Raw genomic sequence first — 57,671 nt, forward strand, 5'->3', positions numbered from 1 at the left:
ACCTCTCCCTATGGGAGAGGTGAGAAGAGGCAGCGCCCATGGGAACACAATTCGACCTTATCTCATCACGCTCTAGGCCGGCACGATCTTGCCTGGATTGAAGATGTTCAGCGGATCGAGCGCCTTCTTCAGCGCCCGCATGGCGTCGATCGCCTCGGGCCCAAGCTCGGCTTCGAGATATTTCTGCTTGCCCTGCCCGATACCGTGCTCGCCGGTGCAGGTGCCACCCATCGCCTGCGCGCGCTCGACGAGGCGATGCATGAATTCCTCGCCGCGCGCCATCTCCTCGGCATTGTCGACGTCGCAGACCAGCGAACAGTGGAAATTGCCATCGCCGACATGACCGACGATCGGCGAGAGCAGATTGAGCCGCTTCAGATCCTCTTCGGTTTCGGTGACGCAATCGGCCAATCGCGAGATCGGCACGCAGACATCGGTCGCGACCACGCCTGAGCCGGGCCGCAGCGCCTTCACCGACCAATAGGCGTCATGCCGCGCCTGCCAGAGCTTTGTGCGGTCCTCCGGCCTCGTGGTCCAGGTGAAACCCAGCCCGCCGCATTCGGAGGCGATCTCCTTGAAGTTCTTCGACTGCTCGGCGACGTCGGCCTCGCTGCCGTGGAACTCGAGCAGCAACAGCGGCGTCTCCGGCAGCGTCAGTTTCGAATAGGCGTTGCACGCCTTCACCTGCGCCGCATTCAAGAGCTCGATGCGGGCGACGGGAATGCCGGTCTGGATCGCCAGGATCGTCGCCTGGCAGGCGCCGCGCACGGTCTCGAACGAACATGCGGCCGCCGCGATGGTCTCGGGGATGCCGCGCAATTTGATCGTGAGCTCGGAGATGATGCCGAGCGTGCCCTCGGCACCGACGAACAGATGCGTCAGGTCATAGCCGGCGGAGGATTTCTTCGCCCGCGTGCCGGTCGTGATGATCTCGCCGTCGCCGCGCACGACCTTCAGCGCCAGCACGTTCTCCCGCATCGTGCCGTAACGCACCGCGTTGGTGCCGGAGGCGCGCGTCGAGGTCATGCCGCCGAGCGAGGCATCGGCGCCGGGGTCGATCGGGAAGAACAGGCCCTGGTCGCGCAGATGCTCGTTGAGCGCCTTCCGCGTCACGCCGGGCTCGATCACGCAATCGAGGTCTTCGGCGTGCACGGCGAGCACCCGGTTCATGTCGCGCAGATCGATGCAGATGCCGCCGGCCGGCGCATTCACCTGCCCCTCCAGCGAGGTGCCGGTGCCGAAGGCGATCACGGGAACGCGATGTTTGGCGCAGATCCGCACCACATCCTGGATGTCGGCAGTTTCCTGCGCCATCACCACGGCGTCCGGCGGCTGCGGCGGCAGCCATGTCGTGGTGTGGGCGTGCTGGTCGCGCACCGCCTTCGAGGTGATGAGGCGGTTGCCGAAGCGCGCCGCCAGCGCGTCGATCGCGGCCTTGAGGGCCGGCGGCTCCGGACGCGCTGGATTGTTCGAAATCGTAGTCGCCACGTGAAATATCCTCCCGGCTTCAGCCGACCGTGGCAAACGTTATATAACGGGTCAAGACCGCCAATCGAACTAACAGGGATGGAATAATGACGACCATTAATGCCGCCAGGGACATCAAGTTGCCCTCAGCCCCGTTTCTGTCCTCGGTGATGCAGATCGAGCCGCAATGGATCGACTATAATGGCCACCTCAACATGGCCTATTACAACGTGATGTTCGACCGCGCCATCGACGAGATCTGGCTCCAGCTCGGCATCGGCCCCACCTACAAGAAAGAGCGCCACGGCTCGACCTTTACCGCCGAGTGCCATGTGCGCTATTTGCGCGAGGTCCATCTCGGCGATCCGCTCCAGGTGACGGTCTATCTGCTCGGCGCGGACGACAAGCGGCTGCACACGTTCGAGGAGCTGCGCCACGCGACCGAAGGCTGGATCTCAGCCACCTCCGAAAACATGTCGCTGCATATCGACATGAACTCGCGCAAGGTCGCCCCGTTTCCATCCGATATCCGCGCCCACATCAAGGCGATCGCGGATATCCATGCATCCATCCCCCGGCCCGAGGGCATCGGGCGCAGCGTGGCGATGCCCGCACGTTAGGCCGGGCCGCCTAGACCCTGGAGCGGCCACGCACCAAGCCGACCACTGCCGAGATCAGGAACAGGATGATGGCGATGAAGAAGATCGCTTTGGCGATCTCGATGGAGACGCCGGCGATGCCGCCGAAGCCCAGGACACCCGCGATCAACGCGATGATCAAGAACGTTACGACCCAGCCTAACATGGCCAAACCCTCTGCTTTCCGTTTCCACCGGCGCGATCGATCATCGCACCAAACTTGAGGAAACAATCCGCCCCCAAAACGAAGGTTCCGGGCCGGAAAACAGCGAAATTTGCTGCCGCTCACGGAACAAAACCGCGCTTTGGGTGCGGCCGGGTCGGACCTTCGCTGCTGCTGTCATACCTCCTGGTAGTCGGCGGGAGCGACCCTGACGTATCCGCCGGCGCGCAGCGACTCGGGCTCGACGATCTCCTCCGCGGGAGCTGTCGGCGCGTTGCGCGCAGTCTTCCAATCGCTCTCGAATATCTGCGTGAAGTAATCACAGATGCCCGGATGAGAGAGCCACACGCCTGCCTCGCGATTCTTGGAGACGGCGGAATCTGACCAGTTCTGCGAACTGACCAGGACATCCTGGCCATCGACCAGGATCATCTTGTTATGGCAATGCACGAAGCGGGTCGTATCGATGTATCGTATGTTCTTGCCGGCCACGAGGCCGAACTGCTGCTTTAGCAGCGCCAGGTTTTTCTTCTCGGCGTCGAGATCCTTCTTGCCGAAAACCTTGCCGAGGATGATGCGGATATCGAGCTTCTTGTTCTGCTTTCGCGCGTCCGCAATTGCCGTCAGCAATTCCTGGATGTGAGGCTGCTTGCCACGAATATATTGCTGCTCGATCAGTATCGACTTCTTTGCCGCCTGAAGCTTCGCCGGGATCACCTGCATGTAGTTGTCCGGACTGAGGACCGGTTGGACGGCAAGCGGTTTGGTGAGCTTGAAAGTCTTGCTCGGAAACAGCTTGGCGGGGATCTTCGTCGGCGCCCGCTCGATTATGAAAGCGTTGGCCGCTTCAATGGCCTGAGCCAGCGCTTCCGGTCCCGTCAGCTCAAGATTCATGTCGCTTTCTAGAATGCCGGTGAAGAACTTCGAAAGTTTCCTGGAGCGGATCGCCAGGCCGGTATCACGATTGCCGGGCCGGAAGTGGGCGGGATCGCCGCCGTCCTTCACGTTGAGGGGTATGCTATTCTCGCTGTAGTTGCCGCTCTGCACGATGCACCATTCACCATCGATGACGATCACCTTCTCGTGCGATGAGCTGAAGAAGTGCACCCGATGACTGGCGCACGATGGCGCCGGCACGCCGTCGACCCCCGCATCGTTCAGGTCGTCGAACAGCTCCTGCTCGTCCTTGCTGTCGATATCGAGCATGAGCTTGACCTTGACGCCGCGCACCAGCGCATCCAGCACGAGCTGCTTGATATACTCGGCGGAAAAGTCATAGATGCCGATCAGGATCGACTTCTTCGCATTGTCAAAGAGCTTCTTGGTCACCGCGAAAGTCGAATCCGGCGAGCAATAGGCGATGATTTCCTGATCGACGTCGACCGCGGGAACCTTGATCTTCTCGTATGCTTCGAGATCGCAGTTGCGCGGAACCATTTCCGGCATGAAGACGTCGGTCCGCACCGGCACCACGCGATCGCCTTCGGCCCGAACGCTCTGCGGTTCGGCAAGAAACGGCCCACGATGCTTGAGCATCGATTGGCGCAATACGAAGCTCGGCATTTTATGCCCCCATGTTTGCGAGAATCATTCCGGTTTGAAAGGCTCGCTCCTGACGCAGACCAGCGGCACCTGGACGTCCCCCTTTTCCGTCGCGACGGTCAGCGCGGGAGGCAGCGTCACGTTGGCTTCCGGAGCGACATGCGCGACGACGACCCAGCCGCGCTTGCCGTGATCCTTCCCCGCCTCCACGCCGATGGCGTGGGCGCCGCATTTCAGCAGCTCGCGACTGTTGAGTTCGCGCGCCTTGTTGGCCTGTTGCTCGTTCGCCATCACCAATCCGCATGGCCGGTCCGCTTCTCATGCTTTCACGAAGCGGAACTTCAGCGCCTTCATGACCTCGGCAATCGGATTAAAGATACTCGCGCTACCCGACCCGGCAAAGTGCAGACCGACGATCTTCTTGCTTGCCTTGTCGACGATGATTGCGCCGGAATCGCCAGGCCTCGAATAATGCGTGCACTTCACCTGGTCCAGGAAGCCGATCTTGCCGACGCCCGGATAGGGCATGACGATCCTGAAGTGGACGTCCTGGACTTCGCCATCGGCATCTTCCGACGTCCGTCCGCGCGTGACGATCTTCATCCCGCGCACCGGATTGGTGGTCGCAAAGGGAGAAGCCGCTCCGCGTATGGAAAAATCGATCTTGTCGAGAAAGTCCTGATCGATCTCGGCGAGAGCCGCATCCACGCGGTTGAGAAAATCGTCACCGGTCTTGAACTTCAGGATAGCGGATAATGTCGCGACGACCTGATCCCTGCCGCCATTGTCTGACTCGCCGGGAAAGACGATCTTGTCGCCGACCTTCCCCAATCCGCTCTTGGCAAGCACGTGGGAATTGCTGAGCACGAACAGCTTCTTCCCCTTCTTGACGATAGCCCCAAGGGTTCCCGTATCCGTCAGATTTCCGATGCTATAGCCGCTGAGCAGCGGCGACCTCTGCTTGTTGACCTGGGGCCGAACCCTTCCGATCGCCTGGACATCGGTGAATACCGCCTTGCGACCCGGCACACTCAGAACGGGAGGGATCATCTTCTGGCTCTTCATCCGGCTCTTGGCGACCTTCTTTTCGACGTAGAAGCAGACGCTCAGTTCGCCGGTGTCTTTCTTCTCGGTGATCTTGTCCGCAATTCCGATGCCGATGATGTTGGGATCTTCGAAGATGGTCCGCACGCGCTCAACATGCCTTGCCTCGAGCAGCCCCAGGGATTCCGGCCGGGCGCCCTTCTCGCCGCTGACCAGGTTGAGCGCATCAAGCAGTTCCTTCGGAGTATCGTTCCTTGCCATGACGTCTCCCCCAGAGATGCAAGCCAACGAACTCAACAATCTTGAGTTGAGATTCGCATTTTGGCAAGCCCACGCGCCCGCCAGTCAATCGAATCTTGATGAAACTATTGCGATCCCGGCTGGCGTTTTGGCGACGCCCGTGGCACGCCGAAAGGCGCCTTTTATTGGCCATGCTGCCCTCGCAAATCGGCGGCGCGAATGCCATGTTATCGACTTGAGAATCAAGGACTTCGTTATTGACTGATCTGCGCAAGCCCCTGCCACATGCTCCTGCTCCGGCGGCCTCACCCGTGCCCGGCGGCATCGCTGCGCGCGCCCGTGCGGCAGCAGGCCCGCAATATCTCGCAGGGCTCAATCCGGAGCAGCGCGAGGCAGTGGAGACGCTGGACGGTCCTGTGCTGGTTCTAGCCGGCGCCGGCACTGGCAAGACGCGGGTCTTGACCACCCGCATCGCCCATCTCCTGAGCCAGGGCCGCGCGCGGCCGCACGAGATCCTGTCGGTGACCTTCACCAACAAGGCGGCGCGCGAGATGAAGCTGCGGCTCGGCCAGATGCTGGGCCAGGCGGTCGAAGGCATGCCGTGGCTCGGCACCTTCCACTCGATCGCCGGCCGCATCCTGCGCATCCATGCCGAGCTGGTGCAGCTCAAATCCAACTTCACCGTGCTCGATGTCGACGACCAGGTGCGGCTGTTGAAGCAACTGCTGCAGGCGGAGAACATCGACGACAAGCGCTGGCCGGCGCGCATGCTGGCCGGACTGATCGACACCTGGAAGAACCGCGGCCTGACGCCGTCGCAGGTGCCAGCCGGCGAAGCCGCGAGCTTCGCCAACGGCAAGGGCGGCAAGCTCTATGCGAGCTATCAGGAACGGCTGAAGATCCTCAACGCCGCCGATTTCGGCGATCTCTTGCTCGAGAACATCCGCCTGTTCCGTGAGAACCCGGATGTGCTCAGGCAATACCAGAGCCGCTTCAAGTTCATCCTGGTCGACGAATATCAGGACACCAACGTCGCGCAGTATCTCTGGCTGCGGCTGCTGTCGCAGGCGCCGTCGCCCCAATCGTCATTGCCGGGCTTGACCCGGCAATCCATCGCGTCTTCACAAGATGGATCACCGGGTCACGACGCTGCGCGTCGGCCCGGTGATGACGAAGATGCGGCTGCGGCACCCACTTCCCCACCCAAGAACATCTGCTGCGTCGGCGACGACGACCAGTCGATCTACGGCTGGCGCGGCGCCGAGGTCGACAACATCCTGCGCTTCGAGCACGATTTTCCCGGCGCCAAAGTCATTCGGCTCGAGCGCAACTACCGCTCGACCGGCCACATCCTCGCCGCCGCCTCGCATCTGATCGCGCACAATGAAGGCCGGCTGGGCAAGACCCTGCGCACCGAGGACCAGGATGGCGAAAAGGTCACCGTCACCGGTTCCTGGGATTCGGAAGAGGAAGCGCGCGGGATCGGCGAGGAGATCGAGGATCTGCAGCGCGCCGGCGAGAATTTGAACGAGATCGCGATCCTGGTGCGCGCCTCGTTCCAGATGCGCGAGTTCGAAGACCGCTTCGTCACGCTCGGCCTGCAATATCGCGTGATCGGCGGCCCGCGCTTCTATGAGCGTGCGGAAATCCGCGATGCGCTGGCTTACCTGCGCACGATCAACTCGCCGGCCGACGATCTCGCCTTCGAGCGCATCATCAATGTGCCGAAGCGCGGACTTGGCGATGCCACCGTGCAGCTCCTGCACGATCACGCCCGCAAGCGCCGCATTCCGCTGTTCGAGGCAGCGCGTGCTGTCGCGGAGACCGACGAATTGAAGCCGAAGGCGCGCGGGAGCTTGCGCGGTGTCGTGCAGCAATTCGACCGCTGGCGGGCGCAGAGCGAGGTGACCTCGCACACGGAGTTGGCCGAGATCGTGCTCGACGAGAGCGGCTACACCGAGATGTGGCAGAAGGACCGCTCGGCGGACGCCGCCGGCCGGCTCGACAATCTCAAGGAGCTCATTCGCTCGATGGAGGAGTTCGAGAACCTGCAAGGCTTCCTCGAGCACATCTCGCTGGTGATGGACCGCGACGGCGAAGCCGGCGACGAAGCGGTGTCGCTGATGACGCTGCACTCAGCGAAGGGCCTGGAGTTCGACAACGTCTTCCTGCCCGGCTGGGAGGAAGGCCTGTTTCCAAGCCAGCGCACGCTCGACGAGCAGGGCCGCGCGGGCCTTGAGGAAGAGCGCCGCCTCGCCCATGTCGGGCTGACCCGTGCCCGGCGCCGCGCGAAAATCTATTTCGCCACCAACCGCCGCATCCACGGCACCTGGTCGACCACGATCCCCTCGCGCTTCCTCGACGAATTGCCGGCGCATAATGTCGAGATCACGGAATCCAAGGGCGGCTCCGGCTGGGGCGGCGCCGGCGGCTACGGCCCCTCGCGCTTCGACAATGTCGAAGCCTTCGGCTCGAGCTATACAACACCGGGCTGGCAACGCGCCCAGGCCAACCGCGCCCGCAACCAGAACCGCGGCGGCGGCTCGCGCGGCGGATTCGACGAGGAGCAATCGCCCTTCGGCGGCTTTGGCCGCAACAAGCGCGCCCCCGTGGTGATCGAAGGCGAACTGGTGGCGAAATCCACCGGGACCGTTTCGGAATTCTCGCTCGATGACCGCGTGTTCCACCAGAAATTCGGCTACGGCCATGTGGTGAAGATCGACGGCAACAAGCTCACCATCGCCTTCGAGAAGGCGGGCGAAAAAAAGGTGGTCGATAGTTTCGTGGAGCGGGTGTAGGAGAGTGTCCTGCGGGTCGCGCACTTAATGCCGGCAGACAGGCCGTAGGGTCTACATGATCCACAGAGGGTTTTCATGTTGACCAACAGCCGCGAGATCATACGCCGCCTGGAGCGGGAAGGATGGGTACTTGTTCGCGTTACCGGTTCGCACCACGTGTTCAAGAATCCCATATCCGGCGAAACGCTGGTCATTCCGCACCCGAAGAAGGACTTGGGGATTGGTGCGCGCCATCTATAAAGGTGCAGGGTGGAAGCCCGATTGAGGTTAGCCATGGCTCACTACGTCGCGATTGTTGAGGACGCCGGACCTGAGCACAGTGTTGGTGTCTGGTTTCCGGATCTGCCCGGCTGCACTTCCGGCGGGGATGATATCGATGAAGCCTTGCGCAATGCGCCGGAGGCTTTGCAGCTCTATGCGGAAAGCCTTGAAAATGACGGCAAGTCGCTGCCGCATCCGCGAACACTGACCGAACTGAGGGCCGATCCGGAGATCGCGAACGACATAAAGACCTACATGGTCGCCCTGATTGAACTACCCGCGCGCGCTCACGCGGCGGAGTGAACTGATCGTCGTTTCGACGGATTGCAGAACCCGCCAAGTGTACCTATGTATTCGCCGCCCCTCCTCTCGCGCGGCGCAACGTCGCGTTCCCTGTCACATTTCCTGCCAGCTCGTCACCACCAGCCATGTCGCCGATCATTTCCGTTTCCAATCTTTCGAAGGTCTATGGCTCCGGCTTCAAGGCGCTGAACAACATCAATCTCGATATCCGGCGCGGCGAGATTTTTGCCCTGCTCGGGCCGAACGGCGCCGGCAAGACGACGCTGATCAGCATCATCTGCGGCATCGCCAATCCGAGTGAAGGCAATGTCTCGGTCGACGGCCACGACATCATCAAGTCCTACCGCGCCGCACGCTCGATGATCGGCCTCGTGCCGCAGGAACTGCACACCGATTCCTTCGAATCGGTATGGGCGACCGTGAGTTTCAGCCGCGGCCTGTTCGGCAAGCCGAAGAACCCCGCTCATATCGAGAAGGTGCTGAAGGATCTTTCGCTGTGGGAGAAGAAGGATTCCAAGATCATCACGCTGTCGGGCGGCATGAAGCGCCGCGTGATGATCGCAAAGGCGCTGTCGCACGAGCCGCAGATATTGTTCCTGGACGAGCCGACCGCCGGCGTCGACGTCGAGCTGCGCAAGGGCATGTGGGAGGTCGTGCGGACGCTGCGGGATGCCGGCGTCACCATCATCCTGACCACGCACTACATCGAGGAAGCCGAGGAGATGGCCGACCGCATCGGCGTCATCAACAAGGGCGAGATCATCCTGGTCGAGGAGAAGGCCAAGCTGATGGAGAAGCTCGGCAGGAAGCAGCTCAAGCTGCATCTGGCGCACAGGATCGACGCCGTTCCGCCGGCGCTTGCGCCCTATCATCTCGTGCTGTCGGAAGGCGGCACCGAGCTGGTCTACGATTACGACACCGCGGGCGAGCGCACCGGCATCACCAGCCTGCTCGGCGATCTCCGCAATGCCGGGATCCGTTTCTCCGACCTCGAGACCAGCCAGTCTTCGCTCGAAGACATCTTCGTCAGCCTGGTGAGAGCGCCATGAACTATCGAGCGATTCGCGCAATCTATTTGTTCGAAATGGCGCGCACCTGGCGCACGCTGTTGCAGAGCATCGTCTCGCCTGTGGTGTCGACCTCGCTTTATTTCGTGGTGTTTGGCGCCGCGATCGGCTCGCGCATCACGGAGGTCGAAGGCGTCAGCTACGGCACCTTCATCGTGCCTGGGCTCGTGATGCTGTCGGTGCTGACGCAGAGCATCGCCAATGCATCCTTCGGCATCTATTTCCCGAAATTCGTCGGCACGATCTATGAAATCCTCTCGGCGCCGATCTCCTATTTCGAGATCATCATCGGCTATGTCGGGGCGGCCGCGACCAAATCGATCGTCCTCGGGCTCATCATCATGGCGACGGCCGGATTGTTCGTGCCGCTGCACATCAATCACCCGATCTGGATGCTGACTTTCCTGGTGCTGACCGCCGTCACCTTCAGCCTGTTCGGCTTCATTATCGGCATCTGGGCCGATGGATTCGAGAAGCTGCAGATGATCCCGATGCTGGTGGTGACGCCGCTGACGTTCCTGGGCGGCAGCTTCTATTCCGTGAACATGCTGCCCTCGGGCTGGCGCACCATCACCCTGCTCAACCCTGTGGTCTACCTGATCTCCGGCTTCCGCTGGAGCTTCTATGGGATCGCCGATGTCGGCGTAGGCCTGAGCCTCGGCATGACCCTGGGCTTCCTCGCCACCTGCCTGGCAATCGTCTGGTGGATCTTCAGGACGGGCTACCGGCTCAAACGTTGATCGCCTCGCGGTCATTTCGGGGCATGCGAAGCATGAACCCGGAATCCAAAGATTGCGGTGCGAGATTCTCCGATGTGCAAGTGCACATCGTAGTTCGCGCTCACGCGCGCCCCGGAATGACGATGTCCCTCACGACGATCAGCGATAGCAGCGGAAATGGCCGGAGCGGGTGTAGTAGCCGCGGCAGCGATGGCCACGGTGCCAACCGCGATTGGGCAGGCCGAGCACGCCGTTGACCGCACCCACGGCACCGCCGACGCCGGCGCCAACCGCACCCCCAACCACGCCGCCGACCGGACCGGCGATCCGATTGCCCTCGTAGGCTCCCTCGTGCGCGCCGCGCACGATGCCTTGGGCATGTCCCAGATGAGGCATCGCAAGCAATGCAAGGATGATGGCGCCGGCCGCAAGCACGAGCCGCGCCGGCGTGACATCAGGCAGCGCCAGCGTCTTGACCTTGGTCCTCTTCATCACAATTCCCAAAAATGCACGGTAAATTGTACCGTCAGGCGGGAGTGTGAAACGCCCTTGCGGCCAAATGGTTGCGCGTCTGTGACGAATTCGAGTCGTGTGCTCACACTCGCGAAAAAGTCAGCAGGCCAGCGCCGGATTTCTCCGACGACGCCTTGCTTGTGCCGCTCGTTATATTAACGATGCATGGCCGAGCTACTGGAACCCGAGCCGGATTCCGGGCATAGTGCTTGCCGGGGACGGAGAACCGCGGCGCTGCAATGTTAGGCCTGGAGGGCCAAAGTAAGATGCGTACGTTCCTCGTTGCTTTCACCGCCCTGACGCTGGCTTTTGCCGGCGCCGCACAGGCCAAAGTCGCCATCACCGTCGACAAGGATAACCAGCAGATGACCGTCGCGGTCGACGGCGTTGAGCGGTATCGCTGGCCGGTCTCGACCGGCATCCCCTCCTACGAGACGCCGAACGGCAGCTTCCGCACTTTCCGCATGGAGGAAGACCACTACTCCAAGGAATTCGACGACGCGCCGATGCCGCACTCGATCTTCTTCACCAAGATCGGGCACGCGATCCACGGCACCGATTCCGTCAACCGCCTCGGCAGCCCTGCCTCGCATGGCTGCGTGCGATTGTCGCGCGAACATGCAGCCACGCTCTACGCCCTGGTACAGGAGCAAGGCGTGCTCAACGCCACGGTGACGCTGACCGGCTCCTCGCAGGTGGCGCTCGCGCGGAATCCGAAACGCGGCAACACCGCGGTCGCCCGCCGCGCGCCGCAGTACGAGCAGCAATTTGGCGATGCCGCTGGCGATCCTGTGATGATCACACCGCAACAGCAGCAGCAAATGCCGCAGGTCCGTGCCGACGATGGCTACATCTATCCGGCCGACGGCAGCTCCAATGCGCAGGTGTATCCGGCGCCGCGCAGCCGCCGCGTCTACGATACGCAGACCTATTATCGCCAACCGCAACAACCGCAGCAATATTCCGACCGCTACGCGCCGGCGCCGCAAGGCTATTACTATCCGCCGCGGCCGCGCGGGTTCTTCACTTACCAGGACTGACCAGCGCCGAGTTGGTCGGCACGACAGAGCGGGATGGCTGCGTCATCTCGCTCTTTTTTCTTCTGCGCCCAATTTCCATGCCTAATCTTTGCCTGTGCGCGAACGCCTCGCATTCCCCTGAAACTCCGCTTTACGCCAATGCGATCCTGCACGTCCGGATCGTGCATGATCCTCATCAACACGCCTGCGTGAGCCCAAATTGACAACGCCCGCCGTGTCCGTATTGTGTCTAGTTGTTTCGCTGGATTTCCCATGACACAAGAAGAAATATCCGGTTTTTGCGTGGATTCGCTTGCGAAAGTGCTGCGGATCGCCAAGGACCGGATCAAGACCGATACCAAGTTCAACCGGCTCGGGCTCGACTCGGCGATGGTCGTCTATGTCATGATGGAACTCGAGGAGAAGCTCGACCTCGAGCTTTCGACCGACGACTTCTACGACTATCCGACCGTCGACGCGCTGTCGCGTTACCTCGCTGAAAAGCTCGCAGCCCGCTCCGCTGCCTGACCCCTAATCGTCGCCGGATATCATTGACCAAGATGGAGACGTTTTCCTCGCTGGTGGCGCTGCTGGCAAAGCGGGCGGAAACGCAGCCCGATGCGCGCGCCTACATCTTCCTCTCCGACCGCGGGGCGGAGGAAGCCATCCTCACCTTTCGCGAGCTGCATGACGCTGCCCGCGCGCTGGCGGCGCGGCTTGGCGAAGTCACCCGGCCGGGCGATCGCGCGATGCTGGTGTTTCCGCCCGGTCTCGAATTCGTCGTCGCCTTCTTCGGCTGCCTGATCGCGCGTGTGATCGCAGTGCCGATGATGATGCCACGGCGGCAGAGTGCGCGCGACTCCAGCGCCGCGATCATGGCCAATTGCGAACCTGCAATCGCGCTCACCAGTTCGGCCTTCGCCATCCGCGGCGATCTGCAGGAGCGGTTTTCGCGCGAAGGCCTGCAGTGGCTGGCCGTCGATCTCGACACGACGCCGGCGCAGCCTGCGGCCGATCTGCCGCTTCCAGCGCGAGAGGATATCGCCTTCCTGCAATACACCTCGGGCTCGACGTCCGAGCCGAAGGGCGTCGCCGTCAGCCACGGCAACCTGCTCGCCAATCTCGAGATGATCCGCATCTCGCTCGGCAACACCGAGCGGTCGACCTATGTCAATTGGGTGCCGCTCTATCACGACATGGGGCTGATCCTGAACACGCTGGAGGCGTTCTATGTCGGTGCGCTCTGCGTGCTGATGGCGCCGAACGCCTTCACCCAGCGCCCACTCAACTGGCTGCGCGCGATCAGCGACTATCGCGCCGAGGTCGCCTGCTGCCCGAATTTCGGCTACGATCTCTGCGTCAGCCGCTACCGCGCCGAGCAGATGCAGGGCGTCGATCTCTCCTCCTGGAAGATCGCGCTCAACGGCGCCGAGCCGGTGCACGCCGAGACGATCAAGCAATTCATCGAGACCTTCGCCGCTCACGGCTTCGATCCCCGCGCCGCGTTCCCGGCCTATGGCATGGCGGAAGCGACGCTCTTGATCTCCGGCGGCAGCCGCGGCGCCGGCCATGTGACGCGCGACGTTAGCCGCGCCGCGCTGCAGGCGCATCGGGCCGAAGCGCCGGCTGATGCGGCGGATAGCCAGACGCTGGTCGGCTGCGGCCGCGCGCTCGAAGGCGAGCGGATCGCGATCGTCGATCCCGACACCTGCGCGCGCCTGCCCGTGGACCAGGTCGGCGAGGTCTGGGTCAACGGTGCCAACGTCGCGGGCGCCTATTGGAAGAATCCGGAAGCGACCCGGACCGGCCTGCACGCGCGCATCGCGGGCGATGACGACGGCGCGAGCTGGCTGCGCACCGGCGACCTCGGCTTCCTGGATCGGACGGGTGAAGTCTTCATCACCGGACGGATCAAGGACTTGATCATCGTCCGCGGCATCAACCACTATCCGCAGGATCTCGAGCGCACGGTGCAGGCGGCACATGCCGCGCTGCGGGCCAATTGCGGCGCGGCGTTCTCCGTCAGCGACGAGCACGGCGACGAAACGCTTGTCGTCGTGCAGGAGGTCGAGCGCACCGAACGCAACCGGATCGACGGCGCCGAGATGAAGGGCCTGATCCGCGAGCACGTCACCGACCAGCACGAATTGTTCGCGCGCCATATCGTGTTGATCCGGCCGGGCACGCTGCCGAAGACCACCAGCGGCAAGATCCAGCGCAGCCTGGCGCGCCGGCTGTGGTCCGAAGGCCGGTTCGAGGATCTCGCCGCCGACGCGGATTGACTCGCTCTTGCCGTCATCGTCCGGCTTGACCGGACGATCCAGTATTCCAGAGGCAGTAGTGCTTGAGCCGAGAGGCCGCTGGTTACTGGATGCCCCCGCCGGAGCTTGTCGTCGGCCTCGCCGAAGGCGAGACCCGGTGGCGGAGCATGACAAGAAGAACGATCATCAGAAGTCGATCTTCGCCGCTTCGCCATCGCGGATACTGGCGACGATGCCCTCCTGTATCTTGCTAGCGATGCTCGGGCGGTAGTGGATGAAATCGGCAAAATTCGCGCGGTCGCGGGTCAGTGCATTGTCGATGCGGTAGTTGATGAAATTGCTGTTCGGCCGACCGGCCACGACGCGCTTCAGAGCCGCGTTGCACGCCTCACGGTCGGCCGCAGCGGGCGTACCGGGCTGCGGCATCTTGCTTTGCAGGGTCGGCGGCACGACGATGACGACGCTGGTCTCGGCTGGAAGCTTCTTGACCGCCGCATCGAGTCGCGCGACGTCGGGCAACATCTCGCGCTCGGCGACCGTTGCGGCCGGCGGCGGATCGCGCGGCGGACTGATTTCGCGGAAGGTGCCGGGCAGCCAGATGTCCTCGTAGCTGAAGAAGCCGGTGGGGTCCCTGCGCTGATGCCAGCCGAGGCCGATCGAGAGCCGTTGGAACGTGCGCTCGATCGTCGTCCATGACAGCAGGTGTGTCGCATAAGGGAGAGAGCTTTCGCCATAGAGCCAATCGGGGAAGGTGCCCGGCGGCGACTGGATGGGGACGTGATGGCACCACCAGGGATCAACGACGAACACCAGTGCGCGCACCCGCTTGTGATGCCGCAGGAAGAAATCGAGCAGCATAAGCTGCTCGTGCGGATTGCCGCCAGTCATGTAGAGCTGCACGAAGTTCAGGCCGGTCGCCTTCGACAGCTCCGTCGGTTCAAGCATCTGCGCGGTCGAATTGCCGATGATGGCGGAATCGAAATTCGGATCGCGCGCGCGGCTTGCCGCAGACGTGAGCGTGTTCCGATCGTCGACGCCGTCGATGCCGAGAAAGCCAAACTTTCCGGTGTCATAGGGATCGACCAGGATCATTAGCGCGTAGAGCAGCAGCAAGCCGCCAACCAGCGTACCGACACAGTTGGCCAGACAACGGCTCCATTCGGGCGACGTGTCAGAACTGGTAGTAAGCGAAGCCACGAACGTTCCCTTCTCCGAGCAAGATCAGGATGACCAACAGACCGAGGCCGGCGACTACGCCGAGCCAGGGTCGCGGCCGCTGCATCACGCGTTCGACGATGTCCTGGGTCGCCGGCAGCAGGAAGGCCATCAGCGGAACGACGACGAGCGGCCACAGATGCTTCCCCTCCGACAGATTGGGCGGAACGGCGAGGCCGTGGAAGATGTTCAACGCCGCATCGAGCGTGCCGGCGCGGAAGAACACGCCGGTCAGAAGCACGAAGATCACCGTCAGCGCCCATCCGGCGAGCGCGGGCAGCCGCGGCCCGTAGCGGCGCCACAGCGAGCAGACCACCAGCGCCAAGCCATGCAGCGTGCCCCACAGCACGAAGGTCCAATTCGCGCCGTGCCAGAGGCCGCACAGCGCCATGGTCAGCACCATCACCGCGAAATATTGCAGTTGGTAGAAGCGCCGCGGCACCATGCGCTTGTTGGCGAGCGGAAAGAACAGATATTCGCGCAGGAATGTCATCAAGGTGATGTGCCAGCGCTGCCAGAAATCCTGGATGCTGGTGGAGCGGAACGGCGCATCGAAATTGTACGGCAGCTTGACGCCGAACAACAGGCCGAGCCCGACCGCGATGTCGGAATAGCCGGCGAAGTCGTAGAGGATCTGGATGCCGAAGGCGAGCGCGAGCCATGCGTCGCCATTGCTCACCGGCCCTTCGAGCGCCCGCGCATAGATCGGATCGATCAGCCGCGCAATACGGTCGCCAAGCAGGATCTTTTCGACGAGCCCGATCAGGATGAAGGCGATGCCGACGCAGAACTGGCGCTGCCAGCCCGGCACATAGACCTTCTTGCCGAACTGCTCCATCACCTGCGACCAGCGCACCAACGGTCCGGCCAGCGCCTGCGGGAAGAAAGAGATGTAAAGCGCGTAGCGGTTCAGCGAATAGGTCGGCGCCTTTCCCTTGCGCAGATCGACCAGATACATGATGTGGTGGAAGGTGAAGAAGGAGATGCCGAGCGGCAGCACGATGTCGAGCACGGGCATCGGCCGCCCCAGCGCAAGGCCGATATTGTAGGCGAGGAAGTTGGCGTATTTGAACCAGCCGAGGACGCCAAGATTGGCAACGATCGCAGCGGTGATGATCCACGGCATCTTGGTCCTGGCATAGGTCATCGCTGCAATCCAGTTGATCAGGATCGACAGGATCAGGAGCAGGACGAAGGGCGGATTGCCGTAGGCGTAGAACACCAGCGACATCGCAACGAGCGTCCAGATCCGCCACTGCGGATGCGGATCGACAAATCGATAGATCAGGATTGCCGCCGGCAGGAAGCCCAGCAGGAAGGGGTAGTCGTTGAACAGCATCAGCCGGCAATCTCAGGCATGACCCGGGTTACTCACCTTATCCGCCGGAAGCCGACGACTATCCGTGCTCGAGCTCGGCCACGTCGGGCGCCGGCTCGTGCAGCCGCCGCAGCGCGATCTTCTCCGCACTCGGCACCTTGACGTTCCAGGCCAGTCCCAGCGCGGCAAGCACTCGGATGAAGAGATAGCCGGGATCGAATTCGAACCATCGCAACCCGAACGCCGCCGAATAAGGAAAGGCATGGTGATTGTTGTGCCACCCCTCGCCCCACGCCAACCATGCCATTACGCCGAGATTGCGGCTGTTGTCACCCCGGGTGCGGTAGGGACGTGCGCCAAACGTGTGCATGACCGAGTTGATTGCCGACATTGCCTGTTCGACCGCGAACATGCGCGCCACGCCGCCCCAGAGGAACCCGGCCACCGCGCCCCATAGGCTGCCGGCGACCAACCCGCCAATGGCGGTCGGGATCAACAGCCCCACCAGCACCCAGGCGTAATAGTAGCTGTTGACCCGGACCAGCACCGGCTGCGCCATCAGGTCCGGAACGTAATGGGCGACATTCGGATAATCATGCTCGATCATCCAGGTCAAATGCGCATGCAGGAAGCCGCGCAGACGGCCGAGGAGGCTCCCGCCATGCAGATTGGGCGAATGCAGGTCGCCCTCGTGATCGCTGAGTTCGTGGTGGCGACGATGCATGGCGGCCCAGGATACCATCGACCCCCGCCCGGCCATCGAGCCCATGATGATCAGCATCGCGCTCACGGCTGTCCCGGTTGTGAAGGCGCGGTGCGTGAACAACCGGTGATAGCCGACGGTGAGGCCGAGGCCTGTGACCAGCCACATCGCGAAGAATAGGCTGATTTCGAGCGCCCCGATCGGGCGATAGAACAGGGCGCCAAGCGCGATCAATGTCCCGATGAATGGCAATACATCGAACAGGATAAAATGCTGCCGCTGCAATCGATGAAAATGCCGGCTCCGGATAATCCGATGGTCGCGCATGAATAATGGAACAATTGGGAAACAAGTTCCATCAGTATAGAGTCGGCCCCCGCCCGCAACCATTGCGACGGATTTGCCCTGCAGATCGCGAACGCGGGCGGCGGGTGTTGCAAAAATATCGAGCTCACTACTCGCCGTCGCGCAATCGCCGGTAAACCGCGCCCAGGATGTTGGAATAGTCGTCGGTCCAGACCCGCTGCTTTTCATCGGCCTCGGTTTCGGTCCACGAGTCGGACGAGGCGAGCTTGCCGACATCGGCCTCCTCGCGGGCGGAGATCACGACCGAGGTCGAGAAAATGTACTCGCTGTCACGGCCGGAATCCTCGCTGTAGACCCAGCTCTTGAGGTCGTTGGCCTCGGCGATGCCGACCACGACGCTGGAAAGCTCGAGGTGGCGGTTGGAGACGTGCATCACCACCGCGCCCTGCGGCGCCAGCTTGGCCTTGTAGATCGCCATCGCCTCCTCCGTCGCCAGATGGATCGGGATCGCGTCGGACGAATAGGCATCGACGATGATGAGGTCGTAGATGCCATCAGGCTCGCGAGCGAAGGTGAGCCTGGCATCGCCGATCACCGGCTTCAAGTCAGGGGCGCAATTCTGGATGTAGGTGAAATATTTCGGATCGCGCGCGGTATCGACCATGGTCTGGTCGATCTCGAAGAACTTCCATTGTTCGCCCGGCTCTGCGGCGCAGGTGAGCGTGCCTGAGCCGAGTCCGATCACGGCCACCTTAAGCGGAGCGCCCTTGCGCTCGCGCATCGCCGCGATCGTCTGCCCGATGCCGCCGTCCTTGTGATAGTACGTAATGGGTTCGGGCCGGCCGGTTACCGGCGTGCCGTTGTCGTTCTTGAAGCGCTCGGCGCCGTGAATGGTGGTGCCGTGCATCAGCACGTGATATTGGCCGTTCGGCGTCACCACGATCTTGTGCACGCCGAAGAAACTGCGGACGGTCTCGACCCGGCCGTTATCGGAGGGGTAAGCGCGCAACAGCAGCAGCGCCACCACGACGGTCGCGAAGATCTTCCAGCGGCTCGCGTTGAGCGTAAGCGCCAGCAGCGCCGAGAGCACGCCGACCGCGCCGATCACCCACGACCGCCGCTCGTCGAGCCAGTTGAACAGCGTCCCGGTTGAATAGGACGGCACGATCAGCGCGACCGCGAGCACGGCAAGGAACGGCCAGTACCAGGCACTCCAGCGCGGCAGCCGCTCTCCCCCGCCGGACGGCCGGCACAGCGCGGCGAGCGCCAGCAGGATCGGGTATTCCGCCACCCAGGAGAAGGCAAACGGCGCGATCAGGCCTGCGAACAGGCCGCCGACCATGCCGCCGAACGACAGCGCCACGTAGAAGCCGGTGAGGTATTTTGCTGCCGGCCGGGTCCGCGCCAATTCACCATGGCAAGCCATCGCGATGATGAAAAAGGCGAGTTGGTGACCGCCCAGCGTCAGCAGCAGACTCTGTTCGCCACCAACCGCAAGCAGGATGACGACGCACGCAATTGCGATTGGCTGCGCGCGAAGCATGAACTCATGCGAAAACAGCGGGCGCGACTGGAACACCAGCACCCAGGTCAGGAGGTAAAGCGACAGCGGCAAGACCCAGAGCAGCGGCGCTGCCGCAACGTCGGTCGAGATGTGCGCGGTCACGGCGATCAGAAGGCCCGAAGGCACCGCGGCAAGGAAGATCCAGCGCAAACGCAACAGCCAGGAGGGTGCCGGCGCATCGGCATCATCGACCGGCAAATTCAGCGCCGCCGCGCTCGCGGACGAACGCATCAACAGCACGCCGCAACCCGCGATCAAGAGGATCAGCAAGCCATAACCGCCGGTCCAGATCAGGTTTTGCGTGCGCAGCGTGAACATCGGCTCCAGCAGCACCGGATAGGACAGCAGCGCGAGAAAGCTGCCGATGTTCGAAGACGCATAAAGGAAGTACGGATCCGGACCGTTGGGATGGCCGGTGCGTACAAACCAGGCCTGCAGCAGCGGGTTGTTGGCGGCGAGCGCGAAGAACGGCAGGCCGATCGAGACCGCGAACAGGCCGAGCAACCAGAACGCGTAACCTGAGGTCGGTGGATCGCCCCAGCCGCTCTGGATCGCGAGCGGCAGCGTCAGCATGGCCGCGACCAAAAGCAAGAGATGCACCGCGACCGGAGCCGCGCGGCTCTTCAGCTTCATCAAATAGTGCGCGTAGGCGTAGCCCGCGAGCAGCAGCGACTGGAAGAACACCATCGCCACCGACCACACCGCCGGTGAGCCGCCAAGCCGCGGCAGCACCATCTTGGTGAACAGCGGCTGCACCGAGAACAACAGGAGCGCGCTGACGAAGATCGCGGTGGTGTAGACGATCAACACCAGCCGGTTTCGCGCGGCGGACGGCTTGGAAATCATGAAAGCTCCGGCTTGGGCCCGGCGGACGCCGCGGCGAGATTTCCGGCGCATGCACGCCAGAGGTTTCAATTGAGCATATGACGGTATGGTAGGCAATGTAACCCGGTAACATGGACTTGACGATGTGCCAGTGCGGAGCGACATGCCGGAGTATGAGAGGATATGAGTCCGCATTCTCGCGACGCGTTGCGTCCGAGCTTTGCTTCACTTTCCACCCTCCTCGAAAGACAGAGGGCGCAGGGAAAGCCGGGCGCTGGTTGCACCCATGGGTCCCGTGCAACAAAAAGCACGGGGGTAGGACCACAGGTTCAACCGAAGCATTCCGGCTTTCCCTGCGCGATGGTTTACGGTTTCCTTCGCGCTCTCCCCGGTGACCGGGCTTTCTTGCCACCGTCGCTCTGTTCAACGAACAGACCTTAGCGCCAGCGTCGGGGCGCCAGGACCACACGACTTCGCCGTCCGTGATACGCGTGCTCGTCAGTCACACGCATCGCGTCCACCGCATCTCACCGCAACGTTCGTGACGATCGCGACCCGCCCCTCATTTGGATGAGACGTGCGGAGTCATAGAGGTGATTTGCCCGACGGCGAAAGCGGAATGTTTTTTGCGTGAGGACTGGACCGCGCAAATCACGTTGATTGGATTAAGGAAAATCGTGCGAATGACACGACGCCGTCATGCCCGGGCTTGTCCCGGGCATCCACGTCCTTTGGCTCCGTGCGCGGAGAGAACGTGGATGGCCGGGTCAAGCCCGGCCATGACAGAGGAGAGGATTGCGCGATGCGTCCCACTGTCATTCCGGGGCGTCCGAAGGACCAGCCCGGAATGACGGAGCGGACGGAGGGCGCCCCGGAATGACGACGGGGGCGAGTGACGAAATAACTCGTGGCTTGTGCGCAACGATGGGTTACTGGCAAGCTCCTTAAGAAAATGAAGCTGACATGAACGAAACGGACGTCGTCATCATCGGTGCCGGGCATAATGGCCTCACTTGCGCGGCCTATCTCGCGATGGCGGGGTTGCGCGTGAAAGTGGTCGAGCGCCGCAAGGTGGTGGGCGGTGCGGCGGTGACGGAAGAATTCCATCCCGGATTCCGCAACTCGGTCGCCGCCTATACGGTGAGCCTGCTCAATCCGAAGGTCATTGCCGATCTCAGGCTCGCCGAGCACGGCCTGCGGATCGTCGAACGACGCGCGCAAAACTTTCTTCCGTCCTCCGACGGCAGCCATCTCCTCACCGGCGAAGGCCGCACCAAGGAAGCCGTCGCCAGGCTCAGCGCGCATGATGCGGAGGAGATCGGCATCTTCTCGCGCCAGCTCGAGGCAATCGCCGACGTGCTGCGCCAGTTCGTGTTGCGCGCACCGCCGAACCTCGTCGAGGGGTTTGGCGCGGACGCGCTCCGCGAGGCCTTCAACGCGCTCGGCTCCGCCAACCTCTTGCGCAAGCTTTCGCTGGAACAGCAGCGCGACCTGCTCGACCTCTTCACCCGCTCGGCCGGCGAGATGCTGGACGAGCGGTTCGAGAACGACCTGGTAAAAGCGCTGTTCGGCTTCGATGCCATCGTTGGCAATTATGCGAGCCCCTATGCCGCCGGCTCGGCTTACGTGATGCTGCATCACGCCTTCGGCGAAGTGAACGGCAAGAAAGGCGTCTGGGGCCACGCGATCGGCGGCATGGGCGCGATCACGCAGGCGATGGCGGCCGCGGCACACGCGCATGGCGCCGAGATCGAAGTGGATAGCGGCGTGCGCGAAGTGATGGTCGAGAACGGCCGCGCCGCCGGTGTCGTGCTCGACAACGGCACCACCATTCGCGCCAAGTACGTTGCCGCCAACGTCAATCCGAAACTGCTCTACACGCAGCTGCTGCCGGCGGGCGCGCTGGCGCCGGAATTCCTGCAGCGCATGTCGCGCTGGCGCAACGCCTCCGGCACCTTTCGCATGAATGTCGCGCTAGCCGGCCTCCCCTCCTTCACCGCATTGCCGGGCGCAGCCGATCACCTCACCGCCGGCATCATCATCGCGCCGAGCCTTGGCTACATGGACCGCGCATGGCTTGATGCGCGCAGCTTTGGCTGGAGCCGCGAGCCCATCGTCGAAATGCTGATCCCCTCGACGCTGGACGACAAGCTGGCGCCGGCGGGACAGCATGTCGCGAGCCTGTTCTGCCAGCATGTCGCGCCGGAACTGCCGGGCGACGAATCCTGGGACGATCATCGCGATGAGGTTGCCGACCTCATGATCGCGACGGTCGACAGATACGCGCCCGGCTTTGCCGCAAGCGTCATCGGCCGGCAGGTGCTCTCTCCGCTCGACCTGGAGCGGCAATTCGGCCTATTGGGCGGCGATATCTTCCACGGCGCGCTGACGCTGAACCAGCTCTTCTCCGCCCGCCCGATGCTCGGCCATGCCGACTACCGCGGCCCGCTCAAGGGGCTCTATCACTGCGGTTCCGGCGCTCATCCCGGCGGCGGCGTCACCGGCGCGCCCGGTCACAACGCCGCGCAGGTGATCCTGGGCGATCATCGCTCCCTATTCGCAAGGCGTTGAAAAGCGTGTGGACAGGGTGTGGATATCAGGTGGATGCGGATGTGCATCCATCTCCCGGTCAAGCCGCCGCGGGCCGCGACACGTCGCGATCGTCGGCAAACAGCGTTTCGAGCAGCTTCACAACCTGCTCCCGCCCCTGGCTCGGCTGGCTCAGGAATTCCGCGAGCTCGATCTCGTCGGTCTCGATGGCATACCCGGCACCGCGGAAGTCACCCCGCTTCTTTTCGTGCTCGACGAACAGCCGGCTGGCTTCGGTATCGAACGCCAGGCGCCAGCGGTCCTCGTCGGCACCTTCCGAGCGCTGATAGAGCGGCCGTCTTAACAGGGACATGGGACCCTCCTTGTTTTGGCCGCCAGCCTATCACGACTTCGCTTGCTTCACCTCGCCCGCTTGCGGGAGAGGAGCGCAGCATCCATCGCGGCGGCATTTCAACCTGATCGGATCACACTCTAGTCAGGTGGAGAACCCTGTTGAAAACCCCGGCATTCTCGGCTGGCAACTTCTCCATGACGGCCCGTGCACGCGCCGGAAGACAATCGCGTCGCGAACTACGGTGATCGATCCGGTTTAGCGCCGCTTGCGGCGGCCGGGGCGATCGATGAGAAAATCGTCCAGCTTGGAGCCGGCACCAAGTCGCTTTGCCAGCCATAGAGGCTGTTTGCCGCGACCCGACCACGTCTCGCCAGGGTTTTTCGGGTTCCGATACTTCGGGAGAACCTTTGGATAAGGGCGGCGGCTACGATCTGGTTTCGCGGCTTCGCCGGGCGACTGAAGCTTGCTCAGCCGGTCCTCGAGCGTGGCTTTCTCGGTGATTATGCGTTGCGTCAGCTCGGCCGCTACTCGTTCATGAAGCGCCCACAGTTGGTCTGTGGACATGGATCGGAAGCCGTTATTTTTCATCGAGTCGCGCCCAGGAATAAAAACAGAGCGCACTTACCAACGACGCCGGACACAAACAAGCGTCCAGATACCACTTGGCGCATCCCTCACAGGGAGAAGTTCCGCTTCCTGTCGTCAAGGCATCAGACTCGCGCATTCAGGCGCGGCCGCGATGACGTCCTGTCCTCTCGCTTCGAGGCCGCCTGGAAGATGTTTGCCGTCGCCTCGCAAGCGCCCTCGCTTCCGCCTCCCGCACCTGTCGTCGAAGGTCGTGAAGTTCAGCAACGCGTTGGGCTATCAGCTTCACGCTCCTGCGAAGAATTCTGGCCGAGAACCTTTTACAACCACTCATTATTACTCCTAAATAAAACAACTGTAAATTTAATAAAAGCAACTGGTTACCATCATGCATTGTTCATATGAACTTTCAATTGTAGGAAAACCACGGGCTTTTGGCACGCACGCGTACCCGCTCCCAGAGCCCGATCAAAGAGTTACTCGAAGTTTCGGCTCCCTACTGCCTCGCCGGAATCCAAGATGATAATGCGATCGTGGTTAATGCTGACATTCCGGATGAAGTCGAAACGGTTACCCTAAATGCTACCGAAACCTACCCATCGTGCCAGCCTCGCGCTTCCCGACGAGCAGACCGCCAGGCGGCTGGTCGACACGCTGACCGAGATATTCTTCGAGGGCGAGACGGCGATTGCCGCGTTCGAGCGGCCGGACGGGCGCTGGGAAGTCACCGCGCATTTTGCCGATGCGCCGGACCAGGCGTTGATGCGCGAGCTCGTCGCCAATGCGGCCGGCGAAGACCTCGCCAAGACCATTGCCTTCGACACCGTCGAGGCCAAGGACTGGGTCAAGGCCAGCCTCGAGGACCTCGTCCCCGTCCCCGCCGGGCGCTTCGTCGTGCACGGCCAGCACGACCGCACCCGCGTGGCGCCGAACAAGCTCGGCATCGAGATCGAGGCCGCGCTGGCCTTCGGCACCGGCCACCACGGCACCACGCGCGGCTGCCTCTTACTGCTCGATCACGTGCTGAAGGCGCATCATCCGCGCCGCGTGCTCGACCTCGGCACCGGCACCGGTGTGCTGGCGATCGCCGCGGCGAAGGCGCTGCACGGCACAGTGCTGGCAAGCGACATCGATCCGCCATCGGTCAACGTGGCGCGTGAGAATGCCGAACTGAACGAGACCGGCCACCTCGTGACGACGATCCGCGCCACCGGCTTCTCGGCGCCGCAATTTTCCCAGCATGGCCCGTTCGACCTCGTGCTCGCAAACATCCTCGCCAATCCGCTGCGGCAATTGGCTGGTACGATGGCGCGCCATCTCGCGCCTTCCGCGCACGTGATCTTGTCGGGGCTCCTGACGCATCAGGCGCCAAGCGTAATCGCCGCGTACCGCGCGCGCGGGCTGGTGCCGTTACGGCATCTGAAAATCGAGGGATGGAGCAGCCTGCTGCTGCGCTCGGTTAAGTGAGCCCTCTGGCAAGGGAATGCGGCGATTGCACGCTTTGCTGCAAGGTCATGACGATCGAGACGCTCGCGAAGCCGGCAGGAGCGTGGTGGCCGGAATGCAAGCCTGGGCGCGGATGCCAGAGTTATGAGAACCGACCGGCTGAGTGCCGATCGTTCAATTGCCTGTGGCTGACCGATCAGCGATTTGGACCACACTGGAAGCCGAGCAAGTCGAAACTCGTGCTGACGACGTCTCAGGACGGGATCGAAATCCGGTGCGATCCTGGCTTTCCGGACGCTTGGCGACGGGAGCCGATCCGAAGCGAGATCACAAAGCTCGCTGTTTCCGGCGAGGAGCATGACGTCACCGTGCTCGTCATCATCGGAGCAAAGATGATGCTCGTAACGCCCGATCGCGAGTTCGATCTGGGTGTCGTCGGGCCGTATCAGAGGATCGTTCGGGAGCTGGAAGGAAACCGGGTGATCGGCGCAAGCGTAGTGAAGGTTTCCGATCTGGACGAACGGATGTGAAATGTACCCCGCAGGCGGTCGCAAGAAAGGCCTATTCGGCCGCCTTGTTTTTGCCGAGCGCGGTTTCGCCCTTCTCCGCCTTCAGCCGGCGCCTGACGCGCCGTTCCACAAAGCGATCCAGGATCTGGACGATGACACCGCGCTGCTTCTGTTCGATCGGAGCAATCGGGCCGCGGCGAACTGGCGGCGAAATCTTCTCAAAGCTGAAAGCAGGCATTGTGTATCCCCTCGCCGTTGAGTTGAGACACTCCTGGAAGCCTCCCCGGGCATTCGTTATCGAACGGCTTGCCTTGAAAACCGTTCTGTCTTTTCTAAACCTGCATGACGGTATTGAAGCATAACTTATGCCAAATTGTGGCGATATCCGCTGACATTGCGGACCTGTCCACGCAGCCATAAAGTGACTGGCATGTTCGAAGCCCATTTCCAGACGTTCGAAGAACCCGAAGGCGGCGTGGCGCTGACGGCGCGATTGGCCACGTTCCGCGAGGAATTGGCGCGGCGCAAGCTGACCGGATTCGTCATTCCCCGTGCCGACCAGCAGCAGAATGAATATGTTGCACCGTCCGAGGAGCGGCTGGCGTGGCTGACCGGCTTCACCGGATCGGCGGGACTTGCGATCGTGCTGATGCAGGAAGCCGCCTTGTTCGTGGACGGGCGCTACACGCTGCAGGCGGGCAAGCAGGTCGACCAAAAGGCCTGGCAAATCCAGCCGCTGGTCGATCCGCCGCCGGAACACTGGCTGACGAAACATCTTTCCGCCGGCGACCGCCTAGGATTTGACCCGTGGCTGCACACTTCTGCGGCAGCCGAGCGTCTCGCGGCGGCGTGCGCCAAAGCCGGAGCCGAGTTGGTTGCGGTCGACAGCAATCCCGTCGACGCGATCTGGACCGAGCGCCCGCGCCCGCCGCTCGGGCCGATCACCATCCACGGCCTGCGATTCGCCGGCGAAGCCGAGGCCATAAAGCTGGAGCGGATCAGGGACGAGATCAACAAGCTCGGCGTCGATGCGCTGGTGCTGTCGGACAGCCACGCGGTGGCCTGGACGTTCAATATCCGCGGCGCCGACGTCTCGCATACGCCGCTGCCGCTCTCTTATGCGCTGGTGCCGAGAGAGGGCCGGCCGACGGTGTTCATTGATCACCGAAAACTTTCGAATCTCACGCGGGACCATCTCGAGCAATCCGCCGATGTCGAGGAGCCGGACCGGCTGACGTTGAAGCTGACGGAACTCGCGCAGCGCGGTGGCTCGATCGCGCTCGACAATGCGACCGCCGCCGACGCACTGAATCGCCTGATCACCAGTGCCGGCGGCACGCCTGTGCGCGGCAACGATCCCGTGAGCCTGTTGAAAGCCGTGAAGAACGCCGCGGAGATCCATGGCACGCGAACTGCGCATCAGCGCGACGCGGTGGCGCTGGCACAATTCCTGGCCTGGATCGACCGCGAGGCGCCCGCCGGCGGGCTTACCGAGATCGACACCGTCGAGGCGCTGGAGACGTTCCGCCGCGATACCGGGGCGCTGAAGGATGTCTCATTCCCGACCATCGCCGGCACCGGGCCGAATGGCGCCATCGTGCACTACCGCGTCACCCGCAAGAGCAACCGCCGGATCGCACCCGGCGATCTGCTCTTGATCGATTCCGGCGCGCAATACGAGGACGGCACCACCGATGTCACCCGCACCATCGCGATCGGCCAGCCGACAGACGAGATGCGCGACCGCTTCACCCGGGTGCTGCGCGGCCATATCGCGATTGCGCGCGCGGTGTTCCCCGACGGCACCACGGGCGCGCAACTCGACACGCTGGCGCGGCAATATCTCTGGCAGGCCGGCATCGATTTCGAGCACGGCACCGGCCATGGCGTCGGCAGCTATCTTTCCGTGCATGAGGGGCCGGCGCGAATCTCAAAGCTCGGCACCACGCCGCTGAAGCGCGGCATGATCCTCTCCAACGAGCCCGGCTACTACAAGACCGATGCTTACGGCATCCGGATCGAGAACCTCGAGCTCGTGATCGGCATCGACATATCAGGCGCCGAAAAGCCGATGAACGGATTCGACACGCTGACGCTGGCACCGATCGATCGCCGGCTGATCGACGTGACGATGCTCAGCGAGGCCGAACTGAAGTGGCTCAACGACTACCATGCCCGCGTCAGGGCCGAGGTACGCCCGCGGCTCGACGATGACGCCACGAAGCTGTGGCTCGATGAGGCGACGGCGGCGCTGAAGTAGTTGCTGTCATTCCGGGGCGCGTCGAAGACGCGAACCCGGAATCTCGAGATTCCCGGTTCGATGCTTCGCATCGCCCCGGAATGACTCCGTGTTTTCTCGGCCTCCCGGAATCGGCATAGCCGCATGCCGAAACATCCGTATTCGCATCTGCGCATCTCGTTACATTCGCCGCCATGAAAGGATGCGAAGCTGAATGCATGGCGTGATGGGCAAGCCGCCCGACGCGGCAACGAAGGACATCGCGACATCGAAGCTCATGCTGCTGTTGCTCGTCGCCATGACGGGCGTGGCGCCGATCTCGCTCTATATGCTGGTGCCGGCGCTGCCGGTGCTGGCGACGACGTTCGGCCGCGACATCTCGATCGCGCAGATGACGGTGTCGCTGTTCATGGTCGGCATCGCCTGCTCGCAGCTCATCATGGGGCCGCTGTCGGACAAGTTCGGACGGCGGCCGGTGCTGCTGGCCGGCCTCGGCCTGATGGTGGTGGCTGGTATCGGCAGCATTTTTGCGGAAACCCTGCCGCAACTGATCGCGGCGCGCTTCTTCCAGGCGCTCGGCGGCGCCAGCGGCATGGTGGTGAGCCGCGCCATCATCCGCGATCTCTACAGCCGCGACCGCGTCGGCGCCATGATCAGCCTGGTGATCGCCGTGATGATGATCGCGCAGATGCTGAGCCCGCTCACCGGCGGCCTGCTCGAGACCGCGTTCGGCTGGCGCGCGATCTTCTATGCCATCACCGCCGGCGCGCTCGCGGTCGCCGTCGGAATCGCGCTGGCGCTGCCGGAGACGCGCCGCGTCCGCAGCGAAGACAGCAACTTCCGCCGCGATGTCGGCAGCCTGATCAGGAGCCGCGCCTTCATCGGCTATGTGCTGTGCCAGGTGCTGGCCTCGCAGATCATCTTCACCTTCGCCGGCGGCGGACCCTACATCGTGGTCACCCAGATGGGACGCACCAGCGCCGAATATGGCGCGTGGTTCGCGACCACGGGCTTTGCCTATCTGGTCGGCAATCTGCTCTGCGTGCGCTTCGCACCGCGCCATTCGCTGGAACGGCTGATCTGGTTCGGGCTCGCGCTGCAACTCGGCGGCAGCCTGTTGAACCTCGTCTTGAGCCTTACCGGGGTCAACCAGGCCCCGCTCTGGCTGTTCGGCACCCAGATGATCGTGATGGCCGGCAACGCCTTCGTGATGGCGAACTCGGCGGCCGGTGCGATCAGCGTCCGCCCCGAAGCCGCCGGCACCGCCTCCGGCGCGATGGGATTCCTGCAGCAGGGCATCGGCTCGCTGGTGTCGCAGTTCGGCGCCTATCTCGGCGGCCACTCCACCACCACGCTGCCGCTGACGACCGCCATCCTCATCATCTCGATCGCATGTGCCTCGAGCATGATCTTCCTGGTGCCGAAGCGGAACACGGTGGTGAGCGGGGAGATGATCGAGGAAGCGGAAGGGGACGAGGCGGGGATGATGTAGCTGTTGACCTCCAGCGCCGCAACAAACTCGTCATGCCCGGGCTTGTCCCGGGCATCCACGCAGCACAGATGCCCGAGACGAAAGACGTGGATGGCCGGGACAAGCCCGGCCATGACGGAGGAATGGGCTCACTCCCCGATCAGCTTCAGCCACTCGTCCTCGGTCAGCACGGCCACGCCGTGCTTCTGCGCTTCGGCGAGCTTCGATCCTGCACCGGGACCTGCAACCACATAGTCCGTCTTCTTCGACACCGAGCTGGCCGCCTTCGCGCCCAGTCGCTCGGCGGTCGCCTTGGCCTCGTCGCGCGTCATCTTCTCCAGCGAGCCGGTGAACACGACGGTCTTGCCGGCGATCGCTGAATTGCTCTTGGGCTTTTCGGTATCGATGATCTCGTCGAGCTCCTTGACCAGACGCTCGACGATGCCGCGGTTGTGGCTCTCGCCAAAATAGGCGGCAACGCTCTTGATCACGGTGTCGCCGATCTGGTCGAGCGCATCCATCTCGGCAATCGCCTCCTCGTCACCCTTGGCGACGCGCAGGCAGGCATCATGGAACGCCTCCCACGAGCCATAGCCGCGCGCGAGCGCCAGCGCCGTGGTCTCGCCGACATGGCGCATGCCGAGCGCGTAGATGAAGCGTTCGAGCGCGATCCGGCGCCGGTGCTCGATCGCGGCGAACAGGTTGCGCACCGAGGTCTCGCCGTACCCCTCGATCGCCTCGAGCTTGAGCTTCTGGTTGCGCTTGGGCAGCGTGAAGATGTCGGCGGGCTCCCGCACCCATTCCTTCTCGAAGAAAAATTCGAGCTGCTTCTCGCCGAGGCCGTCGATGTCGAAGGCGCGGCGCGAGACGAACAGCTTCAGGTGCTCGATCTTCTGGAACGGACAGGCGAACTCGCCGGTGCAGCGGGCGCGCGCGCCCTCCTCGCCCGTCGCGGTCTCCTCGCGCACGACGTCAGTATGCAGCGGGCACGGGCACTTCTTCGGGAAATGAAACTCTTTGGCGTTCTTCGGCCGCTTGTCGATGACGACATCGACCACCTGCGGGATCACGTCCCCGGCGCGCTGGACCACGACGGTGTCGCCGATCCGGATATCGCGCCCTTCGCGAAGCTGCTCGCCGTGACCGCCGATGCCCTTGATGTAATCCTCGTTGTGCAGCGTGACGTTCTGCACGATGACGCCGCCGACGCCGACCGGCTCGAGCTTGCCGACCGGCGTGAACGAGCCGGTGCGCCCGACCTGGATCTCGATATCGCGCAGCACGGTCATCGCGCGCTCAGCCGGGAATTTATGCGCGATCGCCCAGCGCGGCGTGCGTGACACGAAGCCGAGCCGCTCCTGCCAGTCGATCCGGTCGACCTTGTAGACAACGCCGTCGATATCGTAGTCGAGCTCGGCGCGCTGCTCCTCGATCTTGCGATGGAATGCGAGCAGCTCGTCGACGGAGTGGCAGAGCTTGGTCAGCGGATTGGTCTTGAAGCCGCAGCGCTCGAACCAATGGATCATGCCGCTCTGCGTGTCCTCCGGCATCGCGCTCATCTGGCCCCAGGCATAGGCGAAGAAGCCGAGCGGCCGCGAGGCGGTGATGGTCGGATCCTTCTGACGCAGCGAGCCCGCGGCCGAATTGCGCGGATTGGCGAAGACGGTGTCGCCGGCAGCCTTCTGGCGTTCGTTGAGCGCGAGGAAGGCCCTCTTGGTCATGTAGACCTCGCCGCGCACCTCGCAGATGTCAGGCACGTTGCGACCCTTCAGCTTTTGCGGGACATCCTCCAGCGTTCGGATGTTGGCGGTGACGTCCTCGCCCTCGGCGCCATCGCCGCGAGTCGCGGCGGTGACGAGCTCGCCGCCCTCATAGCGCAGCGACATCGACAATCCGTCGATCTTCGGCTCGGCGGAGAAATCGATCTTGTCGTCACTGAGCCTGAGGAAGCGCACGATGCGGTCGACGAAGTCGCGCACGTCGCCTTCGGCAAAGGCGTTGTCGAGGGAGAGCATCGGCAACGAATGCCGCACCTTCTTGAATCGTCCCGACGGCGCAGCGCCGACCTTCTGCGACGGCGAATCAGGGGTGACGAAGTCGGGAAAGCGCTTCTCGATCGCGTTGTAGCGCTGACGCAGCGCGTCGTATTCGGCGTCGGTGACGGTCGGCGCGTCTTCCTGGTAATAGCGCCGGTCATGCGCCTCCAGTTCGAGCGCGAGCCGCGTATGCTCGACCTTGGCCTGCGCCTTGGTGAGCTTGTCGACGTCGGGGAGCGCGCGCGCTTTTGCTGCCTTGGCCATGGCACACGATCACGCGGTTGCCGCGCGCAACAGGCGCTCCGCCGCCGCCCTCGCCTCGGCGGTGATCTCGGCGCCGGCGAGCATGCGGGCGATTTCCTCGCGGCGGTGGTCGGCGGCAAGCGCGTTGACGCGGGTGGCGACGCGCTTGCCCTTGTCGAGCGCGTCCTTGGAAATCAGCAAGTGCTGGCTGGCGCGGGCTGCGACCTGCGGCGCATGCGTCACCGCCATCACCTGCACCTTGTCGGCGAGCCGCGACAGCCGCGCGCCGATCGCGTCCGCCACAGCGCCGCCAACGCCGGTGTCGATCTCGTCGAACACCAGCGTCGGCGCCGAGCCGCGGTCGGACAGCACGACCTTCAGCGCCAGCAAAAAGCGCGACAGCTCGCCGCCGGAAGCGACCTTCATCAGCGGCCCCGGTTTTGTCCCCGGATTGGTCTGGACCCAGAACTCGACGCGATCGATGCCTTCCGGCCCGGGGGAGGTCGCATCGGTCTCGACCTGCGTCATGAATTTCGCGCGCTCGAGCTTCAGCGGCGCCAGTTCGGCGTTGACGGCCTTATTGAGCTTTTCGGCGGATTTGGTCCGCACCGCCGACAGTCTTGTTGCCGCCGCGCCGTAGCGCTTATCGGCTTCCGCTGCCGCGGCTTCGAGCTTCTTCAACTGGTCGGCTCCGGCATCGATCAGCGCGACGTCGGCGGCATATTTGCTGGCGAGCGCGGCCAGTCCATCGACCGGGGTCGCATATTTGCGCGAAGCGGCGCGCAGCGCGAACAGGCGCTCCTCGATGCGCTCGAGCTCGGCCGGATCGAAATCGGCGGCCGCAAGTGCAGCGTTGAGGTGCTGGTCGGCCTCTTCGAGCGCGTTGATGGCGGTATCGATCGCCTTCACCGCGGGCTCCACCAGCGCCGGCGAGCTGGCGGCGCGGCGCTCCAGGCGGCGCACGGCGGCCGACAGCGCCGCCACCGGCGAATGCGGGCCCGAGATCGCCTCCTGCGCCTCCCGCAGGTCGGTGGCGATCTTCTCGCCCTGCATCATGGTGGTGCGGCGGCCCGCGAGCTCGGTCTCCTCGCCGTCCTTTGGCGCCAGCGTCTTCAGTTCCTGCGAGGCGTGGCGCAGGTAATCGGCCTCTCGCGCGGCGCGTTCCATGCCGGCGCGATGCTCCTCCAGCGCAGCGTTGGCGCTGCGCCGCGCCTCCCACAGCGATTCCAGCGCCGCCACGTCCTTCTCGAGCCCGGCAAAGGCGTCAAGCAGCCGCCGATGGGTCGAGGCATCGACCAGGGCGCGCTCGTCATGCTGGCCGTGGATTTCGACCAGTGCGGCGCCCACTGCCTTCAGGGTCTGCACAGAGATCGCCTGGTCGTTGATGAAGGCGCGGGTGCGGCCGTCAGCGAGCTGCACGCGGCGCAGGATCATCTCGCCGTTATCGTCGAGCCCGTTATCGGCCAGCAGCTTTGCCGCCGGGTGATTTTTGGGCACGTCGAAGGTCGCCGTCACCTGCCCCTGCTCGGCGCCGTGCCGCACCAGCCCGGCATCGCCGCGGCCGCCGAGGGCCAGCGCGAACGCATCGAGCAGGATCGATTTGCCCGCGCCGGTTTCGCCGGTCAGCACCGCAAGGCCGCGGGAGAATTCGATATCGAGCCGTTCGATCAGGACGATGTCACGGATCGACAGACGCGCCAGCATGTGAGGACTATTCCAGGCCTATAATATCTTCTTGAAGGTCCTGCTGATCCAGGAACCCTGATTCTCGCTCGGCTCGAGACCGCCGGACCTTACTAGATTATAGGCGTCCTTGTACCAGCGGCTGTCAGGAAAATTGTGCCCAAGCACGGCGGCTGCGGTCTGGGCCTCGCTCGGGATGCCGATCGCCATATAGGCCTCGGTGAGCCGCGCCAAGGCCTCCTCGACATGCCGGGTGGTCTGATACTGCGTAACCACAGTCTTGAAGCGGTTGATTGCGGCGGTGAAGTCGCGCCGCTCCATGTAGTAGCGGCCGACATTCATCTCGCGGCCGGCGAGCTGGTCGCGCGCGCCTTCGAGCTTGGCCTTGGCGGAGGTCGCATATTCCGAGGTCGGATATTTGCGAATCACCTCTTCCAGAGCTGCGATCGCCTTTTCGGTGCGGGTCTGGTCGCGGGTGATGTCCGGGATCTGGTCGTAATGCGAGGCTGCGATCAGGTATTGCGCGTAGGCAGCATCCGGACTGCCGGGATGCAAGGTGACGTAACGTGTCGCCGAGCCGATGCAGGTATCGTAGTCGCCTTGCTGGTAGGAGGAATAGGCAGACATCAGGAGCGATTTGCGCGCCCAATCCGAATACGGATGCTGCCGGTCCACCTCCTCGAACTTCTTCGAGGCCGCACGAGGATCCTTGCGCTGGTTCATCAGGTACAAGCCCTCATTGTAGAGCTTGTCCGCGGGCTCCTCGACGAAGGTGTCATCCTTGGCCAGGAACTTGTCCCACAGCGGACCGGTACCGCAGCCACCCAACGGCAGCGCCAGCACGATCAGGCCCGCAGCCAGCCGCAACAATGACGCCCATCCGGCGCGGCCGGCCGATGAGGTGCATGATTCGTGCGTGCTACGCGATAACGGCATGAATGTGAGAACCCGGCGCCTTGGAAGCGATTGATGGCGATCTGTCCACGAACGAGGCCATGGACGGAAATTTTCCCCGCGCCTGTGCTGCCCCGTGCAACCGCAGGCCTGTCTAGCCGAAAAACGACCTTGGACCAACCGAATACGGAGCCAATCCGCCCGGATTAAGGCGATCCAAAGATGGTCTTTATCGGCTGTGGTTACTGCGGAGAACGCTAACAGAAAGCGTCTTTAGGACACATCCGGGCCATAGGCCGGGGCGATCAGGCCGCCGACGGTGGCGCTTCCGACCTCGGCAACGGTGCGCGAACGGCGCGCGGTTTCCGATTCGACCACCCGCCAGGCGCTGCGATCGGAAAGCAGCGCGGTCAGCGCCGCGTGGTTCAGCTTGTGACCACCGCGAACCGAGCGATAGGCGCCGAGGATCGGCAGGCCAGCCAGCGCGAGATCGCCGACCACATCCAGCACCTTGTGGCGGACGCATTCATCACGGAACCGCAGACCTTCGGTGTTGAGCAGACGAGTCTCGTCGAACACCACCGAGTTTTCGAAGGAGGCGCCAAGCGCGAAACCTGCGCTCCACAGCCGCGCTACGTCATTCATGCAGCCGAAGGTGCGGGCACGCGAAATCTCGCGACGGAAGCTCTCGGCGGAAAGATCGAAGCAGTAGCTCTGGCGGCCGATCAAGGGATTGGCGAAGTCGATCTCGACTTCAGCGCGGAAGCCGCCGGCAAAGGGACGGAACTCACCGAAGCAGTCGCCGATCGCGACCTGCACCGGCTTCAGGACCTGGAGAACGCGGCGGGCGGCGGATTGGGTGACGATACCAGCCTGATCGACCGCGGCGACGAAGGCCGCGGCGCTGCCGTCCATGATCGGCACTTCCGGACCGTCGATTTCGATGGTGGCGTTGTCGACCCCCATGCCGCGCAGCGTAGCCAGCACATGTTCGGCGGTCGATACCAGCGGTCCCTCGCGGTCGCCCAGGACGGTCGCGAATTCAGTCGCGATCACGGCGTCGGCGGTGGCGTGAACTTCGCGGTCGGCCCCGTCGAGACCCGTCCGGATAAAAGTGTAGCCGGTGTCAACGGGAGCAGGTCCAATGGTCAGGCTGACCGGTAAACCGGAGTGAACGCCGACGCCCGTCACGGTGGCCTGCGACCGAAGCGTTGTTTGACGGCTCAATTTCATCCGATATGCGCCCACTACCCGACGTAACCTAAGACGAGGCGGCCTTACTTCCCCAACCGACTCGCTTAGGCATCCCCAAAGTTGGACAGACCATAGTCACCGCCCGAAAGCGTACAACTCACGCTTCTTTACCGATTGTTACCCCATCTCCGCCGCAATCGCGCCAAGGCTTAACCAAATTGCGGAGCGGCCGGACACCCTTTCGGTACCATGACCAAGTCATGGAATACCTGATTAATCATTTAATTTCAGTTACTTGTTTGCCGGTCTACGACTGCGGAGACGGTAAAAGAAAAGAGCCCCGGCGGGTTCCGCCGGGGCTCTGTGGATGGTCCGGACTGTAACAAAGCTCAGTTTGCCTGCCGGCGCAGGAAGGCCGGGATATCAAGATGATCGTCTCCCTGTGGCGTCGGCGCAACAGGTGCCGGCCGTCCATGGGCATCCAATCCTTGGGGCGCCGGACGCTTCGCATACTCTGATACCGGATCGTGCGCCGCCATTTGCTGCGCCACGCTGCGTTGCGGCTTGCGCTCGGGCAGCGGCGGCATGGCCGGTCCGGAGGCGCGGGCCGCCACCGGCGGTTCGCTCTCCTCCTCCCGGCGGCCGAGGCCGACATTGGCGAGCCGCTGCAACAGCGACAGGCGGGTCTTCTGCGGATGTTCCTCCTCGGCCTCACCACGGGCTTGGCGAATCTCCGCCTGGGCCGGCATCGGCAGGTCCTCGAACTTCGGCATCCGCGGCGTGCGCACCGGCGGCCGCTCGGCGGTCGGCGGAATGAAGTTTTCCGGCGTCGCCGGCTCATGGGGCTCGACCCTGGTCGTTTCCGGATCGGGGAACAGAGTCGGCTTCTGCGCGATCGGACGGACGGTGACGTCGCCATAGGACGCCGGCTGCATCGGCGCGGCCTGCTGTTCCGGCGACACGGCGGCGGCGATGGCGGCGAGCGCGGCACGCTCGACGCTGCCCTGCTGGCGCAGCGGCGGCGGGGCGGCAGGCGCCGGGGCGGCGGGCGCAGCCATCGGGGCGCCGCCGGCTTCCAGCTTATGGGCACGCTCGGCCAGGCGCTGGTTGTCGGCGCGCAGCCGCGCGGTCAGGTCGGCGAGCCGGCTCTCGGGCGAACCGTTGCCGGTCGGCGCAGGCGCAGCGGGGGCCGCGGCGGCGGCGTTGCGGGCGATTGCGGCCTGCTCGATGCCGGTCGCAACCACGGAGACGCGGATGATGCCGTCGAGCGTCTCGTCGAAGGTGGCGCCGACGATGATGTTGGCGTCGGGGTCGACCTCCTCGCGGATGCGGGTGGCGGCCTCGTCGACCTCGAACAGGGTGAGATCCTTGCCGCCGGTGATCGAGATCAGGAGGCCCCTGGCACCCTTCATCGAGGAGTCGTCGATCAGCGGATTGGCAATCGCGGCCTCGGCGGCGGTGAGCGCGCGCTTCTCACCGGTCGCCTCGCCCGTGCCCATCATCGCCTTGCCCATCTCGCGCATCACGGCGCGGACGTCGGCGAAGTCGAGATTGATCAGGCCTTCCTTGACCATCAGGTCGGTGATGCAGGCAACGCCCGAATAGAGCACCTGGTCGGCCATCGCAAAAGCGTCGGCGAAGGTGGTCTTCTCGTTGGCGACCCGGAACAGGTTCTGGTTCGGGATGATCAGCAGCGTGTCGACCACCTTGTGCAGCTCGGAGATGCCGTTCTCGGCGGTGCGCATGCGGCGCTGGCCTTCGAAGTGGAACGGCTTGGTCACCACACCGACGGTGAGGATGCCCATCTCGCGCGCGGTCTTGGCGATCACGGGAGCAGCGCCGGTGCCGGTGCCGCCGCCCATGCCTGCGGTGACGAACACCATGTTGGCGCCGGTGAGGTGATCACGGAGCTCGTCGATGACCTCCTGCGCGGCGGCCGCGCCGACATCCGGCTGCGAGCCGGCGCCGAGGCCCTGGGTCACCTGCGTGCCCATCTGGATGATGCGCTGCGCCTTCGACATGGTCAGCGCCTGCGCGTCTGTATTGGCGACGACGAAATCAACGCCCTGCAGCCCGGCGGTGATCATGTTGTTGACGGCATTGCCGCCAGCGCCACCGACGCCGAAGACGGTGATCCGCGGTTTCAGCTCGCTGATGTCAGGAGGGGTCAGATTGAGTGCCATGGTTGCCTCTCGATTACGCGCGCGCGTAGGTTCGCCCCGGCCTGCGGCCGCGGGAGCTGGTGAAAATCTTGTGGGCCTTAAGCGTGGTCATCAGAAGCCCTCGCGAAGCCATCGTCCGACCTTTCCGAAATAACCGTCAGTCCCTGTCTTGAGCTGCCGCGTGTGCCGCGGTTCAACATGTTCGAGGTGAGCGTATTGCGGATAGACCAGAAGCCCGGTGGGCACCGCGAACGACGGCCCCTTGGCCTCGTTGGGCAGACGGCCGAAGCCGAGCGGACGGCCGATCCGCACCGGCCGATTGAGAATGCGGGTGGCGAGTTCGATCATGCCGGTGAGCTGCGCGGCACCGCCGCTGAGCACGACCCGCGCCCTCGGCTCTGCCGCGAACGGGGAGGCCTTGAGCCGGTCCCGGACCATCTCAAAAATCTCCTCGGCGCGATGCCGCACGATGTTCGCAATCGTGGCGCGGGAGACGATCTGCGGCGTATCGCGTTCGTCGCCGGCGGTCGGGACCGACATCAGCTCGCGCGCATCCGAGCCGCCAGTCAGCACGGTGCCATATAAAGTCTTGATTCGCTCGGCATCCGCAATGCACGCGCCGATGCCACGCGCGAGATCCATCGTGATGTGCTGCCCGCCGAGCGCAAATCCCGACGCATGCACGAAGCGTCCGCCCGAATAGGTCGCGATCGTGGTCGAGCCGGCGCCCATCTCGACCACGGCGGCGCCGAGATCGGCTTCGTCATCGGTGAGCACCGAGAGGCCGGCGACATAGGAGCTTGCCGCCATCGCCTCGACGTTGAGGTGGCAACGCTCGACCACGAGCATCAGGTTCTTGGCAACGGTGGCGTCGGCCGTGACGACGTTCATGTCGACGCCGAACTGGCGCGCCACCATGCCGCGCGGATCGCGGATTCCCTTGACCCCATCGAGCGCGTAGCCGACCGGCAGCGCGTGCAGCACGGTCCGCCCATGGGCGGTCGCGTGGATCATGCCGGCTGTGGTGACGCGGCTGATATCGGCTTCCGTCACCGAGCCGCCGCGAATGTCGGCGGCAGCCTCGACGAGCTGGCCCGCGGGCCGGCCGCCGGCAACCGGCAGCAGCACGGATTCGACACGGACCTTGGCCATGCGCTCGGCAAGCGCCACTGCATGACGCACCGCCTTCTCGCATTCGGCGAGATCGACCACCGCGCCGGCCTTGACGCCGCGCGACTGGATCTGGCTGTAGCCGATCAATTCCACCGCATGGGTGCGGCCGCGCAGGGCTTCGCTCGGCGGCGACGGCTTCAGCCGCGCGATCATGCAGGCGATCTTGCTGGTGCCGATATCGAGCGAAGCCACAAGCGCGGTGCGCTTGTGGGCCATCGGGCGTGTCTTCGGCGTCAGATTGCGATCGAGGACGGTCATGCGTCACCGCCCTTCTTCTTGGACTTCTTGTCCTTGAACAACTCCTCGCGCGCCTTTGCGGCGTCCTCGGACAGTTGCACCGTCAACCGGTCAGGCAGGCGCATGTCGACGGCGACGATGTCGCGCGAGAACAGCCGGTCTTCCTTGTCGAGCTTGGAGAGCGCGGCGAGCGCATTGCCGACGTCGTTCTCGGGCAGGCGGATGTCGAGGCCATCCTTGAGCCGCAGGTTCCAGCGCCGTTCGCCGACGAAGATCGCGGCCTTGGTCACCGAGCGCACCTGCGGATAGCGATCGAGCAGCGCCAGGAAATCCTTGGCCCTGGTCTCGGCCCCCTTGCCGACCACGAGCGGCAACGTGAGGAAGCGGCGCGACACGTAGGGCTCGAGGACCGCGCCATCATCCGCGACCACGGACAGGCGCCCATCCTGCTGCCACAGCGCGAACGCCTTGCGCTCGACGATATCGATCTGGAGCTGGCCCGGATAAAGCTTCAGGATCGTCGCGTCGGCGATCCAGGGATTGGCCTTCAGCCGATCACGCACAGTCGCGGCATCCAGGAACAACAGCGAGGAGCGGCCATTGACGCCGCCGATCGCCAGCACCTCGTCCTGGCTCAACTGCTTGCGGCCGTTGATGGCCACGGTGGTGATTCGGAAGCCTGCCGAGTTGGCGAGCGCGTTGCGCGCATCCGAAAGTCCCGTCACGAATTCGTCGACATGGCCGCCCTTGACGATGCCGAGGCCGGCGCTGCCGAGCAGGATGAAGACGGTGGCGGCAAGACCGACGCGGCGCGGCAGATAGCGCTCGATCAGAAGGATGAAGCGGCTGGGCGGATCGCGATCGATCACGGGCGGGGCGCGGCGGGCACGACGACTAGCACGACGGCGGGCAAAATACTCGCGCAGCAGCACCGCCGCTCCAATAGCGGCTGCTTTCAGGTCAGCTTCGGGCCTCAGCGATCGCAGTGATCGAGTGAGGCGGCCTGCACCATCCATTGCACGAGCTCGTCAAATCTTGTGCCCGCAACACGTTTGCGGGTCCTGGCGCACACAACGTCTCGGTGATGCCGGCCTGGGTGTCGAAGCCAGTAAGAAAGGCCCCCCGTCCCTCGTTACGCGTGTCGAAGTGAGAGTTCCCGCGACAGCTCACGCCCGGCAGCCAAGCGCTACATGCGCCGCCGGCGTTAACCTTCGGACTTCCTGGTAAACAAAAGGTAAAAGCGGTTAACGCAGAACAGGTTTTGATGAGCGATGTGCGTACTTTGCCACGCAATCCTTAGGATTTTAGCAATCCCGGGGGCCGATTCGGGATGGAACCCGGTTCCCGACGCTTCTACACGCTCCCCCGTCATTCCGGGGCGATGCGAAGCATCGAGCCCGGAATCCATTTCGCCAGTAGCGCTGCGGCCCGATGCATTCCGGGTTCGCGCTTCGCGCGCCCCGGAATGACGGACGGAGGGATGGCGCTAACTAACCCACCCCAACCGCCCGCCGCTTGGCCAATTCGATCTGTTCGTGCAGGAAATCGACGAATTCGATGCCCTGCGCCTTGAGCGCCTTCGGGTAGAGCGAGGCCTTGGTCAGCCCAGGCAGCGTATTGGTCTCCAGATAGATCGGCCCCTTGGCGGAGACGATGAAGTCGGTGCGGGAATAGCCGCTGCAGGACAGCGCCCGGTGGGCGCGGAGCGCGAGGTCCATGATCGCGGCGCTGATATCAGGCGAAAAGCGCCCGGGGCAGATCTCCTGGGTCGATTTGAGCAGGTATTTTGCGGTGTAGTCGAACGCGCCCTCCGCCGGCACGATCTCGATCGGCGGCAGCGAAAAGATTGCGCCGTCGGAGCGCTCCAGCACGCCGCAGGTTGCCTCCACGCCCGCAACGAACGGCTCGATCAGATAGTCCTCCGTCCTGGCGGCGTTGCGGACGGCAACGATGTCCTGCTTCGCATTGACGAAGATCAGGCCGTAGCTCGATCCGTCGCGCGCAGGCTTGGCGATCAGCCTGCCATATTCGGCGAAGGCAGCGTCAATCTCGTCCAGCGCGATGCAGCCCGGCGCCGGCACGCCCGCAATCGCCGAGAATCGCTTCGCCGCGACCTTGTCGAAGGCAAGATGCGAGGACGCCGAACCCGAACCGGTGAAGGGGATGCCGCGCATCTCGCACATCGCCTGCAATTCGCCGTTCTCGGCGCTCCCGCCGTGCAGGCCAAGCACCAGCACGCGATCCTCGCGGGCAGCCTGGTCAAGCGCTTGCGCGAGCGGGACGCCGCGGGTGCCGGGCCTGAACTCGTCCTGGAAGGGCCTCGCATGTTCGAGAAGCTGCTCGGACCGCACGACATGGACATTGTCGGCCACGTCCCAGAACCAGAGATCGGCTTCCGGCAAAGCCTGGAGCAGCGCCTGCGCGCTTGCCACCGAGACGAGGCGTTCCTTGTTGCTGCCGCCGAAGAGAATGGTCGTTCGCATCAGCTTCGCTCGATCCCGATTCGCTTGATTTCCCAGTGTAGCTCGATTCCCGACGTCTCTTTCACCCGCTGCCGTACGGTTTCGCCGAGCGTCTCGATATCGTGTCCGGTGGCATTGCCGGTGTTGATCAGGAAATTGCAGTGCATCTCCGAGACCTGGGCGCCGCCGACGCGCAGGCCGCGGCAACCGGCGGCATCGATCAATTTCCAGGCGCTGCTGCCCGGCGGGTTCTTGAACGTCGAGCCGCCCGTCTTCTCGCGAATCGGCTGCGCGGTCTCGCGGTGGGTCTGCACCTCGTTCATGCGCGCGCGGATCGCCTCGGGCGCGGTGATCCTGCCGCGAAAGCGCGCGGAGGTGAAGATGATCGAGGGATCGACGCCGCTGCTCCGGTAGACGAATTTCATGTCGGCATTGGTGAAGACATGCCTAGTGCCGTCGCGGCCAATGCCGGTGGCGTCCAGCAGCACATCCTTGGTCTCGCCGCCGTTGGCACCCGCATTCATGCGCAGCGCACCGCCGACAGTGCCGGGGATGCCGAAGAAGAACTCCATGCCGCCGATATTTGCAGCCGCCGCCGTCTCGGCCACGCGCTTGTCGAGCGCAGCAGTGCCGGCGCTGACGATGTCGCCTTCGGCCCTGGTCTCGCCGAATGCGCGCGGCGCGAGGCGGATCACGACGCCCGGCACCCCGCCGTCGCGCACGATCAGGTTCGAGCCGACGCCGACGACATAAACCGGCAAATCCTGCGGCAGGCGCGCCAGGAAATAAGCGAGGTCGTCCTCGTCCGCCGGCGTGAACAGCACCTGCGCCGGTCCGCCGACGCGAAACCACGTCAGTTCCGCCAGCGACTGGTTCGCCAAGAGGCGCCCGCGCAAGTCCGGCATCGCGGCTTTCAGTTCGAGGGTGATGTCGGGGAAACCGGCCACGCTAGCCCAGCGCCTTCAATTCGCCGGGCAATGCGTAAGCCCATTGCGTGATGTTGCCGGCGCCGAGGCACACGACGAGATCGCCGGGCCTCGCAAGGCCGCGAACGATCTTCGCAAGCTCGCCGGCATTCGGCAGCGGGATCACATCGCGATGGCCGTGCGCGCGCAGGCCGAGCACGAAATGATCGCGGTCGATGCCCGGGATCGGCGCCTCGCCGGCCGGATAGACCTCGGCGACGACAACCGCGTCGGCATCGTTGAAGCAGGTGCAGAATTCCTCGAACAGCGACTGCAGGCGGGTGAAACGATGCGGCTGCACCACGGCGATGATCCTGCCGCTGTAGGACTCGCGCGCAGCTTTCAGCACCGCGGCGATCTCGACGGGATGGTGACCGTAATCGTCGATCACGATGACGCCGTTCCACTCGCCGGTCCGGGTGAAGCGCCGCTTCACGCCGCCGAAGCCAGCGATGGCCTTGCGGATCGCTTCGTCGGAAATGCCGAGCTCATGCGCGACCGCGATCGCCGCGGTGACGTTCGACGCATTGTGGCGGCCCGGCATCGGCAGCACGATGTCCGATATCTCGTGCGTCACGTCGGTCTTGCGGTTGCGGAAGGCGACCTTGAACTTGGAGCCGCCGGGTATCGGCTGCAGGTCGACCAGTCGCGCATCGGCCTGCGGATTCTCACCATAGGTGATGATGCGGCGATCCTCGATGCGGCCGACGATCGTCTGCACCACGGGATGGTCGATGCACATCACCGCAAAGCCATAGAACGGCACGTTCTCGACGAAGGCGCGGAATGCGTCCTGCACCGCCTCGAAGGTCCCGAAGTGATCGAGATGCTCGGGGTCGACATTGGTGACGATGGCGACGTCCGTCGGCAGCTTCAGGAACGTGCCGTCGCTTTCGTCGGCTTCCACCACCATCCAGTCGCCGGCGCCGAGCCGCGCATTGGTGCCGTAGGCATTGATGATGCCGCCATTGATCACGGTCGGATCGAAATCGCCGGCATCGAGCAAGGCTGCAACCATTGAGGTGGTCGTGGTCTTGCCATGAGTGCCGGCGATCGCAACGCAGCTCTTCAGCCGCATCAATTCCGCGAGCATCTCGGCGCGGCGCACCACCGGAATGCGCTGCGCCCGGGCGGCCATCAATTCCGGATTATCGCGCTTGATCGCGGTCGAGACCACGACGACGTCGGCGCCGTTGACGTTCTCGGCCTTGTGCCCAACCGAAACCTTGACGCCCTTCTCGCGCAACCGCGCGACATTGCCGCTCTCGGAAGCATCAGAGCCCTGCACGGTGTAGCCGAGATTGCAGAGCACCTCGGCAATGCCGCTCATGCCGATGCCGCCGATCCCGATGAAGTGGATAGGTCCGATCTCGCGCGGCAGTCTCATGAGACAATCCTTCGATATTCTGCGCAGCCCGAGAGATTCAAATCGGCTCTGCAAATTACTGGATGCCTCGCTTTCGCGGGGCATGACAAGGGCAATTTCTGCAGAATCGCCTAAATTCCAGCCACTTTCACCACCAGATCGGCCAGTCGCTCCGCCGCGTCGAGCCGACCGGCGCCGCGCGCGGCGGATGCCATTGCCGTCAATTTCGCCGGTTCGGCCGCCAAAGCAGAGATTTCCGCCGCCACCCGATCCGGGGTGAACTCGGCCTGCGGAATCCGCAATGCGCGGCCGGCCTGCGACAGCACGCCGGCATTGGCGAACTGGTCCTGGTCGATCGCGCCGGGCAGCGGCACCAGGATCGAGGGCCGGCCGATCGCGGCGAGTTCGGCGACGGTGCCGGCACCGGAGCGCGAGATCACGAGATGGCTGGCGGCTAACCTTGCCGGCAGGTCGGTGAAGAACGGCGCGAGCTCGACATTGATCTTGAGGCGGTCATAGACCGCGCGCACCCGCGCCATGTCCTCCTCCCGCACCTGCTGCGTGAGGATCAGGCGGCTCCACAGCGCCGGCTCGAGCTTTTCGATCGCACCGGGCACGATGTCGCTCATCACCCGCGCACCCTGGCTGCCGCCGACCACAAGCAGGCGCAGCGGGCCGTTCGGTTCCGGCGAGGCAAACGGCACCGCGGCGGCTGCGAGGACGGTGGGCCGCATCGGCGTGCCGACGGTGGTGGTCTTAGCGGCGAGTGCCGGATCGCGGTCGAGCACGCCGGGCAGCGATGTCGCGATCGCATTGACGCGGCTGGAGAGGAAGCGATTGGCGCGGCCGAGCACCGCGTTGGCGTCATGGATAATGCCGGGCACGCCGAGCAGGCGCGCGGCGAGCAGCGGCGGCACCGTGGGATAGCCGCCGAAGCCGACCACCGCGGCCGGCTTCAATCGGCGCACCAGATTGGCGGCAACCACGATGCCATAGCCCAGCGTGAACGCGGTGCGGGCGAGCGAGATCGGATTGCGTCCGCGCACCGTCTCGCTCGGCACCACATCGATATTGTCCTTGGAGAACAGTCCGCTGTAGCGCAGCGCGCGGGCGTCGGTCGCGAGCCGCACGCGCAGGCCGCGTCTGTTCAGTTCCACGCCGAGCGCTTCGGCGGGGAACAAATGGCCGCCGGTGCCACCGGCCGCAAGCAGGATGAGGGGCGCGTTGTCCATATCGGAGCTTCTACTGGCATTTAGCCGTCATTGCGAGCGAAGCGAAGCAATCCATTTCGTCACTTGCGACACTATGGATTGCTTCGTCGCTTCGCTCCTCGCAATGACGGCGGAATGAGCTACGCGTAGCCTGGCGCTGCGCTGGCCGCGTTGGTCGATTCGATCTCGGTGCGTGGGCGCTGCCGGGTCAAGGCCAGCATCATGCCGACGCCGTAGGCGAGCGAGACGATCGACGAGCCGCCATAGGAGATGAACGGCAGCGTCATGCCCTTGGCCGGGATCAATTGCAGGTTGACCGCCATGTTGATCGCAGCCTGCACGCCGAACAGAATTGCGAGCCCCGACGCCGCAAAGCGCGCGAACATGTCCTCGGTCGTGTAGGCGCGCGAGAGCGTGCGGATCACGACGAAGGCGAACAGCGCCAGCAGCGCAAGGCAAAGGATGATGCCGAACTCTTCCGCGGCGACCGCAAAGACGAAGTCAGTGTGGCTGTCCGGCAGGCTGCGCTTTGCAATGCCCTCGCCCGGCCCGAGCCCGAACCAGCCGCCATTCCAGAACGCCTCCATCGCCATGTCGACCTGGAAGGTGTCGCCCGAGGCCGGATTCATGAAGCGCTTGATGCGGCCGGCGACGTGCGGAACGAACAGATAGGCGCTGAACAGGCCAAGGCCCGCGGCGCCCGCAAGCCCGGCGACCCAGATCATCCGCATGCCTGCGATGAAGAATAGCGCGCCCCACACCATCAGGATCAGCATGGTCTGGCCGAAATCGGGCTCCATCACCAAGAGCGAGACCAGCATCAACAGCAGCACCAGCGCCATCGAGGTCGCCGGCATCTCGGGGCGCCTGGTCGATTCCGCAAACAGCCAGGCCGCGAGGATGACGAAGGCCGGCTTTGCCGATTCGGAGGCCTGGATGTTGACGCCGACCAGCGTGATCCAGCGCCGCGAGCCCTTCACTTCCGGGCCGATCAGGAGGGTCATCACGATCAGCGCGATGCTGACAAAGAACACCACCATCGCGGCGCGCCGGATCTGGCGCGGCGACAGGAAAGAGACCGTGATCAGCACGATGAAGGACGGCAGCAGGAACATCACGTGCCGGCTGAAGAAATGGAACGGGTCGAGCCCGATCCGGGTCGCGACCGGCGGGCTCGCCGCCAGCGACAGGATGACACCGCCGAACATCAGCGCGATGACCGCCGCCAGCAGCGGCTTGTCGATGGTCCACCACCAGTCGGAGAACGGGGTGCGTTGATCACGGGCGAGCATGGGCGTCCCCAGAATGCCGAGGTAACGGTCATTGGTGGACGAGGATGGTTTCCGAAGGGTTAATGGATTGAGCAACTTTGGAGATAGAGCGAACCTCTCTCCCGTCGTCATGCCCGGCCTTGTGCCGGGCATCCACGTCTTTGCCGCCGCAACGAAGGGAAGACGTGGATGGCCGGGACAAGCCCGGCCATGACGGGCTACATCACCACCGGCTTGACGCCGGGCAGTGCCGTGACGAGGTCGCGGAAGGCGGCGCCGCGGATTTCGAAATTGCGGTACTGGTCGAAGGAGGCGCAGGCCGGCGACAGCAGGACGACCGCGTCAGTGAGGCCGGAGGCTTCCGCGTCACGCGCTGCATGGGCGACCGCTACATCCAGCGTCTGCGAAATCTCGTGCGGCGCGGCCTCGCCGAGCGTGCCGGCAAACTCCTGCGCCGCCTCGCCGATCAGATAGGCTTTGCGGATGCGCGGGAAATAACCGGTCAGGCTGGTGATGCCGCCGGCCTTCGGCTTGCCGCCGGCGACCCAGAAAATGTCAGTGAAAGACGACAGCGCATGCGCTGCCGCATCCGCATTGGTGCCCTTGGAGTCATTGACGAACAGCACGTTGCCGCGGCGGCCGACCTGCTCCATGCGGTGCGCCAGCCCAGGAAAGCTGCGCAAGCCATTTTGCAGCACGTCCCTCGAGATGCCCATCGCCAGCGTGCAGGCCGACGCGCACGCCGCGTTCTGCGCGTTGTGCAGGCCGCGGAGCGAGCCGATGCCGCCCAGCCGCGCGATCTCGCTGCGCGCGGCGCCGGACGCCAGCACGATGGTCTCGTGCTCGACATAGATGCCGTCGGGCAGCGGGTTCTTCACGGACACCCGCACCACATGCTTGCCCGCCCGATCCAGGCGATCGGCGATGTTGCGGCAGAAGATGTCGTCAACGCCGACGATCGAGGTGCCACCCGGCTGCACGCCCGCGACCAGCCGCTCCTTGACCGCGGCGTAATTCTCCAGCGTGCCGTGGCGATCGATGTGGTCCTCGCTGACATTGAGCAGGATGCCGACGGACGGATCGAGCGAGGGCGTGAGGTCGATCTGGTAGGACGACATCTCGATCACATGCACGCGCCCCATCCGCGGCGGTTCCAGCGACAGGATCGCAGTGCCGATGTTGCCGCCCATCTGGGTGTCGTAGCCGGCGACCTTCATCAGATGGGCGATCAGCGCTGTCGTGGTCGACTTGCCGTTGGTACCGGTGATGGCGACGAACGGCGCTTGCGGCGCGTGACGTTGGCGCTCGCGGCAGAACAGTTCGACATCGCCGATCACCTCGACGCCGGCCTGGCGCGCCAGCAGCACGCTCCAATGCGGCGCGGGATGGGTCAGCGGCGCGCCGGGGGTCAGGATCAGCGCGGCGAAATTCTCCCAGGAGACCGAGCGCAGGTCCGCGGTGACGAAGCCGGCCTGCGCGGCTTTGGCGACGTTGTCGGAGTTGTCGTCGCCGGCAATCACCTCCGCCCCACCCGCCTTCAGCGCATGGCAGCTCGCAAGCCCCGAACCGCCGAGGCCGAACACGGCGACCGTCTTGCCCGCGAAAGAAGTGACTGGGATCATCGCAGCTTCAGCGTCGAAAGGCCGGCGAGCGCCAGCATCACGGCGATGATCCAGAAGCGGATCACGATCTGCGGCTCGGTCCAGCCCTTCTGCTCGAAATGATGGTGCAGCGGCGCCATCCGGAACACGCGCTTGCCGGTGAGCTTGAAGGAGGCCACCTGCACGATCACCGAAACCGCCTCCAGCACGAACAGGCCGCCGATCACCGCCAGCACGATCTCGTGCTTCACCGCGACCGCCGTTGCTCCGAGCATGCCGCCGAGCGCAAGCGAGCCGGTGTCACCCATGAAGATCGAGGCCGGCGGCGCGTTGAACCACAGGAACCCGAGACCAGCGCCCAGCACGGCGCCGCAGAGCACCGCGAGCTCGCCGGTGCCGGCGACGTAGTTGATCTGCAGGTAATCGGAGAACACCGCATTGCCGGTGAGATAGGAAATCATGCCGAAGCTGGCGGCCGCGATCATCACCGGAACGATGGCGAGACCGTCGAGGCCGTCGGTCAGGTTCACCGCGTTGCCCGCGCCGACCATGACGAAGGCGCCGAAGATCACGAAGAACCAGCCGAAATTGAATACGACATCCTTGAAGAAGGGAATCGCGAGCGAGGTCGAGGACACGTCGCGCCCGAGCCGCACCAGCGCGTAACAGGCGGCGAGCGCGATGATCGCCTCGATCGCAAGGCGCAGCTTGCCGGCAAAGCCACTGTGGCTCTGCTTGGTGACTTTCAGATAATCGTCATAGAAGCCGACGAAGCCGAAACCCAGCGTCACCGCCAGCACGATCCAGACATAGGGATTGATCGGGTTGGCCCAGAGCAGCGTCGCCACCACCACGCCGGACAGGATCATCAGCCCGCCCATGGTCGGCGTGCCCTTCTTCGTAATCAGGTGCGATTGCGGGCCGTCGGTGCGGATCGGCTGACCCTTGCCCTGGCGCAACCGCAGATGATCGATGATCCAGGGCCCGAACAGGAACACGAACAGCGCGCCCGTCACCATCGCCCCGCCGGTGCGGAACGTGATGTAGCGGAACACGTTGAGCGCCCCCCGAAACACCCCGAAGCCGGGGACCGTGTTGGAAAGGTCGATCAGCCAATAAAACATTCAATATGCCTATACCGCTTCTTCGCGCGCGGCTTTGCCGGGAAAGCGCTTTTCCAGCGCGTTGACGATCCGCTTCATCTTTGAACCCAGCGATCCCTTGACCATGACAGCATCGCCAGGGCGGATGGCCGTGACCGCCTGGGTCTCCAGACTCGCCGAGCTATCGGCATAGCCTCCCCGCCTCCCCGTGGAAAGAGCGTCCCAGAGGTTGCGCATCAGCGGACCACAACAATAGACGAGATCAATATTGTTGGCGTTGACAGCCTCGGCCAGGCCGCGATGCAGCGCAGGGCCGGTCGGCCCGAGCTCGAGCATGTCGCCGAGCACCGCGATGCGGCGGCCCTGCGCACCCAGCTGCGCCTGCCCGAGCACGTTCAGCGCAGCTGCCATCGACGCCGGATTGGCATTATAGCTCTCGTCGATCAGCGTCGCCTCGCCAGCGCCGATCTCGAGGGTGCGCCGCGCACCACGACCCGCCGGAGCCTCGAGCTGCGACAACGACAAGGCCGCGCGCGCAAGATCCGCCCCGATCAGCGATGCGCCGGCGAGTACGGCGAGCGAGTTCATCGCCATATGGCGGCCGGGCATGCTGATCTTGTAGGTGACGTCGTGGCCGAGGATGTTGGCATGTACGACGGAACAAGTCGCGTGCAGCGACACGTCGATAAGCCGCGCATCGGATTGCGTGTCCATGCCGAAGGCGACGATGCGTGAAATGCCGAGTTCCTTCGCGCGGGCTTCCAGCCTTCCAAATTGCGCATTGTCGCGGTTGAGCACCACGGCGCCATCGGGCTCAAGACCCAGAAAGATCTCCGCCTTGGCGTCCGCGATCTCTTCGATGCCGGAGAAGAACTCCAGATGCACCGGCTCCACGGTGGTCACGACGGCAACATGCGGCCGCACCAGCCTCACCAGCGGCGTGATCTCCCCGACATGGTTCATGCCGATCTCGAACACCGCAAACCGCGCCGACGCCGGACAGCGCGCCAGCGACAGCGGCACGCCCCAGTGATTGTTGAAGGAAGCAACGGAGGCATGGGTCTCGCCTTGCGCCGAGAGCACGTGCCGCAGCGCTTCCTTGGTCGAGGTCTTGCCGACCGAGCCGGTGACCGCGATGATCCTCGCGTTGAGCCGCGCGCGAGAGGCATGGGCAAGATCGACGAGACCGGCGAGCACGTCGTCGACGATCAAGAGCGGTGCATCGGCGGGGAACTTGTCGCGTTGTGCGCTTTCGACCACCGCGAGCGCGGCGCCCGCCTTCAATGCGGCCTCGACAAAATCGTGGCCGTCATGCACGTCGCCCTTGATGGCGAAATAGGCCTCGCTTGGCCGCAGGGTGCGGCTGTCGATGGAAAGGCCGGTGACGCCGGACGGCAAGCGCCCCTGTGTCGCGGCGTGCATCGCCTCCGCCATCGCAGCCGATGTCCATAGTGCTGTGCTCATGCGCCCCTCGCTTCAAGCGCCGCGGCCACGGCTTCATGATCGCTGAACGGCAATGTCTTGTCGCCGATAATCTGTCCGATCTCATGCCCCTTGCCGGCGATCAAGAGCACATCGCCCGGCTGCAATGCCGCGATGGTCGCCTTGATCGCTTCCGCGCGATCGCCGATTTCGCTCGCGCCCTTCGCGGCGCCGAGGATGGCCGCACGGATCGCCGCCGGATTCTCGCTGCGCGGGTTGTCGTCGGTGACGATGACGCTGTCGGCATTGTCAGCGGCAATCGCGCCCATCAGTGGACGCTTGCCCGCGTCGCGGTCGCCGCCGGCGCCAAAGACGACGATCAGCTTGCGCTTCGCATAGGGCCGCAGCGCCTGCAGCGCCTTGGCGAGCGCGTCCGGCTTGTGCGCATAGTCGACGAAAATCGGCGCACCGTTGCGCTCACCGACACGTTCGAGCCGTCCCTTGGCGCCCTCGAGATGTTCGAGGTTTGCAAAGACGGCATCGGCGTCGCTGCCGGTGCCGATCGCAAGGCCGGCCGCCACCAGCGCATTCTCGATCTGGAACTCGCCGACCAGCGGCAAATGGATAGCGCGCTTCCGACCACGGTGTTCGATCGTAAGCTTTTGTGCAAAACCTTCGATCGAAGCGTCGAGCTGGCGAATGCCATCTCCGCCGTCGGCGTTGCGGCCAACCGTGATGGTCCTGAGCTTGCGCGTGCGCGCCGCATCGATCACCTCAGGCGAGCAATCATGATCAGCCGAAATCACGGCTGCCCCGTCGGGCATCACCAGATCACGGAACAGCCGCAGTTTCGCGTTGAGATAGTGCGCCACGTCGGGGTGATAATCCATGTGGTCGCGCGACAGATTGGTGAAGCCGCCGGCGGCAATGCGCACGCCGTCAAGCCGATATTGGTCGAGCCCGTGCGAGGACGCTTCGAATGCCAGATGCGTGACGCCATCGCGGGTGATCTCGTCGAGCTGGCGATGCAGCGCGATCGGATCAGGCGTGGTCAGCGAGCCGTAGACCGTGCGTTTCGGCGACACCAGGCCGATGGTGCCGATGCTCGCGGCATCGTGCCCCAGTCGCTGCCAGATCTGCCGCGTGAAAGCCGCCACCGATGTCTTGCCGCTGGTGCCGGTCACAGCTGCGATCGTCTCGGGCTGGCGCGGGAAGAACTTCGCCGCGGCCAGTGCCAATGCGCGGCGCGGATTTGCCGTCACGACAAAAGGCACGCGCGGAGCGCCTTGCGGCCGATGATCGACGGCGACCGCGGCCGCGCCTGCGGCAATCGCGGCATCGATGAAGCGCGCCCCGTCGGTCTTGTAGCCCGCGAGCGCGAAGAACAGATCGCCCGGCTTCACCGCGCGGCTATCAGCCGTCACCCCTCCGATCTCGATGGCTTCCGCCTGCGGATCGATCGTGGCATCAGCGCTGAAAAGGTCGCGAAGTCTCATGATCTTCCAGTCCGGCCGGCTGCTCGCACGCTCAGATCATGATCCTCGCGGAAACCCTACATCCACGCTTCCGGATCATGCCCTGCCCCCACGCCTTACTGGGTTGTCCTCGATGCCGCAAGAATAAGGCGGTCGGACGGCGGCAGGTCGAACCGCGGCTCGAGCCCCAAAAGCGGCGCAATACGGGCGATCACCTTGCCGCCGGTCGGCACCGCGTTCCAGCCCGAGGTGATGAAACCATGGGTCTCCGGCAGCGCCTTCGGCTCATCCAGCATCACCAGAAGCTGGTACTTCGGATTATCGGCCGGGAGGATGGCGGTGAAGGAGTTCAGCACCTGTTTCTTGGAGTAGCGGCCATTGACCACCTTTTCCGCAGTGCCGGTCTTGCCGCCGATATAATAACCCTTCACGTCGGCCGACTTGGCGGTTCCGATTTCGGCATTAAGTCGCATCAGATACCGGATCTTGTCCGACGTCTCAGGCTTCACCACCCGCTTGGCGATCGCCTTGGCGTCTTCCTCCGAGCGCTTGAGGAAGGTCGGCGGGATCAGATTGCCGCCATTGACCATCGCATTGATGCCCATCACCGCCTGCAGCGGCGCAACCGCGATGCCATGGCCGAAGGAGATGGTGATCGTGTTCAATTCGCCCCAGCGCTTCGGCACGATCGGCGATGCGCTCTCCGGCAATTCGGTGCGGAGACGGTCGAGCTGGCCGACCTTCTTCAGGAACGCCTTGTGCGCCTCGACTCCTTGCGCAAGCGCGATGCGCGCCGCGCCGACATTGGAGGAGAAGGTGAATACTTCCGACAGCGAGATCGCCCGGCCGAGCGGATGGGTGTCGTGGATCGCGAACTTGCCATAGTGCAGCGCGCCGCGCGCGTCATACATGGTGTGGAGCGTGGCCTTGCCGGAATCCAGCGCCATCGCCAGCGTCAGCGTCTTGAAGGTCGAGCCCATCTCGAACACGCCCGTGGTCAGGCGGTTGATGCGATCGGGATCGTGCGCTTCCTTCGGATTGTTGGGATCGAAATCGGGCAGTGAGACCAGCGCGACGATCTCGCCGGTCCGAACATTGGAGACGAGGCCCGATGCCGCCTTGGCCTTGTACTTCTCCTTGGCCTTCAGGAGCTCGTCGCGCAGCGCATGCTCGACGCGCAGATCGATCGACAGTTCCACCGGCTTCTGCAAGCGGTCGGTGGCAAAGCCCGCGCGATGCAGATCGGCCAGACCGTTATTGTCCAGCCACTTCTCCATGCCGGCGATGCCCTGGTTGTCGATGTTCACGAGGCCGATCAAATGGGCAACGGTGGGGCCGGTCGGATAGATGCGCCTGTTTTCGCGCAGGAAGCCGATGCCGGGAACGCCGAGGCGATGGATATCCTGCTGCTGTTGCGGCGTGATCTCGCGCTTCAGCCAGACGAAACCTTTTCGCGACGACAGACGGTCGCGCACTTCGGCGGTGTCGAGATCAGGCAGCGTCGCGGTCAGAAGCTCGATCGCCTCGTCCTTGTCGATGATGCGGCGCGGCTCGCCAAACAGGCTCGGCGCTTTGACGTCGGTCGCGAGGATTGCGCCATTGCGGTCGATGATATCAGGGCGCGCGGTGGCGATCGCATCCTGCGAGGCGGTGCGGCGCGCGCCGTGGCTGTCGGCGCCCATCGCGAACATCACGAGCCGCCCGGCAATGATGGCGTAGACGGCGGCAAACGCGATGATCGCGAGACCGACCCGGGCGCGCGCCTTCGCGCTGCGGTCGACATTCCGCCCGTAGAGCAGGCCGCGGATCAGCCGCTGCCGCCACGGCTCGGCCGGCTTTGTGCTTGGCGCGCGGTCGGTCATTGCTGATCTCCCTGCTGCGCGGGATCTGGTACCGACCCGGTCACGCTCTCCTGGTCGGCGGCGGCCTCGATGGTGTTGATCATCGCGCCGATCGGGTCAGGCGCGCCCGGCCGCGCGAAGTTCGGCGGACGTTCGGGCAAGTTCTTCAACGAGTCATATTGATTGGCGATGAGCGGCTTCAACGCGAGATGACGCTCGGCCAATCCCTGCAGCCGAAGCGGCGAGTCGAGCTTGGCCCATTCGGCGCGCAGGGTCGCGATCGCATCGCGCTGCTCGCGGATTTCCGCATTCAGCCGCAGCACTCGCTCGGTACGGGCCGTCGATTCCATCTTGATGCGGTAGACATAGGCCGCGCAGGCCACGAGGAAACCGATCACGAGGAAATGGAGGATGCGCATGCGCTAGCCTCCCCTCATCACGCGTTCGAGCGTCGGCCATGACGGCGGCTCACCCTCGGCATGCACTGGCGCTTCGGTGCGCTCGGCGGCGCGCAGTTTGGCCGACCGCGCGCGAGGATTGGCCGCGATCTCGTCCTCGGACGGCGTCAGCGGGCGCTTGGTCAAAATCTTCAAGCTCGGCGCCATCTGCGCCACTTCGGGCAGATGCCGCGAACCGCTGGAAACCTTGCCACGCTCGCCGAAGAAATTCTTGACGATGCGGTCTTCCAGCGAATGGAACGAAACAACCACGAGCCGTCCGCCCGGCTTCAGCACACGCTCGGCGGCGGTGAGCGCACGCAGCAACTCATCGAGCTCTTCGTTGACGAAGATGCGCAGCGCCTGGAACGTCCGCGTCGCCGGATGGATCTCGTTCGGCTTGGAGCGGACGACCCTGGCGACGATGTCGGCCAGCGCTTGCGTCGTCTCGATCGGCGCTTCCTTGCGCGCGGCCACGATGGCGCGCGCCACGCCGCGCGAGTGCCGCTCCTCGCCGAAGAGATAGATGATGTCGGCAAGATCGCGCTCCGACGCGGTTGCGATCACGTCCGCCGCGGTCGGCCCCGCATGCCCCATCCGCATGTCGAGCGGGCCCGCCAGACGGAACGAGAAGCCGCGCGCAGCCTGGTCGAGCTGCATCGAGGAGACGCCGATGTCCATCACCACGCCGTCGACGGCCTCCACACCTTGGGCGGCACAGATGTCGGCGAGATTGGAGAAGCGGTCCTCGACCAGCATCAGCCGGCCTTCGGAGCGATCAACCAGATCGAAGCCGCCCGCGATCGCCGACCGGTCGCGATCGAGACCGATGACGCGGGTTCCAGCCACGTCGAGAATCAGGCGGGTGTAGCCACCGGCACCGAAGGTGGCATCGATATAGATGCCGCCGGTGCGCGGATTCAGCATGTCGACCGCCTCGCGGCCGAGCACGGAAATGTGCGGCGCAGCAGGCGTCATGCGCCGGCTCCGAATGTTGTCCGGCGTAAGGGATCGAAACTGGACACGGACCAGCCCATGGCGCCTCGAATAGTTACGCGTCACGCCGCGGTTCCGTCCGAGCAGCCGCGGCACGGAGCACGCGCCGGTTCCCATATCAGGCCGCAAATCCTGATTCCCGACCGGAGTTTGCTGGGCTGCCATGGGATTTCGCGCGCAAGCGGGCCTCGGCCGCCCCTCAAAACCGGTTCGGCTATTCACCACTTAGTAACGGCACTTAGCGTTAAGAAAGCGTTGCCGAATCCTTCACGGTTTATTTTGCTTTTTAGTCACATGTGGAACTCGCTGATGCGCACCATCCACAGGCGGACCTAAAATTCGCGGGATGGCGCCGATGTGATTGCACCCGCGGCAGGGTAAAGGAATAGTAAATTGAAGGCTGTCCGGAAATTGCAGGACTGCCGTCTTGAATTTGAGATTTGGGATGTCGTCTGGTTCGTTCGCGTCTGCTGATTCGAAGCGTCAACGCGCCCTTCCCGTTCCGAGGGCCATCGCCGACATGAAGACCTTTACTCCGGACTCCTCGATCGTCTCCGACGTCATCCCTTCGGTGAATTTCGGCGAACGCGCCAACGACCGGCAGCCCGACATGATCGTGCTGCACTACACCGGCATGCCCGACGTCGAGGGCGCCATCGCCCAGCTCTGCACTGCCGGCACCGAGGTCTCCGCACATTACATCGTGCTGGAGGATGGCCGCATCGTGCAATGCGTGCCGGAGAGCAAGCGCGCCTGGCATGCCGGCGTCTCCTGCTGGGCCGGCGAAGAGGACATCAATTCCTGCTCGATTGGCATCGAGATCATCAACCGCGGCCATGACTGGGGCTATCCGGATTATCCGCTGCGCCAGATCGCAGCGGTGATCGCGCTGTGCCGCGGCATCATGCTCCGCCGCAACGTGCCTTCGTATCGCGTGCTCGCTCATTCCGACGTGGCGCCGGCGCGCAAGAAGGACCCCGGCGAAAAGTTCCCGTGGCATTCGCTGGCCAATTCCGGCGTCGGGCATTGGGTTCAGCCGGCGCCGATCGTACGCGGGGAGACGCTCCAGCTCGGCGCGATCAACGATAACGTCACCAACATGCAGCAGGCATTCGCCCGCTACGGCTACAACATCCCGACCAACGGCAAGTTCGACGGCCCCACCATGGAAGTCGTCACCGCCTTCCAGCGCCATTTCCGCCAGGAGCGCGTCGACGGCATCGTCGATCGCTCGACCATGACCACGTTGCATGCGCTGCTGGAGAGCCTGCCGCCGGAAGCAACCGCGACAGTGGTTGCGGAGAAGTAGGCAAGTCTCTCGTCATTGCGAGCGAAGCGAAGCAATCCATCTCGCCACTTGTTGAAGCATGGATTGCTTCGTCGCTACGCTCCTCGCAATGACGGAGGCCATCACCCCATCTCCGCGATGCGCCGCGCATAGAGCCGGCGCAGCGGCTCCAGTTGCGTCGCGGCGGTTGCCGCCCGATACGCTTGACGCGCGGCGTCGGTGCGGCCGAGGCGGCGCAGCAGATCGGCGCGGACAGCCGGCAGCAATTCGTAACCCTTGAGGCTGCCGCGCGCTTCCAGCGCGTCGATCAAATCGAGTGCGCGCGCCGGGCCGTCGACCATCGACACCGCCGCGGCATGGTTCAGCTCGATCACCGGTGAGGGGCTGATGCGGAGCAGCACTTCATAGAGGCCGGCGATCTGCGGCCAGTCGGTGTCATTATAACTCGGCGCGCGGGCATGCAGCGCCGCGATTGCGGCCTGCACCGTGTAGGATTGCGGCCGGCCGGGCATGCGCAGCGCTTCCTCCACCAATCGCAGGCCTTCGGCGATCTGGCTGATGTCCCACAGCGAGCGATCCTGCTCCTCCAACAGCACGATGTCGCCGCCTGCGGTTTCGCGGCCGGCGCGGCGCGCGTCGTGCAGCAGCATCAATGCTAGCAGTCCCTTGATCTCGCCGCGGCCGGGGATCAGTGCATCGATCAGCCGCGCTAGCCGGATCGCCTCGCGCGCCAGATCCGGGCGCATCAGGTCCTCGCCGGAGGTCGCCACATAGCCTTCGGTGAAGACGAGATAGATCACCGCCAACACGCCGCGCAGCCTCGGCTCCAGCGCCTCCCGCTCCGGCACCTCATAGGGAATGCCGGCGAGGCGAATCTTCTGCTTCGCGCGCAAGAGCCGCTGCGCCATTGCGTCCTCGCTGACGAGGAAGGCGCGCGCGACCTGGGCCGTCGAGAGGCCGCAAACCGTGCGCAGCGTCAGCGCGACCTGCACCTCGTCGGCAAATGACGGATGACAGCAGGTGAAGATCAACCGCAGCATGTCGTCGTCGAGCGTGGCATCGGCAAGCTCGGAAGGCGCGGACGCATTGAGCAGAAGTTCGTGCGTCAGCTCCTGCTGCTTGCCGCGGAAGACGGCATTGCGGCGGATGCGATCGATCGCCTTGTTGCGGCCGACATTGACCAGCCACGCCCGTGGATTCTCCGGCAACTCGCCCGCATGCCAGCGCTCAAGCGCCGCCGCGAATGCCTCCTGCAGCGCGTCCTCCGCAAGATCGAAATCGCCGACGAGGCGGATCAGCGTCGCCAGCGCCCGGCTCGCCTCGTCGCGGAAGATCTTTTCGATCTGGGTCGGAGTCATACGGTGACGCCATTACCCCGGAGTGGCGGCGCTAGGCCATCACTTATCATACACCCAGATCGGCCTCACCTCGATCGCGCCGAGCCTCGCACTCGGGATGCGCGCGGCGATCGCGAGCGCCGTGTCGAGGTCCTTGGCTTCGATCAGATAGTA

The 57,671-nt window shown here is 64.2% G+C and carries 48 protein-coding genes and 1 pseudogene (1 of these 49 running past the window's edge); 15 read left to right on the top strand and 34 right to left on the bottom strand.

Translation table 11 applies throughout. The features are described 5' to 3' along the window. Positions 1-72 precede the first annotated feature (72 nt). Positions 73-1,488, bottom strand: coding sequence for an FAD-binding oxidoreductase (locus tag AC5ZGW_RS07260; RefSeq protein WP_496113890.1), 1,416 nt, complete (start codon positions 1,486-1,488; stop codon positions 73-75). Between the two features lie 86 nt (positions 1,489-1,574). Here AC5ZGW_RS07260 and AC5ZGW_RS07265 point away from each other — a divergent pair, with 86 nt between their 5' ends. Further along, a complete protein-coding gene (locus AC5ZGW_RS07265) occupies positions 1,575-2,087 on the top strand; it encodes a thioesterase family protein (RefSeq protein WP_130230419.1) in 513 nt (170 codons plus the stop codon). Between the two features lie 10 nt (positions 2,088-2,097). Here AC5ZGW_RS07265 and AC5ZGW_RS07270 read toward each other — a convergent pair whose 3' ends face one another. The 4 genes from AC5ZGW_RS07270 to AC5ZGW_RS07285 all read right to left on the bottom strand — a co-directional run bounded on the left by AC5ZGW_RS07270 (position 2,098) and on the right by AC5ZGW_RS07285 (position 5,115). Next, positions 2,098-2,271, bottom strand: coding sequence for a DUF1328 domain-containing protein (locus tag AC5ZGW_RS07270; RefSeq protein ID WP_027578166.1), 174 nt, complete (start codon positions 2,269-2,271; stop codon positions 2,098-2,100). Between the two features lie 174 nt (positions 2,272-2,445). Next, positions 2,446-3,831 carry a phospholipase D-like domain-containing protein gene (locus tag AC5ZGW_RS07275; protein ID WP_245475104.1) on the bottom strand — a complete coding sequence of 462 codons (1,386 nt, stop codon included), beginning with the start codon at positions 3,829-3,831 and terminating at the stop codon, positions 2,446-2,448. Between the two features lie 24 nt (positions 3,832-3,855). Then, positions 3,856-4,101, bottom strand: a complete 246-nt coding sequence (locus tag AC5ZGW_RS07280) for a hypothetical protein (RefSeq protein ID WP_028168840.1) — start codon at positions 4,099-4,101, stop codon at positions 3,856-3,858. A gap of 27 nt (positions 4,102-4,128) precedes the next feature. Next, positions 4,129-5,115, bottom strand: a complete 987-nt coding sequence (locus AC5ZGW_RS07285) for a chymotrypsin family serine protease (protein ID WP_130230421.1) — start codon at positions 5,113-5,115, stop codon at positions 4,129-4,131. A gap of 245 nt (positions 5,116-5,360) precedes the next feature. Here AC5ZGW_RS07285 and AC5ZGW_RS07290 point away from each other — a divergent pair, with 245 nt between their 5' ends. The 5 genes and pseudogenes from AC5ZGW_RS07290 to AC5ZGW_RS07310 all read left to right on the top strand — a co-directional run bounded on the left by AC5ZGW_RS07290 (position 5,361) and on the right by AC5ZGW_RS07310 (position 10,263). Next, the gene (locus tag AC5ZGW_RS07290) at positions 5,361-7,892 is read left to right on the top strand and encodes an ATP-dependent helicase (protein WP_130230427.1); all 2,532 of its coding nucleotides are present in this window, start codon (positions 5,361-5,363) and stop codon (positions 7,890-7,892) included. Between the two features lie 147 nt (positions 7,893-8,039). Continuing rightward, a pseudogene (locus tag AC5ZGW_RS07295) lies at positions 8,040-8,132 on the top strand (type II toxin-antitoxin system HicA family toxin); the annotation flags it as partial. A gap of 33 nt (positions 8,133-8,165) precedes the next feature. Next, positions 8,166-8,456, top strand: a complete 291-nt coding sequence (locus tag AC5ZGW_RS07300; RefSeq protein WP_028168844.1) for a type II toxin-antitoxin system HicB family antitoxin — start codon at positions 8,166-8,168, stop codon at positions 8,454-8,456. Positions 8,457-8,581: 125 nt separating this feature from the next. Beyond that, positions 8,582-9,505, top strand: a complete 924-nt coding sequence (locus AC5ZGW_RS07305) for an ABC transporter ATP-binding protein (RefSeq protein ID WP_130230423.1) — start codon at positions 8,582-8,584, stop codon at positions 9,503-9,505. Then, positions 9,502-10,263: an ABC transporter permease gene (locus AC5ZGW_RS07310; protein WP_028168846.1), complete on the top strand. Its 762-nt coding sequence runs from the start codon at positions 9,502-9,504 to the stop codon at positions 10,261-10,263. The genes AC5ZGW_RS07305 and AC5ZGW_RS07310 overlap by 4 nt, the downstream gene beginning before the upstream one ends. 138 nt (positions 10,264-10,401) lie before the next feature. On the opposite strand, the gene AC5ZGW_RS07315 is transcribed toward AC5ZGW_RS07310, so the two are convergent. Continuing rightward, entirely contained in the window at positions 10,402-10,734 is a 333-nt protein-coding gene (locus AC5ZGW_RS07315; protein ID WP_496113891.1) for a hypothetical protein, read from the bottom strand. Positions 10,735-11,021: 287 nt separating this feature from the next. Between AC5ZGW_RS07315 and AC5ZGW_RS07320 the strand changes: the two genes are divergently transcribed. The 3 genes from AC5ZGW_RS07320 (at position 11,022) to AC5ZGW_RS07330 (ending at position 14,056) form a co-directional block, all read left to right on the top strand. After that, the gene (locus AC5ZGW_RS07320; protein ID WP_130230547.1) at positions 11,022-11,795 is read left to right on the top strand and encodes a L,D-transpeptidase; all 774 of its coding nucleotides are present in this window, start codon (positions 11,022-11,024) and stop codon (positions 11,793-11,795) included. Between the two features lie 252 nt (positions 11,796-12,047). Further along, on the top strand, positions 12,048-12,302 hold the full coding sequence (locus AC5ZGW_RS07325; RefSeq protein ID WP_028168850.1) for an acyl carrier protein: 255 nt from the start codon (positions 12,048-12,050) through the stop codon (positions 12,300-12,302). A 32-nt stretch (positions 12,303-12,334) separates the two neighbouring features. Further along, positions 12,335-14,056 carry a fatty acyl-AMP ligase gene (locus AC5ZGW_RS07330; RefSeq protein ID WP_130230555.1) on the top strand — a complete coding sequence of 574 codons (1,722 nt, stop codon included), beginning with the start codon at positions 12,335-12,337 and terminating at the stop codon, positions 14,054-14,056. Positions 14,057-14,221: 165 nt separating this feature from the next. Here the strand turns inward: AC5ZGW_RS07330 and AC5ZGW_RS07335 are convergent, their stop codons facing one another. The 4 genes from AC5ZGW_RS07335 to AC5ZGW_RS07350 form a co-directional block, all read right to left on the bottom strand. Next, positions 14,222-15,232, bottom strand: a complete 1,011-nt coding sequence (locus tag AC5ZGW_RS07335; RefSeq protein WP_165435600.1) for a hypothetical protein — start codon at positions 15,230-15,232, stop codon at positions 14,222-14,224. Next, a complete protein-coding gene (locus tag AC5ZGW_RS07340) occupies positions 15,207-16,589 on the bottom strand; it encodes an MBOAT family O-acyltransferase (protein ID WP_130230549.1) in 1,383 nt (460 codons plus the stop codon). Before AC5ZGW_RS07340 ends, AC5ZGW_RS07335 begins: the two co-directional genes overlap by 26 nt. 58 nt (positions 16,590-16,647) lie before the next feature. Further along, positions 16,648-17,556: an acyl-CoA desaturase gene (locus AC5ZGW_RS07345; protein ID WP_130230551.1), complete on the bottom strand. Its 909-nt coding sequence runs from the start codon at positions 17,554-17,556 to the stop codon at positions 16,648-16,650. A gap of 169 nt (positions 17,557-17,725) precedes the next feature. Continuing rightward, positions 17,726-19,987: a fused MFS/spermidine synthase gene (locus AC5ZGW_RS07350; protein WP_130230553.1), complete on the bottom strand. Its 2,262-nt coding sequence runs from the start codon at positions 19,985-19,987 to the stop codon at positions 17,726-17,728. A gap of 942 nt (positions 19,988-20,929) precedes the next feature. Here AC5ZGW_RS07350 and AC5ZGW_RS07355 point away from each other — a divergent pair. After that, a complete protein-coding gene (locus AC5ZGW_RS07355; RefSeq protein ID WP_130230383.1) occupies positions 20,930-22,537 on the top strand; it encodes a phytoene desaturase family protein in 1,608 nt (535 codons plus the stop codon). 58 nt (positions 22,538-22,595) lie between these two features. Here AC5ZGW_RS07355 and AC5ZGW_RS07360 read toward each other — a convergent pair whose 3' ends face one another. Together AC5ZGW_RS07360 and AC5ZGW_RS07365 are read right to left on the bottom strand one after the other, a co-directional pair. After that, on the bottom strand, positions 22,596-22,868 hold the full coding sequence (locus AC5ZGW_RS07360; RefSeq protein ID WP_130230381.1) for a hypothetical protein: 273 nt from the start codon (positions 22,866-22,868) through the stop codon (positions 22,596-22,598). Between the two features lie 237 nt (positions 22,869-23,105). Next, positions 23,106-23,438, bottom strand: a complete 333-nt coding sequence (locus AC5ZGW_RS07365) for an H-NS histone family protein (RefSeq protein ID WP_165435592.1) — start codon at positions 23,436-23,438, stop codon at positions 23,106-23,108. A gap of 576 nt (positions 23,439-24,014) precedes the next feature. Here AC5ZGW_RS07365 and AC5ZGW_RS07370 point away from each other — a divergent pair. After that, the gene (locus AC5ZGW_RS07370) at positions 24,015-24,902 is read left to right on the top strand and encodes a 50S ribosomal protein L11 methyltransferase (RefSeq protein ID WP_130230379.1); all 888 of its coding nucleotides are present in this window, start codon (positions 24,015-24,017) and stop codon (positions 24,900-24,902) included. Positions 24,903-25,120: 218 nt separating this feature from the next. Next, a complete protein-coding gene (locus tag AC5ZGW_RS07375; protein WP_245287524.1) occupies positions 25,121-25,411 on the top strand; it encodes a hypothetical protein in 291 nt (96 codons plus the stop codon). 31 nt (positions 25,412-25,442) lie between these two features. Here the strand turns inward: AC5ZGW_RS07375 and AC5ZGW_RS07380 are convergent, their stop codons facing one another. Beyond that, positions 25,443-25,628: a hypothetical protein gene (locus AC5ZGW_RS07380; protein ID WP_028167486.1), complete on the bottom strand. Its 186-nt coding sequence runs from the start codon at positions 25,626-25,628 to the stop codon at positions 25,443-25,445. Between the two features lie 192 nt (positions 25,629-25,820). Between AC5ZGW_RS07380 and AC5ZGW_RS07385 the strand changes: the two genes are divergently transcribed. Next, positions 25,821-27,650, top strand: coding sequence for an aminopeptidase P family protein (locus AC5ZGW_RS07385; RefSeq protein WP_496113892.1), 1,830 nt, complete (start codon positions 25,821-25,823; stop codon positions 27,648-27,650). Positions 27,651-27,843: 193 nt separating this feature from the next. Continuing rightward, the gene (locus tag AC5ZGW_RS07390) at positions 27,844-29,121 is read left to right on the top strand and encodes a multidrug effflux MFS transporter (protein WP_130230375.1); all 1,278 of its coding nucleotides are present in this window, start codon (positions 27,844-27,846) and stop codon (positions 29,119-29,121) included. 128 nt (positions 29,122-29,249) lie between these two features. On the opposite strand, the gene ligA is transcribed toward AC5ZGW_RS07390, so the two are convergent. The 19 genes from ligA to rsmH form a co-directional block, all read right to left on the bottom strand. After that, positions 29,250-31,400 (bottom strand): NAD-dependent DNA ligase LigA, encoded by a 2,151-nt coding sequence (ligA, locus tag AC5ZGW_RS07395; protein WP_130230373.1) that lies wholly within the window; start codon positions 31,398-31,400, stop codon positions 29,250-29,252. Positions 31,401-31,409: 9 nt separating this feature from the next. Next, positions 31,410-33,083, bottom strand: a complete 1,674-nt coding sequence (gene recN, locus AC5ZGW_RS07400) for a DNA repair protein RecN (protein ID WP_463327869.1) — start codon at positions 33,081-33,083, stop codon at positions 31,410-31,412. Positions 33,084-33,101: 18 nt separating this feature from the next. Beyond that, complete coding sequence (locus AC5ZGW_RS07405; RefSeq protein ID WP_028167491.1) at positions 33,102-33,998, bottom strand: outer membrane protein assembly factor BamD; 897 nt, start codon at positions 33,996-33,998, stop codon at positions 33,102-33,104. Positions 33,999-34,229: 231 nt separating this feature from the next. Beyond that, complete coding sequence (lpxC, locus tag AC5ZGW_RS07410) at positions 34,230-35,189, bottom strand: UDP-3-O-acyl-N-acetylglucosamine deacetylase (protein ID WP_130231566.1); 960 nt, start codon at positions 35,187-35,189, stop codon at positions 34,230-34,232. A gap of 350 nt (positions 35,190-35,539) precedes the next feature. Further along, positions 35,540-37,333, bottom strand: coding sequence for a cell division protein FtsZ (ftsZ, locus tag AC5ZGW_RS07415; protein WP_463327868.1), 1,794 nt, complete (start codon positions 37,331-37,333; stop codon positions 35,540-35,542). Between the two features lie 90 nt (positions 37,334-37,423). Continuing rightward, a complete protein-coding gene (gene ftsA / locus AC5ZGW_RS07420; RefSeq protein ID WP_028167494.1) occupies positions 37,424-38,743 on the bottom strand; it encodes a cell division protein FtsA in 1,320 nt (439 codons plus the stop codon). Then, positions 38,740-39,738 carry a cell division protein FtsQ/DivIB gene (locus tag AC5ZGW_RS07425; RefSeq protein WP_028167495.1) on the bottom strand — a complete coding sequence of 333 codons (999 nt, stop codon included), beginning with the start codon at positions 39,736-39,738 and terminating at the stop codon, positions 38,740-38,742. Before AC5ZGW_RS07425 ends, ftsA begins: the two co-directional genes overlap by 4 nt. A 474-nt stretch (positions 39,739-40,212) precedes the next feature. Then, entirely contained in the window at positions 40,213-41,205 is a 993-nt protein-coding gene (locus AC5ZGW_RS07430) for a D-alanine--D-alanine ligase family protein (protein WP_130227667.1), read from the bottom strand. Further along, entirely contained in the window at positions 41,205-42,089 is an 885-nt protein-coding gene (murB, locus tag AC5ZGW_RS07435) for a UDP-N-acetylmuramate dehydrogenase (RefSeq protein ID WP_130227686.1), read from the bottom strand. Before murB ends, AC5ZGW_RS07430 begins: the two co-directional genes overlap by 1 nt. A gap of 43 nt (positions 42,090-42,132) precedes the next feature. Beyond that, complete coding sequence (gene murC, locus AC5ZGW_RS07440; RefSeq protein WP_130227668.1) at positions 42,133-43,536, bottom strand: UDP-N-acetylmuramate--L-alanine ligase; 1,404 nt, start codon at positions 43,534-43,536, stop codon at positions 42,133-42,135. A gap of 110 nt (positions 43,537-43,646) precedes the next feature. After that, complete coding sequence (gene murG, locus AC5ZGW_RS07445) at positions 43,647-44,747, bottom strand: undecaprenyldiphospho-muramoylpentapeptide beta-N-acetylglucosaminyltransferase (protein WP_130227669.1); 1,101 nt, start codon at positions 44,745-44,747, stop codon at positions 43,647-43,649. Between the two features lie 119 nt (positions 44,748-44,866). After that, the gene (gene ftsW / locus AC5ZGW_RS07450; protein ID WP_028167500.1) at positions 44,867-46,018 is read right to left on the bottom strand and encodes a putative lipid II flippase FtsW; all 1,152 of its coding nucleotides are present in this window, start codon (positions 46,016-46,018) and stop codon (positions 44,867-44,869) included. Positions 46,019-46,215: 197 nt separating this feature from the next. Continuing rightward, complete coding sequence (gene murD / locus AC5ZGW_RS07455) at positions 46,216-47,619, bottom strand: UDP-N-acetylmuramoyl-L-alanine--D-glutamate ligase (RefSeq protein ID WP_130227670.1); 1,404 nt, start codon at positions 47,617-47,619, stop codon at positions 46,216-46,218. After that, positions 47,616-48,722 (bottom strand): phospho-N-acetylmuramoyl-pentapeptide-transferase, encoded by a 1,107-nt coding sequence (gene mraY, locus AC5ZGW_RS07460; protein ID WP_028167502.1) that lies wholly within the window; start codon positions 48,720-48,722, stop codon positions 47,616-47,618. Before mraY ends, murD begins: the two co-directional genes overlap by 4 nt. Positions 48,723-48,731: 9 nt before the next feature. Next, positions 48,732-50,165, bottom strand: a complete 1,434-nt coding sequence (locus AC5ZGW_RS07465) for a UDP-N-acetylmuramoylalanyl-D-glutamyl-2,6-diaminopimelate--D-alanyl-D-alanine ligase (protein ID WP_130227671.1) — start codon at positions 50,163-50,165, stop codon at positions 48,732-48,734. Further along, entirely contained in the window at positions 50,162-51,619 is a 1,458-nt protein-coding gene (locus AC5ZGW_RS07470) for a UDP-N-acetylmuramoyl-L-alanyl-D-glutamate--2,6-diaminopimelate ligase (protein WP_130227672.1), read from the bottom strand. Before AC5ZGW_RS07470 ends, AC5ZGW_RS07465 begins: the two co-directional genes overlap by 4 nt. A 95-nt stretch (positions 51,620-51,714) precedes the next feature. Continuing rightward, on the bottom strand, positions 51,715-53,460 hold the full coding sequence (locus AC5ZGW_RS07475) for a peptidoglycan D,D-transpeptidase FtsI family protein (protein ID WP_130227673.1): 1,746 nt from the start codon (positions 53,458-53,460) through the stop codon (positions 51,715-51,717). Beyond that, positions 53,457-53,858 carry a cell division protein FtsL gene (gene ftsL, locus AC5ZGW_RS07480; protein WP_130227674.1) on the bottom strand — a complete coding sequence of 134 codons (402 nt, stop codon included), beginning with the start codon at positions 53,856-53,858 and terminating at the stop codon, positions 53,457-53,459. The genes AC5ZGW_RS07475 and ftsL overlap by 4 nt, the downstream gene beginning before the upstream one ends. Before the next feature lie 3 nt (positions 53,859-53,861). Next, on the bottom strand, positions 53,862-55,037 hold the full coding sequence (rsmH, locus tag AC5ZGW_RS07485; protein ID WP_165435350.1) for a 16S rRNA (cytosine(1402)-N(4))-methyltransferase RsmH: 1,176 nt from the start codon (positions 55,035-55,037) through the stop codon (positions 53,862-53,864). Positions 55,038-55,317: 280 nt separating this feature from the next. Between rsmH and AC5ZGW_RS07490 the strand changes: the two genes are divergently transcribed. Beyond that, positions 55,318-56,181 carry an N-acetylmuramoyl-L-alanine amidase gene (locus AC5ZGW_RS07490; RefSeq protein WP_028167508.1) on the top strand — a complete coding sequence of 288 codons (864 nt, stop codon included), beginning with the start codon at positions 55,318-55,320 and terminating at the stop codon, positions 56,179-56,181. Between the two features lie 101 nt (positions 56,182-56,282). Here AC5ZGW_RS07490 and AC5ZGW_RS07495 read toward each other — a convergent pair whose 3' ends face one another. After that, entirely contained in the window at positions 56,283-57,518 is a 1,236-nt protein-coding gene (locus tag AC5ZGW_RS07495; RefSeq protein ID WP_130227675.1) for an RNA polymerase sigma factor, read from the bottom strand. A 39-nt stretch (positions 57,519-57,557) separates the two neighbouring features. Further along, positions 57,558-57,671: the 3' end of a YciI family protein gene (locus AC5ZGW_RS07500; RefSeq protein WP_130227676.1), read on the bottom strand. 240 nt of this gene lie beyond the right edge of the window; only the last 114 of its 354 coding nucleotides appear in the window; its start codon lies beyond the right edge, outside the window; the stop codon is at positions 57,558-57,560.

It is taken from the genome of Bradyrhizobium sp. Crot121, from assembly GCF_059512385.1.

What these genes read in the sequence shown, in the direction of transcription:
- AC5ZGW_RS07265 (WP_130230419.1), top strand. Translation starts at nt 1,575, where the DNA reads ATGACGACCATTAATGCCGCCAGGGACATCAAGTTGCCCTCAGCCCCG.
- AC5ZGW_RS07270 (WP_027578166.1), bottom strand. Translation starts at nt 2,271, where the DNA reads ATGTTAGGCTGGGTCGTAACGTTCTTGATCATCGCGTTGATCGCGGGT.
- AC5ZGW_RS07275 (WP_245475104.1), bottom strand. Translation starts at nt 3,831, where the DNA reads ATGCCGAGCTTCGTATTGCGCCAATCGATGCTCAAGCATCGTGGGCCG.
- AC5ZGW_RS07280 (WP_028168840.1), bottom strand. Translation starts at nt 4,101, where the DNA reads ATGGCGAACGAGCAACAGGCCAACAAGGCGCGCGAACTCAACAGTCGC.
- AC5ZGW_RS07285 (WP_130230421.1), bottom strand. Translation starts at nt 5,115, where the DNA reads ATGGCAAGGAACGATACTCCGAAGGAACTGCTTGATGCGCTCAACCTG.
- AC5ZGW_RS07300 (WP_028168844.1), top strand. Translation starts at nt 8,166, where the DNA reads ATGGCTCACTACGTCGCGATTGTTGAGGACGCCGGACCTGAGCACAGT.
- AC5ZGW_RS07305 (WP_130230423.1), top strand. Translation starts at nt 8,582, where the DNA reads ATGTCGCCGATCATTTCCGTTTCCAATCTTTCGAAGGTCTATGGCTCC.
- AC5ZGW_RS07310 (WP_028168846.1), top strand. Translation starts at nt 9,502, where the DNA reads ATGAACTATCGAGCGATTCGCGCAATCTATTTGTTCGAAATGGCGCGC.
- AC5ZGW_RS07315 (WP_496113891.1), bottom strand. Translation starts at nt 10,734, where the DNA reads ATGAAGAGGACCAAGGTCAAGACGCTGGCGCTGCCTGATGTCACGCCG.
- AC5ZGW_RS07320 (WP_130230547.1), top strand. Translation starts at nt 11,022, where the DNA reads ATGCGTACGTTCCTCGTTGCTTTCACCGCCCTGACGCTGGCTTTTGCC.
- AC5ZGW_RS07325 (WP_028168850.1), top strand. Translation starts at nt 12,048, where the DNA reads ATGACACAAGAAGAAATATCCGGTTTTTGCGTGGATTCGCTTGCGAAA.
- AC5ZGW_RS07330 (WP_130230555.1), top strand. Translation starts at nt 12,335, where the DNA reads ATGGAGACGTTTTCCTCGCTGGTGGCGCTGCTGGCAAAGCGGGCGGAA.
- AC5ZGW_RS07340 (WP_130230549.1), bottom strand. Translation starts at nt 16,589, where the DNA reads ATGCTGTTCAACGACTACCCCTTCCTGCTGGGCTTCCTGCCGGCGGCA.
- AC5ZGW_RS07350 (WP_130230553.1), bottom strand. Translation starts at nt 19,987, where the DNA reads ATGATTTCCAAGCCGTCCGCCGCGCGAAACCGGCTGGTGTTGATCGTC.
- AC5ZGW_RS07355 (WP_130230383.1), top strand. Translation starts at nt 20,930, where the DNA reads ATGAACGAAACGGACGTCGTCATCATCGGTGCCGGGCATAATGGCCTC.
- AC5ZGW_RS07360 (WP_130230381.1), bottom strand. Translation starts at nt 22,868, where the DNA reads ATGTCCCTGTTAAGACGGCCGCTCTATCAGCGCTCGGAAGGTGCCGAC.
- AC5ZGW_RS07365 (WP_165435592.1), bottom strand. Translation starts at nt 23,438, where the DNA reads ATGAAAAATAACGGCTTCCGATCCATGTCCACAGACCAACTGTGGGCG.
- AC5ZGW_RS07370 (WP_130230379.1), top strand. Translation starts at nt 24,015, where the DNA reads ATGCTACCGAAACCTACCCATCGTGCCAGCCTCGCGCTTCCCGACGAG.
- AC5ZGW_RS07380 (WP_028167486.1), bottom strand. Translation starts at nt 25,628, where the DNA reads ATGCCTGCTTTCAGCTTTGAGAAGATTTCGCCGCCAGTTCGCCGCGGC.
- AC5ZGW_RS07385 (WP_496113892.1), top strand. Translation starts at nt 25,821, where the DNA reads ATGTTCGAAGCCCATTTCCAGACGTTCGAAGAACCCGAAGGCGGCGTG.
- AC5ZGW_RS07390 (WP_130230375.1), top strand. Translation starts at nt 27,844, where the DNA reads ATGCATGGCGTGATGGGCAAGCCGCCCGACGCGGCAACGAAGGACATC.
- ligA (WP_130230373.1), bottom strand. Translation starts at nt 31,400, where the DNA reads ATGGCCAAGGCAGCAAAAGCGCGCGCGCTCCCCGACGTCGACAAGCTC.
- recN (WP_463327869.1), bottom strand. Translation starts at nt 33,083, where the DNA reads ATGCTGGCGCGTCTGTCGATCCGTGACATCGTCCTGATCGAACGGCTC.
- AC5ZGW_RS07405 (WP_028167491.1), bottom strand. Translation starts at nt 33,998, where the DNA reads ATGCCGTTATCGCGTAGCACGCACGAATCATGCACCTCATCGGCCGGC.
- lpxC (WP_130231566.1), bottom strand. Translation starts at nt 35,189, where the DNA reads ATGAAATTGAGCCGTCAAACAACGCTTCGGTCGCAGGCCACCGTGACG.
- ftsZ (WP_463327868.1), bottom strand. Translation starts at nt 37,333, where the DNA reads ATGGCACTCAATCTGACCCCTCCTGACATCAGCGAGCTGAAACCGCGG.
- ftsA (WP_028167494.1), bottom strand. Translation starts at nt 38,743, where the DNA reads ATGACCGTCCTCGATCGCAATCTGACGCCGAAGACACGCCCGATGGCC.
- AC5ZGW_RS07425 (WP_028167495.1), bottom strand. Translation starts at nt 39,738, where the DNA reads ATGGATGGTGCAGGCCGCCTCACTCGATCACTGCGATCGCTGAGGCCC.
- AC5ZGW_RS07430 (WP_130227667.1), bottom strand. Translation starts at nt 41,205, where the DNA reads ATGCGAACGACCATTCTCTTCGGCGGCAGCAACAAGGAACGCCTCGTC.
- murB (WP_130227686.1), bottom strand. Translation starts at nt 42,089, where the DNA reads ATGCCGGACTTGCGCGGGCGCCTCTTGGCGAACCAGTCGCTGGCGGAA.
- murC (WP_130227668.1), bottom strand. Translation starts at nt 43,536, where the DNA reads ATGAGACTGCCGCGCGAGATCGGACCTATCCACTTCATCGGGATCGGC.
- murG (WP_130227669.1), bottom strand. Translation starts at nt 44,747, where the DNA reads ATGGACAACGCGCCCCTCATCCTGCTTGCGGCCGGTGGCACCGGCGGC.
- ftsW (WP_028167500.1), bottom strand. Translation starts at nt 46,018, where the DNA reads ATGCTCGCCCGTGATCAACGCACCCCGTTCTCCGACTGGTGGTGGACC.
- murD (WP_130227670.1), bottom strand. Translation starts at nt 47,619, where the DNA reads ATGATCCCAGTCACTTCTTTCGCGGGCAAGACGGTCGCCGTGTTCGGC.
- mraY (WP_028167502.1), bottom strand. Translation starts at nt 48,722, where the DNA reads ATGTTTTATTGGCTGATCGACCTTTCCAACACGGTCCCCGGCTTCGGG.
- AC5ZGW_RS07465 (WP_130227671.1), bottom strand. Translation starts at nt 50,165, where the DNA reads ATGAGCACAGCACTATGGACATCGGCTGCGATGGCGGAGGCGATGCAC.
- AC5ZGW_RS07470 (WP_130227672.1), bottom strand. Translation starts at nt 51,619, where the DNA reads ATGAGACTTCGCGACCTTTTCAGCGCTGATGCCACGATCGATCCGCAG.
- AC5ZGW_RS07475 (WP_130227673.1), bottom strand. Translation starts at nt 53,460, where the DNA reads ATGACCGACCGCGCGCCAAGCACAAAGCCGGCCGAGCCGTGGCGGCAG.
- ftsL (WP_130227674.1), bottom strand. Translation starts at nt 53,858, where the DNA reads ATGCGCATCCTCCATTTCCTCGTGATCGGTTTCCTCGTGGCCTGCGCG.
- rsmH (WP_165435350.1), bottom strand. Translation starts at nt 55,037, where the DNA reads ATGGCAGCCCAGCAAACTCCGGTCGGGAATCAGGATTTGCGGCCTGAT.
- AC5ZGW_RS07490 (WP_028167508.1), top strand. Translation starts at nt 55,318, where the DNA reads ATGTCGTCTGGTTCGTTCGCGTCTGCTGATTCGAAGCGTCAACGCGCC.
- AC5ZGW_RS07495 (WP_130227675.1), bottom strand. Translation starts at nt 57,518, where the DNA reads ATGACTCCGACCCAGATCGAAAAGATCTTCCGCGACGAGGCGAGCCGG.